Annotated in this window: 44 protein-coding genes and 1 riboswitch (2 of these 45 running past the window's edge); of the genes, 27 read left to right on the top strand and 17 right to left on the bottom strand. The window is 54.0% G+C overall.

Going from position 1 to position 57,671, the window contains the following annotated elements; genetic code table 11:
• Positions 1 to 1,087, bottom strand: partial view of an MATE family efflux transporter gene (locus tag NSQ73_RS28735; RefSeq protein ID WP_340989590.1) — the 5' portion only. Its footprint begins 293 nt before the window's first position; only the first 1,087 of its 1,380 coding nucleotides appear in the window; the start codon lies at positions 1,085 to 1,087; its stop codon lies off the left edge, out of view.
• Between the two features lie 288 nt (positions 1,088 to 1,375).
• Between NSQ73_RS28735 and hxlA the strand changes: the two genes are divergently transcribed.
• Positions 1,376 to 2,008: a 3-hexulose-6-phosphate synthase gene (gene hxlA / locus NSQ73_RS28730; protein WP_042140384.1), complete on the top strand. Its 633-nt coding sequence runs from the start codon at positions 1,376 to 1,378 to the stop codon at positions 2,006 to 2,008.
• A 6-nt stretch (positions 2,009 to 2,014) separates the two neighbouring features.
• Positions 2,015 to 2,572 carry a 6-phospho-3-hexuloisomerase gene (gene hxlB, locus NSQ73_RS28725; protein ID WP_340989588.1) on the top strand — a complete coding sequence of 186 codons (558 nt, stop codon included), beginning with the start codon at positions 2,015 to 2,017 and terminating at the stop codon, positions 2,570 to 2,572.
• A gap of 166 nt (positions 2,573 to 2,738) precedes the next feature.
• Here the strand turns inward: hxlB and NSQ73_RS28720 are convergent, their stop codons facing one another.
• Both NSQ73_RS28720 and NSQ73_RS28715 read right to left on the bottom strand, forming a co-directional pair.
• Positions 2,739 to 3,059, bottom strand: a complete 321-nt coding sequence (locus NSQ73_RS28720) for a cupin domain-containing protein (protein ID WP_340989586.1) — start codon at positions 3,057 to 3,059, stop codon at positions 2,739 to 2,741.
• Positions 3,060 to 3,256: 197 nt separating this feature from the next.
• Positions 3,257 to 5,818, bottom strand: coding sequence for a heparinase II/III domain-containing protein (locus NSQ73_RS28715; RefSeq protein WP_340990706.1), 2,562 nt, complete (start codon positions 5,816 to 5,818; stop codon positions 3,257 to 3,259).
• Between the two features lie 293 nt (positions 5,819 to 6,111).
• Here NSQ73_RS28715 and NSQ73_RS28710 point away from each other — a divergent pair, with 293 nt between their 5' ends.
• The 8 genes from NSQ73_RS28710 (at position 6,112) to NSQ73_RS28675 (ending at position 15,209) form a co-directional block, all read left to right on the top strand.
• The gene (locus NSQ73_RS28710; protein WP_340989584.1) at positions 6,112 to 7,008 is read left to right on the top strand and encodes a carbohydrate ABC transporter permease; all 897 of its coding nucleotides are present in this window, start codon (positions 6,112 to 6,114) and stop codon (positions 7,006 to 7,008) included.
• 45 nt (positions 7,009 to 7,053) lie between these two features.
• A complete protein-coding gene (locus tag NSQ73_RS28705) occupies positions 7,054 to 7,917 on the top strand; it encodes a carbohydrate ABC transporter permease (RefSeq protein ID WP_042141795.1) in 864 nt (287 codons plus the stop codon).
• A 60-nt stretch (positions 7,918 to 7,977) separates the two neighbouring features.
• Positions 7,978 to 9,741 carry a sensor histidine kinase gene (locus NSQ73_RS28700; RefSeq protein WP_340989582.1) on the top strand — a complete coding sequence of 588 codons (1,764 nt, stop codon included), beginning with the start codon at positions 7,978 to 7,980 and terminating at the stop codon, positions 9,739 to 9,741.
• Positions 9,716 to 11,377: a response regulator gene (locus NSQ73_RS28695; RefSeq protein WP_340989581.1), complete on the top strand. Its 1,662-nt coding sequence runs from the start codon at positions 9,716 to 9,718 to the stop codon at positions 11,375 to 11,377. The genes NSQ73_RS28700 and NSQ73_RS28695 overlap by 26 nt, the downstream gene beginning before the upstream one ends.
• A 91-nt stretch (positions 11,378 to 11,468) precedes the next feature.
• Entirely contained in the window at positions 11,469 to 12,863 is a 1,395-nt protein-coding gene (locus NSQ73_RS28690) for an ABC transporter substrate-binding protein (protein ID WP_042140378.1), read from the top strand.
• 156 nt (positions 12,864 to 13,019) lie between these two features.
• Positions 13,020 to 13,403, top strand: a complete 384-nt coding sequence (locus tag NSQ73_RS28685) for a winged helix-turn-helix transcriptional regulator (RefSeq protein WP_042140377.1) — start codon at positions 13,020 to 13,022, stop codon at positions 13,401 to 13,403.
• A gap of 46 nt (positions 13,404 to 13,449) precedes the next feature.
• Complete coding sequence (locus tag NSQ73_RS28680) at positions 13,450 to 14,583, top strand: NADH-dependent flavin oxidoreductase (RefSeq protein ID WP_445669721.1); 1,134 nt, start codon at positions 13,450 to 13,452, stop codon at positions 14,581 to 14,583.
• 218 nt (positions 14,584 to 14,801) lie between these two features.
• Positions 14,802 to 15,209, top strand: coding sequence for a winged helix-turn-helix transcriptional regulator (locus NSQ73_RS28675; RefSeq protein WP_340990705.1), 408 nt, complete (start codon positions 14,802 to 14,804; stop codon positions 15,207 to 15,209).
• A 46-nt stretch (positions 15,210 to 15,255) separates the two neighbouring features.
• On the opposite strand, the gene pepT is transcribed toward NSQ73_RS28675, so the two are convergent.
• From pepT to NSQ73_RS28655, 4 genes are all read right to left on the bottom strand, one after another.
• Positions 15,256 to 16,488 carry a peptidase T gene (gene pepT, locus NSQ73_RS28670; protein ID WP_340989578.1) on the bottom strand — a complete coding sequence of 411 codons (1,233 nt, stop codon included), beginning with the start codon at positions 16,486 to 16,488 and terminating at the stop codon, positions 15,256 to 15,258.
• A 96-nt stretch (positions 16,489 to 16,584) separates the two neighbouring features.
• The gene (locus tag NSQ73_RS28665) at positions 16,585 to 17,244 is read right to left on the bottom strand and encodes a sortase (protein ID WP_340989576.1); all 660 of its coding nucleotides are present in this window, start codon (positions 17,242 to 17,244) and stop codon (positions 16,585 to 16,587) included.
• A gap of 28 nt (positions 17,245 to 17,272) precedes the next feature.
• On the bottom strand, positions 17,273 to 18,286 hold the full coding sequence (locus NSQ73_RS28660; RefSeq protein WP_340989574.1) for a hypothetical protein: 1,014 nt from the start codon (positions 18,284 to 18,286) through the stop codon (positions 17,273 to 17,275).
• Between the two features lie 545 nt (positions 18,287 to 18,831).
• The gene (locus NSQ73_RS28655) at positions 18,832 to 19,848 is read right to left on the bottom strand and encodes an LLM class flavin-dependent oxidoreductase (RefSeq protein ID WP_340989572.1); all 1,017 of its coding nucleotides are present in this window, start codon (positions 19,846 to 19,848) and stop codon (positions 18,832 to 18,834) included.
• Positions 19,849 to 20,461: 613 nt separating this feature from the next.
• Here NSQ73_RS28655 and NSQ73_RS28650 point away from each other — a divergent pair.
• The 6 genes from NSQ73_RS28650 to pgmB all read left to right on the top strand — a co-directional run bounded on the left by NSQ73_RS28650 (position 20,462) and on the right by pgmB (position 31,044).
• The gene (locus NSQ73_RS28650; RefSeq protein ID WP_340986060.1) at positions 20,462 to 21,592 is read left to right on the top strand and encodes an IS4 family transposase; all 1,131 of its coding nucleotides are present in this window, start codon (positions 20,462 to 20,464) and stop codon (positions 21,590 to 21,592) included.
• Between the two features lie 987 nt (positions 21,593 to 22,579).
• Entirely contained in the window at positions 22,580 to 23,584 is a 1,005-nt protein-coding gene (locus NSQ73_RS28645; protein WP_042141790.1) for a LacI family DNA-binding transcriptional regulator, read from the top strand.
• Positions 23,585 to 24,019: 435 nt separating this feature from the next.
• Positions 24,020 to 25,450, top strand: a complete 1,431-nt coding sequence (locus NSQ73_RS28640) for an ABC transporter substrate-binding protein (protein ID WP_042140373.1) — start codon at positions 24,020 to 24,022, stop codon at positions 25,448 to 25,450.
• Positions 25,451 to 25,689: 239 nt separating this feature from the next.
• A complete protein-coding gene (locus NSQ73_RS28635) occupies positions 25,690 to 26,805 on the top strand; it encodes a carbohydrate ABC transporter permease (protein WP_042218315.1) in 1,116 nt (371 codons plus the stop codon).
• Positions 26,805 to 27,896, top strand: coding sequence for a carbohydrate ABC transporter permease (locus NSQ73_RS28630; RefSeq protein WP_042140371.1), 1,092 nt, complete (start codon positions 26,805 to 26,807; stop codon positions 27,894 to 27,896). Before NSQ73_RS28635 ends, NSQ73_RS28630 begins: the two co-directional genes overlap by 1 nt.
• A gap of 31 nt (positions 27,897 to 27,927) precedes the next feature.
• Complete coding sequence (pgmB, locus tag NSQ73_RS28625; RefSeq protein WP_340989569.1) at positions 27,928 to 31,044, top strand: beta-phosphoglucomutase; 3,117 nt, start codon at positions 27,928 to 27,930, stop codon at positions 31,042 to 31,044.
• A gap of 249 nt (positions 31,045 to 31,293) precedes the next feature.
• Here pgmB and NSQ73_RS28620 read toward each other — a convergent pair whose 3' ends face one another.
• The 4 genes from NSQ73_RS28620 to NSQ73_RS28605 form a co-directional block, all read right to left on the bottom strand.
• Positions 31,294 to 31,782 (bottom strand): DinB family protein, encoded by a 489-nt coding sequence (locus NSQ73_RS28620; RefSeq protein ID WP_340989568.1) that lies wholly within the window; start codon positions 31,780 to 31,782, stop codon positions 31,294 to 31,296.
• A 688-nt stretch (positions 31,783 to 32,470) separates the two neighbouring features.
• Positions 32,471 to 33,403: an IS3 family transposase gene (locus NSQ73_RS28615; protein WP_340985280.1), complete on the bottom strand. Its 933-nt coding sequence runs from the start codon at positions 33,401 to 33,403 to the stop codon at positions 32,471 to 32,473.
• Positions 33,404 to 33,408: 5 nt separating this feature from the next.
• Positions 33,409 to 33,723, bottom strand: coding sequence for a helix-turn-helix domain-containing protein (locus tag NSQ73_RS28610; protein WP_340985281.1), 315 nt, complete (start codon positions 33,721 to 33,723; stop codon positions 33,409 to 33,411).
• A 624-nt stretch (positions 33,724 to 34,347) separates the two neighbouring features.
• Positions 34,348 to 35,325: a LacI family DNA-binding transcriptional regulator gene (locus NSQ73_RS28605; protein ID WP_171720795.1), complete on the bottom strand. Its 978-nt coding sequence runs from the start codon at positions 35,323 to 35,325 to the stop codon at positions 34,348 to 34,350.
• Between the two features lie 345 nt (positions 35,326 to 35,670).
• On the opposite strand from NSQ73_RS28605, the gene NSQ73_RS28600 reads away from it, so the two are divergent.
• Positions 35,671 to 38,625: an ABC transporter substrate binding protein gene (locus NSQ73_RS28600; protein WP_340989565.1), complete on the top strand. Its 2,955-nt coding sequence runs from the start codon at positions 35,671 to 35,673 to the stop codon at positions 38,623 to 38,625.
• Positions 38,626 to 38,775: 150 nt separating this feature from the next.
• On the opposite strand, the gene NSQ73_RS28595 is transcribed toward NSQ73_RS28600, so the two are convergent.
• Both NSQ73_RS28595 and NSQ73_RS28590 read right to left on the bottom strand, forming a co-directional pair.
• Positions 38,776 to 40,167, bottom strand: a complete 1,392-nt coding sequence (locus NSQ73_RS28595; RefSeq protein ID WP_340989564.1) for an aldehyde dehydrogenase — start codon at positions 40,165 to 40,167, stop codon at positions 38,776 to 38,778.
• Between the two features lie 87 nt (positions 40,168 to 40,254).
• Positions 40,255 to 40,959 carry a Crp/Fnr family transcriptional regulator gene (locus NSQ73_RS28590; RefSeq protein WP_340989563.1) on the bottom strand — a complete coding sequence of 235 codons (705 nt, stop codon included), beginning with the start codon at positions 40,957 to 40,959 and terminating at the stop codon, positions 40,255 to 40,257.
• Between the two features lie 144 nt (positions 40,960 to 41,103).
• Between NSQ73_RS28590 and hcp the strand changes: the two genes are divergently transcribed.
• Positions 41,104 to 42,756, top strand: a complete 1,653-nt coding sequence (gene hcp, locus NSQ73_RS28585; protein WP_340989561.1) for a hydroxylamine reductase — start codon at positions 41,104 to 41,106, stop codon at positions 42,754 to 42,756.
• A gap of 504 nt (positions 42,757 to 43,260) precedes the next feature.
• On the opposite strand, the gene NSQ73_RS28580 is transcribed toward hcp, so the two are convergent.
• Entirely contained in the window at positions 43,261 to 44,229 is a 969-nt protein-coding gene (locus tag NSQ73_RS28580) for an aldo/keto reductase (protein ID WP_340989559.1), read from the bottom strand.
• 5 nt (positions 44,230 to 44,234) lie between these two features.
• The gene (locus NSQ73_RS28575; RefSeq protein WP_340989557.1) at positions 44,235 to 45,164 is read right to left on the bottom strand and encodes a LysR family transcriptional regulator; all 930 of its coding nucleotides are present in this window, start codon (positions 45,162 to 45,164) and stop codon (positions 44,235 to 44,237) included.
• Positions 45,165 to 45,260: 96 nt separating this feature from the next.
• On the opposite strand from NSQ73_RS28575, the gene NSQ73_RS28570 reads away from it, so the two are divergent.
• Positions 45,261 to 46,178 carry a DMT family transporter gene (locus NSQ73_RS28570; RefSeq protein WP_076243594.1) on the top strand — a complete coding sequence of 306 codons (918 nt, stop codon included), beginning with the start codon at positions 45,261 to 45,263 and terminating at the stop codon, positions 46,176 to 46,178.
• A 67-nt stretch (positions 46,179 to 46,245) separates the two neighbouring features.
• Here NSQ73_RS28570 and NSQ73_RS28565 read toward each other — a convergent pair whose 3' ends face one another.
• Positions 46,246 to 47,871 carry a flagellar assembly protein A gene (locus NSQ73_RS28565; protein WP_340989555.1) on the bottom strand — a complete coding sequence of 542 codons (1,626 nt, stop codon included), beginning with the start codon at positions 47,869 to 47,871 and terminating at the stop codon, positions 46,246 to 46,248.
• 102 nt (positions 47,872 to 47,973) lie between these two features.
• Positions 47,974 to 48,067, bottom strand: a riboswitch (cyclic di-GMP riboswitch).
• Between the two features lie 518 nt (positions 48,068 to 48,585).
• Between NSQ73_RS28565 and biuH the strand changes: the two genes are divergently transcribed.
• From biuH to atzF, 8 genes are read left to right on the top strand one after another with little or no spacing between them, the layout of a single operon-like run.
• Positions 48,586 to 49,269, top strand: a complete 684-nt coding sequence (biuH, locus tag NSQ73_RS28560) for a biuret amidohydrolase (RefSeq protein WP_340989553.1) — start codon at positions 48,586 to 48,588, stop codon at positions 49,267 to 49,269.
• 54 nt (positions 49,270 to 49,323) lie between these two features.
• Complete coding sequence (locus NSQ73_RS28555) at positions 49,324 to 50,337, top strand: ABC transporter substrate-binding protein (protein WP_340989552.1); 1,014 nt, start codon at positions 49,324 to 49,326, stop codon at positions 50,335 to 50,337.
• A gap of 13 nt (positions 50,338 to 50,350) precedes the next feature.
• Entirely contained in the window at positions 50,351 to 51,160 is an 810-nt protein-coding gene (locus tag NSQ73_RS28550; RefSeq protein ID WP_052422151.1) for an ABC transporter ATP-binding protein, read from the top strand.
• Entirely contained in the window at positions 51,157 to 51,909 is a 753-nt protein-coding gene (locus NSQ73_RS28545; RefSeq protein WP_340989550.1) for an ABC transporter permease, read from the top strand. Before NSQ73_RS28550 ends, NSQ73_RS28545 begins: the two co-directional genes overlap by 4 nt.
• On the top strand, positions 51,909 to 52,979 hold the full coding sequence (locus NSQ73_RS28540; protein ID WP_340990704.1) for a ring-opening amidohydrolase: 1,071 nt from the start codon (positions 51,909 to 51,911) through the stop codon (positions 52,977 to 52,979). Before NSQ73_RS28545 ends, NSQ73_RS28540 begins: the two co-directional genes overlap by 1 nt.
• Before the next feature lie 51 nt (positions 52,980 to 53,030).
• Positions 53,031 to 53,462 (top strand): cupin domain-containing protein, encoded by a 432-nt coding sequence (locus NSQ73_RS28535; RefSeq protein WP_042140358.1) that lies wholly within the window; start codon positions 53,031 to 53,033, stop codon positions 53,460 to 53,462.
• 13 nt (positions 53,463 to 53,475) lie between these two features.
• Positions 53,476 to 55,113 carry a PucR family transcriptional regulator gene (locus NSQ73_RS28530; RefSeq protein WP_340989548.1) on the top strand — a complete coding sequence of 546 codons (1,638 nt, stop codon included), beginning with the start codon at positions 53,476 to 53,478 and terminating at the stop codon, positions 55,111 to 55,113.
• A gap of 6 nt (positions 55,114 to 55,119) precedes the next feature.
• Positions 55,120 to 56,892 carry an allophanate hydrolase gene (gene atzF, locus NSQ73_RS28525; RefSeq protein WP_340989547.1) on the top strand — a complete coding sequence of 591 codons (1,773 nt, stop codon included), beginning with the start codon at positions 55,120 to 55,122 and terminating at the stop codon, positions 56,890 to 56,892.
• Positions 56,893 to 57,363: 471 nt separating this feature from the next.
• On the opposite strand, the gene NSQ73_RS28520 is transcribed toward atzF, so the two are convergent.
• Positions 57,364 to 57,671, bottom strand: the final stretch of a protein-coding gene (locus tag NSQ73_RS28520) for an FUSC family protein (protein WP_171720784.1). 793 nt of this gene lie beyond the right edge of the window; 308 of the gene's 1,101 nt are visible here — the last part of the coding sequence; the start codon falls outside the window, past its right edge — the gene reads right to left on this strand; it ends in the stop codon at positions 57,364 to 57,366.

Raw genomic sequence — 57,671 nt, 5'->3', positions numbered from 1 at the left:
CAAGGAAGAAGCTGAGCAGGATGACCTGGGCGCCCATAGTTATAATCGTTTGGTTATCCGTGAATAGGCCCATCAGCGGTACGCGGAACAGAATAACAACCGCGTCCATAATTACGGTGACCAGCAGCGCCCATTTCACACTGGAGAATACCCGCGTGTAAGCTTCCTTAGGCCGCCTTGCGCCCACGAGATGGCCGACAATGATCGAGGTGCCCATGGATACGGCTACGCTGAAGAGGAAGATGTAGCTGGAGATGTTCAGCGCGTATTGGCGGGTAGCCATGGCTTCAGCACCCAGATAAGTGATGTATAAAGTGAAGACCAGCTGGCAGCACTGATAGATCACCGATTCAAAAGCAGACGGGATGCCGATTTTAAGAATCTGCAGCACATACCTTTTGGAGAGATGAGTGTAATAGGTCCATTTGACCCGCACCTCCATAATCCGGTAGAGCAGCAGGAAGAACAGGACCAGACAGATCAGGCGGCTGGCAACCGTTGAGATGGCTGCGCCTTCGACACCGAGTGCCGGCAGTCCGAAATGTCCGAAGATCAGCAGATAATTGCCCCCGACGTGGATCACGTTCATCAGCAGAGAGACTACCATGGTCTGTTTCGTGAACCCGTGCGTCCGGATGGTGGTGGCCAGGGCGTTCAGCAGTGCCTGAAGGAAGATTCCGCCCCCGACAATATGCATATACGATTTGGCGTAGACGAGAATATCGCCTGTCACGTTCAGCGCGCTCAGCAGACTGCCTCCGAACAGCAGCAGAATTGTACTCAGAATAATTCCGACCGCAAGATTGAGCGTTATGGCGTTGCCCGTTACCTTGGCTGCTTCTTTGGGCTGCTTGGAACCGAGATACTGCGACACGACAATGGCCGCGCCGTTCCCGATAACACTGAGCACGAGAATGGCTATGGCAATAATCTGATTGGCCGCCCCGACACCGGAGACTGCATCATCCGATACGGAGCTGATCATGAATGTATCTACACTCCCCATGAGCATGAACAGGAACAGCTCGAGGAAAATCGGCCAGGTCAGCTTAATTAAATTGAACTCTTTGGGTTTGCTTGCTTCCATAATAAAGCTTACACCTTCTTGTTGTTAAAATAGGATTGCCGCCGGAGAATTTGTAAATCTAATGTATGGTAGCACAGCTTTTGTGAAAATGCAGTAAATTTAAGAAAATCCTGAATAAAATCAACCTTCGTTTTCAAAAAGATGCACCAGACAGCCCGGCCCCCGCCCAATAGTATCCTTCAGGTAACTACATCACAATAAAGTGCCTACTTCCCTTATCAGCAGTATATCCCTAAACTTAGTACATCACTTACTAAAATATATTAACGATGAGGAGATTCTAAACCTATGAAATTACAGCTAGCACTCGATCTGGTGGATATTGCGGGAGCCAAGGCTATTGTTGCGGAAGTGGCCGAATTTATAGATATTGTGGAGATTGGAACACCGGTTGTCATTAATGAAGGGTTGCATGCGGTAAAAGCGATCAAGGACGCTTTTCCGGCACTGACGGTCCTGGCCGATCTCAAAATCATGGATGCCGGCGGCTATGAAGTGATGAAAGCTGTAGAAGCGGGAGCGGGAATTGTTACCGTGCTTGGCGTGTCTGATGATTCAACGATCCGCGGCGCGGTGGAAGAGGCCAAGAAGACCGGTGCAGAAATCCTGGTTGATCTGATCAACGTGAAGGATCTGAAGGCCAGAGCCGCTGAAGTGGATGCACTTGGCGTTGATTATGTCTGTGTGCACTCCGGTTATGATCATCAGGCAGAAGGTAAGAATTCCTTCGAGGATCTGAGAGCGATTAAGAGTGTGGTTACAAAAGCAAAAACAGCGATTGCCGGCGGAATTAAACTGGGCACGTTGCCTGAAGTGATTGCTGCGAATCCTGATCTGGTAATCGTGGGCGGCGGCATTACCGGCGAAGCGGATCAGAGAGCGGCTGCGGCGGAAATGAAGCGCCTTGTAAGCCAGGCCTAAGCAGCTATGGATACGCTGGATTACGCACAGGAAATTGTGAAGGAGCTGCAGGGCTCGGTCTCCGGGCTGAACGCCGCAGAAGGTGAGGCCATGGCGGAGCTGCTGCTGCGCTCCGGGCAGATCTTTGTAGCCGGCGCCGGCCGCTCCGGCCTGATGGGCCGGGCATTCGCAATGCGGCTGATGCAAGCCGGGCAAGCTGCGTTTGTCGTAGGGGAGACGGTAACCCCGGGCATCGGCCCCGGCGATGTGCTTGTGCTGGGCTCCGGCTCCGGCGAGACCCAGGGGCTGGTATCCATGGCGGAGAAAGCCAAGACGATAGGCGCGGCGGTGGTGCTCGTGACCATTACCCCGGATTCGTCACTCGGGCGTCTCGCAGATTATACCGTCAAGCTGCCGGGCTCACCCAAGGATCAGACAGGCGGGAGCTATGCTACGATCCAGCCGATGGCCTCCTTATTTGAGCAGACGCTGCTGGTATTCTACGATGCCGTCATCCTGCGGATGATGGAGCAGACGGGGCAGACCACCGGCAAGATGTTCGGCAAACATGCGAATCTGGAATAACGTAACGTAAAGACAGCCTGTCCGGAACTTCCGGACAGGCTGTCTGCATTCTAAGGGTGCAAGGCGATCGCGTTGCTGATGTTGATGCTGCTGCCGGAATTGGCAGCAGCACTGTCTATTATGGCAGGTGCAGGCGGATGTGCCTGTCCTTGCACCTGCACTCAGCTTAACGCTTAAGCAGATCTTCACGAATCGGTGTGAACACATCGAGCAGCGCCGAATCGGCTTCAAGCGCAGTCACTCCATGCTTGGCGTTAGGCGGAATAGCAATGCTCTGGCCTGCGGACAAGGCGTATTCCTTGCCGTCGATGCGGAAGACAAAGCTGCCGCGCAGACAGTAGCTCATCTGTTCATGCACATGGCTGTGCTCATAGCCCTCGGCGCCTTCCTCGAAATGAACCTCCATCATCATCAGACTGGCTGCCGCATTCAGAATGCAGCGTTTGACGCCCGGCTCAGCCGGTTCCCATACTCCTAGATTACTCATTCTTTATTTCCTCCTTATAAGCGTTATAGGCATAAATGTTGTACGTTTTGCAATTTTGATTCTTAGATAGCCGGGAGTTCGGAAGACAACAATTTTGGATTTGGGCAGATATTATCAGGGAATTGTTGTATTCCGTGCAGGATTTTACAGAAGTTACTGAAGCTCTGCCGTAAGTAGCAGATGAATCGGGAGATTCCTTATTGCGGGACGGCAATTAGGATCGTTCCCGGCTCAAGGATCAGGGTATCGTCCGCCGCGTGACCGCCGCTCTCTGCTTCCGCACCTTCCGTGCCGAGTATCCGGAGCGGGCTGCCGCCGGGAATACGGACGCGGCAGCTTTGCCCTGAGCCGTTGATGGCGGCAACGCACCATGCACCGTCTGCGCGGGAAATCTTATATACCCGCACGCCTCCGCCGGTGTCTTCGCACAGCAGCGGCTCCAGCCGCAGCGGGGGAACTGCTGCTGGGCGCGGATGCAGCAGCACCACATAGTCTTCGCCCGCCTTGCCGTGCACCCGGAAATGCTGCTGCGCCGCCAGCGGATAGGCTCCGCCTACGGCACCTTCCCCGGCAGTGATGACCGGACTGGCCGGTTCTGCAATATGCGCACTCAGCCTCATGCTGCCTAGAGCTGCGGCCTCAATTCCCTGCCCCGAGATCTCAGCCTCTGTACTCAGTGTATGCAGATTCCACACGCTGTCTGCTCCGTCCTCAATCCGGTCCCAGACCAGATAAACGTCAAAGCCTGCCTTGATATACAGGAAAGTCCGCTCATATTCACCGGCACGTGTATCCGGGATCAGGCTTTTGGCATAATCCAGCTCTTCTGTGAAGATGACCTCCCGGCAGACGCTTTGCAGCGGACCATCAGCATAGCCGCCTGAACCATCGGCAAATTGGACGATATTATGCGCCGCGCCTGATACATACCAGTGCCGGTCCCCGTTGTAATAACCGCCGGTTCCGGCATCAAGCGTCAGCGGAACCCCGTCTGCCCAGATGGAGAAATGGCCTTCGTCATGATGGGCGTGATAGGTCAGCGGCGAAGCCTCGTAGATGGCATAGTTCCGCAGGTTCTGCTCCCCGCTGCGGAAGATGACGTAGCCGATGCCGGGATAATGGACGGAGCGGAGGGCGGGCTGCTGCTCCGGCAGATCCGGCCGCGGATACAGCAGGGCGACCAGCGGCAGCGGGAAAGCTCCGGTATCCTGGACCGGTGCGCCGCCGTGCTTCCAGGCCCAGACCATTTCCGCCGACAGCTGCGGATCTTCCTCTGCATAGAACGGGGCTGCGTAGCCGAGCAGGCGGAACCATTTCTCCTGTACATTGGCATCGCCGACGGCAGGAGTCAGCAGAACAGGTCCGGCGTCATGACCGCCCTGGATGATGTCCTCTGCGGTGACGATGCCGATCAGGAAGCGGTACATCGCTTTTACCTTCGGATGCCTGAAGTAATCCATTCCCTGCAGCTGCTTCAGCAGCACGAAGAACAGGAAATACCGGTGCAGCACGGCGCCGTGATAACGCACATTCTCCGGCCAGGCCCCCTCCTGATCCACTACTTCCGCCAGCTGCCAGTCAATTACGGAGCAGGCATGCTTCAGATAGCCAGCACTCTCAGGCTCCTGCGGGAAGAGCAGCGCATAGACACCAAGCCCGGTCGCCCGGTCCGCATTCCAGTTGCTGCGTTTGCCGCCCTTCTCATCAGGGAAGGTCTCCAGATCGAACCGGTAGTAGGCGGTGTCCATCATCATCGCCGCAATATAGCGCAGATCGGAGAGCAATGCCTCTATTTCCCCGGCAGTTAACACTCTGCTCCCGGCAATCTGGTCATAGATGACCGAGACGGCAGCCAGTCCGCGCCCGATATGCACAGCGCCGTAGGTATCATCATCATGCCAGCCGTCCCGGCGGAAGATATCCATGCCCTGCCGCATATCAGCCAGCATGTACTGCAGCTTGCGCCCCGCCCGGGCGGCATAATGATCTTCACCGCTCACCCTATACAGGTTGGCGTCAGCACCGGCAGCCTCCAGCAGGTAGGCCCAATTGGTCAGCGTGGGCCGGTTGAAGGGCGGTCCGGACTGTTCCGGCCCGAGCGGTTGACCGTCTTCGTCCAGGAACGTAACTCCAGTGCATACGCCGCCGCTGCCAAGCGGAGCTTCCAGGCTGAGCTCCGTCTGGATGCCGTAATAATCGCCTGCGGTTACCGGCAGGCGTTCTTCGTACCGCAGCACAGTCATGCCTTCCTCTGCTTCATTGCTGACGCGTACACAGAACACATCCTCCTCCTGCGCACCTCCAGCCGGAGTGACGCCGGAAGGCTGCAGTCCGCTACCGCCCCCGGCCAGCCGTTCAAGTGCCACTCTGCTGCCGCTTCCCGGCCCCTGCGTCCAGCCTTTCAGCGCCTGGCGGAAGCTGCCATTAATTAGCGTCACCGGCAGGCCGAGCTGGGAATGCGTCAGCTGTACACCGCCGATCCGGGCAACGCCCTGCCCCCGGACCTGTACGGACAGCTGCAGGCAAGCGGCCTGGGCGGGCACCTTGAAGATGAACGGCTCCACCCGGAATACACCGAGCCGGCTAAGCGGAACCGCTTCTTCACGTGCGGCGAATTGTGCGGACAGCTGCTGCTGTCTTACATATTCCTGCGAGATCGCCGGATACTGCTCTATTCTGGCGCGGAGCCTCTGCTGCTGCTCCTGGTCATAGCCGCCGAAGGGGCCGGCACCGGCGGTGCCATGATTAGATGAATGCATAGGCAAATTTGCGGCCTCCCTGTGAATGCGAGTTCATTAATTAAACTTACTTAATTTCTACCATAAGTATAGCTGCCCGGGGACGGGACCCGGGATGGGTAAACGGAGGGAGGAGAGGGGACAAAGCAACTGAAATCACCCTTCAAGGCAGGGCCCCCGGCTTTGAAGCCCGATTTCATGAAAAAGTGAATTTCCCCCCCTTAGCGCAGTCGCTTTCTCCCTAACTGTGTCTGCACAGCGGGATTTATGATTAAGGAAAGAAACGCGAGCCGAATAGACAGGAGGAACAATCAATGAATGGAACGAAACGGCAAATAAACGCCTGGACCTTTGTAGCACCCAGTTTGATTCTGACGCTGATTTTTGGGGTGTATCCCGTCTTTTGGGCATTGAAGTACATGTTCTATGATTATCAGGGTTTCGGTACACCGCTATTCATAGGCCTGGATAACTTCGAGCGGCTGCTGCGGGATAAGGATTTCTGGCAGTCGGTGGTGAACACCTTCGTTTACGCAGGCGGCAAGCTGATCATTACGATCCCGCTGTCCTTTGTGCTGGCTGTAGTGCTCAACCGCGCCCTGAAGGGGCGCCAGCTGCTGCGGGCTATTTATTTCCTGCCTACCGTAATCAGTGCTTCGGTAATGGCGATTGTGTTCTACGTTATTTTCAACTCCTACAACGGAATGGTGAATCAGCTGCTGATGGGGGCCGGAATTGTATCCGCTCCCATAGACTGGCTGGGCGCCAAGCATGCCCTGGTCACGGCAATTATTATCGCGATCTGGGGCGCAGTCGGCAACTATATGCTGCTCTTTATCGCGGGGCTGCAGAATATTCCGGAGGATCTGTATGAAGCCGCTTCTCTGGACGGCGCCGGGCCGCTGCGCAAAATGTGGAGTATTACCGTCCCGATGCTCGGACCTGTGCTGCAGATGATCATCATGCTGGCGATTACCGTATCCCTGAAGGGCTACGAGAGCATCATGGTGCTTACCGAGGGCGGTCCTTACGGCAAGACGGAAGTCATGTATCTCTATCTATATAAACTGTTCTTCCCGGTATCCAGCGGAGGATCAAGCATTCAGCAGTTCGGTTACGGCAGCGCGGTCGGATTTGCTACGGCGGTTATCGTCGGCATCATTACCCTGATTTACTTCTATGTCTCAAAGAAACTGAATGATATCTACTAAAAGAGAGGAGAATGAACAGTGAGCACAATGCATGCAGAAACGAAAATGGCTTCGGCGCAGACCAGCCGTTCCTTAAAGAACAAGGCGCTGCTGTCCCGGGTACTGTTGTGGATTTTCCTGCTGATCGTAGCAGCGTTTGCGTTATTCCCCATCATATTGGCGTTCTTCGGATCGCTTAAATCTAATCTGGAGCTGACTACAGGAACTACTCTGCTGCCGAAGGAATGGATCTTCGATAACTATGCGCAGGCCTGGACATCCGCTAATTTCGCAAGGTTTACCTGGAACAGCGTATTTATAAGTACCTTTACGACGTTAGGAACTTTATTGATAGGAACGATGGCTGCCTATGCGGTAGCAAGGGTGGATTTCTACGGGAAACGCCTGTATGTGGTCATTCAGTCCTGCACCCTGTTCATCTCCATCGGTGCCGTCGTGCTGCGTCCCCAGTTTGATCTCATGGTCTCACTGAATCTGCAAAAATCGCTCTGGGGCGTCATCATCATCCTGATCAGCGGCCATGCCACTGCATTCTTCATGCTGATCGGTTTTGTGCGGGCAATCCCGAAGGAACTGGACGAGGCAGCGTTTATTGACGGCTGCAACTTCTATAGCGTATACTTTCGTGTTATCTTGCCGCTCCTGACACCGGCCCTTGGGGTCACAGCGCTCTGGACCTTCCGCGGCGCCTGGAATGAATACATTCTGCCGCTGGTATTTACGATGACGCAGCCTGGATTACAGACGCTCACCGTAGGCCTGGCCGGGTTGAAATATGGTGTCGGTGATGCGGCACAGCCCCAATTAATGCTTGCCGGCGCATGCCTGTCGATGCTGCCGATGATCATTGTCTACATTTTTGCCAACAAATCATTCATGCAGATGACAGCGGGCTCCGTGAAGGGCTAAGCGGGCTAAGGCTAACGCGGTGGTCCACCGGCAGCCAGTCTTAACGAAGGATGTGTAATCATGCTGAAGGCCTGGCTGTACCGGACCTCGCTGAAGAAAAGAATATGGCTGACATTCACCGGGCTGACCGTCTTTTGTATCTCGGTCACCGGCCTGTGGGCCTACTCGATTGCTTCGCGGGCCATGGAACGCAACTCCATTGACCTGAACCGCAATGTGCTGAACCAGTCCGTTAACGTGCTGGACCAGAAGCTGAAGCAGATTATTGTGGCGTCCTCCACCATGATGCTGAGTGAAGCGTATAAGCAGACGATGCGGGATATACAAGCGGATAATACCGACCGGTTCTTTGCGAACTTCTCCTTATTGCAGGGCCCCTTCACACAGGCGGAGCTGACAGAGAACTCCATTGAATCCATCCTGGTCAGTACACCGGACGGGGATTTCTACTCCGCCGGCAATCTGCGCAGAACAGCGACTCCATTTATGGAGTCTTTGCTGTATCAGCGGATCAAGGATAATCCGGAATCGAACTGGGTGGAGAGCCATGAGGACGAGCTGTTCGCGGGCAAGCATCATGTAATTTCTCTGCTGCTGCAGCCGCTGACGGAGAGCTATGTGCCCGATGTCTTCCTGACCGTTAATGTGAAGGAGGACATTCTGGAGGATACCGTCAGCGGAGGCGCGAGTCTCGGCAGTGCGAAGTTTCTGCTGATCAACAAGGGCGGAGCCAGTGTCTTCGGAGATAAGGAACGGCCGGATTGGTCCCGCTCGGCGCTATTTATGAACAAGCTGCTTCAGGCGGACAGCGGCAATTTCGAATATGCTGCCGGCGGCGGGACGATGCTGGTCAGCTATGCAGACTCACGGTATGCGGGGGACTGGCTGCTGGTCAGCTACCAGTCGAAGGAGGAGCTTCTTCAGCCTGTGCGCAGCATCCAGTGGCTGGTGCTGATGATTATGGCCGTGTGCATTGTCATCGCGCTGCTGCTGGCGAGATACCTCTCGGCACTGCTGCTCGGACCGCTGCTGAAGCTGCAGAAGACGATGTCGCGGGTGGAGCACGAGGATCTGGATGCCCGCTTCGAGAGTCCGTTCCAGGATGAGATCGGGGAAGCGGGCCGCAAATTCAACCAGATGCTGGACCGGATCGGCGGGCTGATTCTTGAGGTCAAAGATACGGAGAAGGAAAAACGCAAAGCGGAGATCAAAGCGCTGCAGGCGCAGATTGAACCCCATTTTTTATATAACACGCTCAATACAATCTTATGGAAATGCGAAATGGACGAATATGAAGATGTGAAGCAGATGGTGATTTCCCTGTCCGCGCTGTTCCAGCTGGGCCTGAACAACGGGCAGGAGATTACAACGCTGGGCAAGGAGCTGGAGCATGTCCGCCAGTACCTGAACCTCCAGCAGCAATGTTATGAGGGACTGTTCGAATATACGATAACCGCAGGAGCGGAGCTGCTGGAGCTGCCTGTCCTGAAAATTATCATTCAGCCTCTTGTGGAGAATTCCATTCTGCACGGGCTGAAGGAGCTTCGGGGCGAAGGCATGATTACGATCTCTGTGGCCATAGAGGCGCAGCATCTCGTAATCCGGGCGGCTGATAACGGCTCGGGCATGGATGCGGAGCAGCTGAATGCCCGGCTGAAAGAGCCGGCCGGCAGCGGGGGCTATGCCCTGACCAATATCTGCAGCCGTCTGCAGTTATATTACGGCAAGGAAGCCTCTTTAACCTTCCGCAGCCGTCCACACATAGAGACTGAAGCGGTTCTCTCAATTCCAATGGAAGGTGGAGTTTATCCTGAGCCACGCTGAACCTGTAAAAATATGCATTGTAGATGATATTCCGGCTGTGGTCCGGGGCTTGTCCCAGCGGATTCCCTGGGAGGAGCACGGGATCGTCGTCGCTGCAACGGCGGCCAACGGGGAAGAAGGGCTGATGCAGATCCGCAAACACCGTCCGGATATTGTATTGACCGATATCCGGATGCCGTTCGTAGGCGGGCTGGAGATGATGAGGCTGATTCTGGCGGAGCAGCCGGGGATCAAGCTGATCTTTCTGACGGGTTATTCCGATTTCTCTTATGCCCAGGAGGCGGTAAAGCTCGGGGCCTTTGACCTGATCGTCAAGCCCTTTACCAAGCCGCAGGTGCTTGAATCCGTCCTGAAGGCTAAAGAGGTGCTGGAGCGTGAACGCTCGCAGGCTGAACAGATGCGGGGGATGGAGCAGAAGCTGCGGGAGAGTATGCCTTATCTGCGTCAGGAGTATATGCGTCTCCTGATCCGTTACGGCAGCAGGCAGCAGCACCGCAGCCAGCAGTGGGATTTTTATGCGATTACAATGAACAGCCGCGACTTTTGTGTAATGGTGGCGGAGATCGACTTTTTTGCCGAGCGTACGGCCGCGCTGGCGGTCTCTGAGGTTGAGCTGATCCGATTCGCGGTGCAGAACATTCTGGAGGAGACGATTGGCGGGTACACGCAGGGTCTCGTGTTCCGCGAGCATGTTAATCAGTTCATTATCGTTATGAATCCTCCGGCGGAGCTTGATGCGGAGCAGCTGGCCGAGCAATGCCGGGAGAATGTCTGCCGGCATACGTACCAGACCGTGTCTATCGGACTCGGCGGGGAAGTGGAGGAGGCCGGTCAGCTGTCGGTATCCTACGCCCAGGCGCTGTCTGCGCTGACAAATACGTTCCTGACCGGCGGGAACAGTGTATACCGCTATCTGGATTCGCCGGAGAGGGATGCCGCACTGCCCAGATACTCTTTTGACAAGGAGAAAGAACTGCTCTATTGCCTGCGTTCGGCTAATCTGGCTAAGGCGGAGGAACAGCTGGACAATATTTGGAATGAGTGGCTAAGTGCTCCCGTGCTGCCCGATCCGGCGATCGTCAAGACGATGTGCCTGGAGCTGGCCCATTCGGTCCACCGTGTGTTCTCTGACAAAGCATCAGACGCTGAGGTCAAGCTGCTGGAGAAGAAGCTGGCCGATATGAATACCTCCGCCTCATTCGAGGAGCTGCGGGGTCAGATCCGGGAATTCTGCCGCCAGGGCTGCTCTTATGTGCAAATCCGCCAGTTCAGTGAAGCGCGTGTGCTGGTGGAGCGTGCCATCGCCTACATCAATGAGAATCTGCACCGCAACCTTGCGGTTGCCGATTGTGCGAGGGAGGTTCATCTGAGCCCCAGCTATTTCTCCAATCTGTTCAAGAAGGAAATGGGGATGACACTCGCCCAGTATATTATCAGCCGCAGAATGGAGAAGGCCAAGGAGAGGGTGCTCGAGGGTATGCAGGTTCAGGATATCGCCATCTCGCTGGGCTACGAGGACCGTCCTTATTTCACTGAACTGTTCAAGAAATATACCGGCATGACGCCGACCGACTTCCGCTCCAAATACACTTCGGAGGTGCAGCGCGGAAACAGTGATTTCGTCTCCCCTGAATAGTTGTTTTCTCCTTCACTTACAAACGCGCAGTCATTCTATACTTTTCATATGAAATGAATGCGATTACACAAAGAAAAGGGAGGGTTTCAAGATGAAAAGAAATCAATGGATGCTGGCTGGAGCTTCGCTGCTGCTGGCGGGATCGCTGGCTGCATGCTCCTCGTCAACCGCTTCAAATAATACAAAGGCAGAGGGCGGGGATACCTCCGCTGAGCAAACCAAGCTGGTCTACTGGTCCATCGACCGTCATGATTCGGATTTCATTGAGCAGAAGATCAGTGAGTATGAGGGGCTTAACCCTAATGTGGATATTGAATTCAAAGTGATGGCTGACAACTACGCCCAGTCGGTGGATATCGCCTTCTCCAGTAAACAGGCGCCGGATATTCTGCGCGTGGATACAGGCAATGTACCGGCCTGGGTCAAGAAAGGCTATCTGGAATCGTTCGACAGCTATATCACACCGGAAATGAAGAGCCGGTTCGAGAGCGTACTCATTAATGAGAAGAATATGGTTGACGGCAAAATCTACACCCTGCCGAATATTGGCCAATTCTGGCGCCTGATCTATAACGTGGATCTGTTCGAGAAGGCCGGGATTACAGAGCCGCCAGCTACACTTGCCGAAATGGTGGAGGATGCCAAGAAGATTACGGAGGCGGGTAAAGACAGCGGTGCTTACGGCTTCGCCGGTAATTTCAAGAGCGGAAGCGGGTTTGAACGCATTGCCCATCCGATCACAACCCTCAGTAAGACAGAAGGAACGGAAGGCTTCAACTTCCAGACCGCTAAGTTCGACTTCGGCATGTACAAGGAGACGCTTGAAGCCCTGCGGCAGATCGTAGTGGACGGCAGCATGATGCCGGGTTCGGAATCGCTCGATATTGATCCGCTGCGGGCACAGTTCGCTCAAGGTAAAATCGGGATGTATTTCAACCATTCTGTTGAGCCTAGTGTGTACAAAACTCAATTCCCGACCGAAATCCGCTGGGCGGCAGCACTGCCGCCAACCGTGGACGGCCAGCAGAACGGCGCCAGCCAGGTCATCTCCGGCAGCTATCTGGCGATGAGCAAAGACTCCGGGCAGAAAGAGGCCGCCTGGAAGTTTATCGAGTGGATGTACAGCGATGAGGTGCAGATTGCTTACCAGGAAGGCGGATACGGGGTTTCTGTTATTCCTTCTGTTGCTGCCGCAGCGAAAGCTCCGGATATCCCGGGAATTGAGGACTTCCTGCCGACCAAGTATGACGGAATCTATCCGGCAACTCCGTTCACTGCTACCGAAGGACGTCTGGAAGGAACGAAGAAGATGGATGTGTTCAACAGATATATCTTTACCGGCGGAGATTTGGACAAGGATCTTCAGGATCTGAACACGCGTTATAACGCCGCCCTGGACAAAGCCAAAGCTGCAGGCGACACTACGATTGAAGCCCAGCCGGACTTCAGTGCAGCCAGCCTGCAGGGAAGCCTGGTCAAGGAATAACAAGGGAAGAATAATACCACATGCAGCATACAGACCGCAGGCCATAGGCCTGCGGTCTGTTACGTTATATGGGTCTGCCCCAGGGCGTCTGCTGGCGATGTGCAGCCCCCGGGTGTATTGTAGTATGATATTAAAGAACGAAAGGAGGGACTTATATTGGCGACTGAGATTAAAGACCGTATCAATCTGAAGGAAATCAACTGCGAGAAGGAGCTTACGCTTGCTGTCATCGGCGGCAAATGGAAGCTTATCATATTGTGGCACCTGGGTCTGGAAGGAACCAAGCGTTTCAGTGAATTGAAGAAGCTGATTCCGCATATTACCCAGAAAATGCTGACCAATCAGCTGCGTGAGCTGGAGGAAGATCAGCTGGTATTCAGGCGGGTGTATGCTGAGGTCCCGCCGAGAGTAGAATACTCTATGACGGAGTATGGGCATACGCTGATGCCTGTGCTGCGCATGATGTATGACTGGGGCAAAAATTACGGGGAGAACGTCATTTGGAAAGATGACCCTGACCGCGACAGATCGATGAAATGAAATTCATATAGATTTAGACAAATGGAGGAGATTGATAATTATGCTGCTGAAGACAGAATATAGCCCGCTGCTGGAGACGTTTAAGTTCGCGAACGGCATTGAACTGAAGAACCGTGTGGTGATGGCGCCGATGACCAATTTCTCCTCGAATGAGGATGGAACCGTGTCCCGGCCGGAAGTGGAGTACTACACCCGCCGTTCCAAAGGTGTTGGAATGGTTATTACCGCATGTGTATATGTATCTCGCGGCGGGAAGGGCTTCCCGGGTGAATTCGGTGCTGACCACGACGGGCTGATTCCGAGCCTGCGCGGGCTGGCTGAGGCCATTAAGGGTGAAGGGGCGAAGGCGGTTCTGCAGATCTTCCATGGCGGTCGCCAATGCCCTCCGGCGCAGCTGCCGGACGGGCAGACGGTCAGTGCAAGTGATGTGCCGTCCGAGCTTCCGGGCGGCGGACAAGGACCGGTTCCGCGCGCACTGACTGATGAAGAAATTACCGGAATTATCGCTGATTTCGGAGAAGCTACACGCCGGGCGATCGAAGCCGGATTCGATGGTGTGGAAATTCACGGTGCCAACGGCTATCTGCTGCAGCAGTTCTTCTCCCCGCATTCGAACCGGCGCGAAGACCGCTGGGGCGGCGATCTGCAGAAGCGCCTGGCCTTCCCGCTGGCTGTTCTGCGCAGTGTCAAGGATGCGGTGAAGCAGCATGCACAGGGGGAATTCCTTGTAGGGTACCGCTTCTCGCCTGAAGAGCCGGAAACACCGGGAATTACGATGGCTGATACCTTTGCGCTAATCGATGCACTGACAGGGGAAGGGCTTGATTATCTGCATGCTTCCCTGATGGAGCTGTGGTCGCTGCCGCGCCGGGGTACCGAGGACGGCCGTCCTCGGATCGAGCAGATTGTAGACCGCGTCGGAGGTAAGGCTCCGGTAATTGGAGTAGGCTCGCTCTATACCGCCGCTGATGCCCTGAAGGGTCTGGACAGCGGGATCAGCCTGGTCGCTCTGGGCCGTCCGCTCCTGATTGAACCGGACTGGGTTCAGAAGGTTGCCGCAGGGCGTGCAGCTGAGATTAAGACTGAGCTGGACCCTTCCGCCCAAGCTGAGCTTGTAATCCCGGACCCGCTCTGGAATGCACTGATTCATACGCCGGGCTGGCTGCCGGTGAAGCAGTAAATAGCAGGTAGCAGGAGGGTGTCTGTCCTGTGTCTGTAACCTATTCATGACCTCTGGGTGCCTATATTTAAGGCTTCCAGAGGTTTTTTGCCATATTGGCATAAACGTGGAAATCTATATATGATACAATCGTATTAATTAACGGAACATCCTACAATGAGGAGTTTGCAGATATGAATGTACAGGGGAGAAACGATAGTTCCGGCGATGCGGAAGAGATGAGGCGTGATGAAGAAATGGTTTCTTTTCAGCGGACGCTCGAGGTCATCGGCGGTAAATGGAAAGGAGTCCTGCTCTACCATCTAATCAGCGGTACAAAGCGGTTCAATGAACTGCGCAGATTATGTCCGGGAATTACCCAGCGGATGCTGGCCATGCAGCTGCGGGAGCTGGAGCGTGACGGTCTGGTTCATCGTGAGGTGTACCCGCAGGTGCCCCAGAAGGTAGAGTATTCTCTGACCGAGTGGGCCCGGGGCCTGGAATCCGGCCTGCTTAGTATCAAACACTGGGGCGAAGGATACAGGGAGGTGCTGGCCCAGAGTGAACCTGAGCTGCAGCCTGCCGGCGGCCGGGCCGGAGAAGACTCCGTGGAAGCAGCTCCGCATAACACAAATACCCCCGGATAAGCGGGGTGCGCTTTATCCGGGGGGGATTTGTGCTATGCAGGAGGCGTTATGCTTTTTGCTCAGCCAGACGGGCAATCTCTACGATAACCTGAACAGCCTTCAGCATTACGTCTGCAGAGGCGTATTCAAATTTGCCGTGGAAATTCTCGCCGCCGGTGAAGATATTCGGTGTCGGCAGTCCCATGTAGGACAGCTGTGAGCCGTCAGTTCCCCCGCGGATCGGGCGGATCACCGGCGTAATTCCCAGGCCCTCCATTGCTTCCCGGGCAATATCAACGATGTGGCGCACCGGCTCGATTTTTTCACGCATATTATAATACTGGTCATTCATCTCCAGCACTACATTGTCTGCTCCGTAAGTAGACTTGAATTCATCCACAATGGCGGCGATATGGGCTTTGCGGTTCTCGAAATTCTCGCGGTCAAAGTCACGGATAATATACTGCAGCTTGCTGTGCTCGGCGTTACCCTGCATGGAGATCAGGTGGTAGAAGCCTTCATATCCATCCGTGAATTCAGGTGCTTCGCCGGCAGGAAGCCGGAGATGGAAGGCCATAGCGATTTTGGAAGAGTGGATCATCTTGCCCTTGGCCGTACCGGGATGCACGTTGACCCCATGGAAGCTGATTTTGGCGGCAGCGGCATTGAAGCTCTCATACTCCAGCTCTCCGAGCGGGCCGCCATCAACGGTATAGGCATAGGAAGCGCCGAATGCTGCAACGTCGAACTTATGCGGGCCGCGTCCGATTTCTTCATCCGGGGTAAAAGCGACTCTGATCTTGCCGTGTTTGATCTCCGGATGCGCGAGCAGATACACCATCGCCGTAACGATCTCTGCAATACCAGCCTTGTTATCTGCCCCCAGCAGGGTAGTGCCGTCGGTGGTAATCAGGGTATGCCCCTTGTAGCCGCTCAGCTCCGGGAAGCTCTGTGTGGTAAGCACGACGTTCAGCGCCTCATTCAGCACAATATCGTTCCCGTCATAGTTCTCAATAATCTGCGGCTTCACATTCGTGCCGGTGAAATCAGTTGCCGTATCCAAATGGGCCAGGAAGCCGATTACCGGAACATCCTTGTCCGTGTTGGCCGGCAGTGAAGCCATAACATACCCATGCTCGTCCACTGTGACTTCCGTCAGCCCGATCTCCTGCAGCTCCTCTACCAGCTTATGGGCAAGCACCATTTGGCCGGGTGTGGAAGGGCAGGTCTCACTGTCCTCATTCGATTGGGTATCCATTTCAGCATAAGAAATAAAACGCTTGATCAGCTCTTGTTTCAATTCAGGTCATCTCCTCTTCATCTTCGTATGTCTATATTATCACGATCCGCCAGAGGTCTCATCCCCGTGCGGACTTCCGAAGAGAGAAATGTCTGCTTACGGCTGCCTTACCAGCGGCTGGTTTGCGATCAGCTTGGCCGAGAGCAGATAGCGGTCAGGAGCTGAACCGACGTAGGAGAAGGGATAGCAGGTGATCAGGGTAAGGACAGGTTCTTCGCTTGGCTTAATGGCTCCCCGTGCTTCTCCGTCTACAATCGTGCTCCCTGTGATCTCATAGGTGAACTTCCCGTCCGCCGTTTCGAGTTCAATGATATCGGACACCTCCAAATCCCCAAGGCTCCGGAACACTGTATCGCGATGTCCTGCCAGTACGCTGTTGCCGGGGGAGCCTATGGCTGCGCTTCCTACGTCATGTCCTGCCCCTTTTTTTAGAGCGGCCCGTCCCGTCCCCTCCAGAATAGCCACCCGTTTGTCCAGCTTGGGAAAATAGATCTCTCCAATAACCTCCCCCTCCGTATATGCGGGGTTGACGCCGCCTTGTCCTGCTGGGGGGCTGATCATGCCGTCAGGCAGCGGAGTCTCTTCCTCTGCTGCGGGGGAGGGCTGGGCTTCCTCCCTCTTTTTCTCCCAGGTTTGCAGGGCTTTCCGGGCTTCTGCTGGCGCTTTGAAGATCTGGACGGCCGAGTACAGCATAACGCATAAAGAGAGTATGAAGATCAGCTTCACGGCTATGGATATACCGGAACGCTTCTTCATACTCTCTCCTCCAGCCTTGTGTGAAATATTATTTCTTCGATCCCAGCTTGCGGATGGCGATCAGACTGAGAATAGCTACGGCCATGCTGGCCAGAATCAGATTGTACCAAGGTTCCGCGGTATCCGGCAGCTTGCCGTCCTCATCCGGTCCGGCGAGCGGAAGCTCGTCATCGGTAAGGGTTACCCCGTTATCCGGTGAAGGTGCTGGTGTACTGCCGGCGGTGACAGCTCCGGCGTCTGGCGTAGCAGACGGGCTGCTGCTTCCATTGTTATCCCCGCCGCCCAACGGTACCGGTGCTTCACTTACAGTCACTTCATCAACTGCCGGTGTTGCCGCAGCGGTTGGTGAAGGAGATGTTGTAACTACAGGTGCCGTGCTGGATGGTGGATCCGTAGGTGCTGGTGTTGCTGTTGGTGTTGATGTGCTGCCAGGTTCCTCTGGTGTTGCTGTGGCAGTCGGTGTTGCTGTGGCCGTCGGTGTTGCCGTAGCAGTCGGTTCTGCCGTAGGCCCGGCTGTAGGGTCTGGTGTCGCGGTCGGTACCGGCGTTGCCGTAGGCTCAGCTGTCGGCGCAGGATCTGCCGTAGCAGTGAATTCAAAGGCTACACTCACCGTCTTCCCCTGAAATTCATTACCGGCTTCTGGCGGGAATAACACATCCATCTGGATGGCCTCTTGCGCAGCGCCCTCAAGCGAGCCGATAGTCACCCGGCCTTCTGCCTCGCTCATTACTCCTGTATAGATGATTACTCCCTCTTTTTGCAGGGTCATTTGCAGGATTTTGTACAATTCTGCGTCCCCGGAGAGGAATTTGAAGTCTACAGAATAATCAAACGGGTCATTTCCGTCATTGATGACCGTATAATCTGAAGCCATAGTATCTCCCGGCTGCATGTTGTTCATGGTCGCAGTGCTGGTCGTATGCGAATTCACGGTCAGCTTAATCGTGTCCTCGGCGCTGGCCCCTCCGGCATGCCATACGACACCAGCCAGAACAACTAGAATATAAGCGCCTAGCAAGGACGCGCGATAGCTCTTTTTCACATTCCCGCCCCTCTCTTCTGGGAAGTCATCTTTACTCTATTTCTAGTTCACTCGCCCGCCTACAACCCGTATTTCCTAGCCTATAACCGCCTAATTCTGCAGTTTCCAGCCACGATTCGCCGCAATTCATGCTTATTACGCATGTTATGTCGAATAAAGTGGTTTTTAATAGAACCACTACGAAACAGGGCGATAGTACCCGATAGAACGAACCTGAAGAATGCAATTGCGCATTTGTTCGTTATAACGAATAACTACAGTATAATCAAATTTAAAGATAAATAAAAACAGTGAAATTGGTTTGAATGAGGTATAAACGAAGGTTTTATGCACATAATAATATGTTTACTACAGTTTACTACTGTTACCTCATTATTTCTCAGGATATTAATGAATCAGTAGTATTTTATAGAGAACGGTTCATTGTTAAGCTGTAAATGAAGAGACATGCGGTGTTTCTTGCATACAAATAGCCCATTTAAGCTACAAGTACGGATCTCTCCGTGTGTAGTTAAATGGGCCGGGTATTTGATGGCGGTATCGGTTTATTTCTCCTGCAGCAGCTCGGATACCAGCTTATAAGAGTGCAGGCGTGCGGAGTGATCATAAATCTGTGATGCAATAATCCACTCGTCGGCAGCAGTCTCCTCGAGAATCTCCAGTAGCCGTTCTTTAATCAGCGAAGGATCTCCTGCAATGGAATATTGCTGTTTGCTCAGCAGCATCGCCTTCTCCTGTGGCGTCCAGATTCCATCCAGGCTGTCCACCGGAGGCTGGAGCTTGCCGGTACGGCCACGGATGATATTCAGGAATTGCTGCTGCTGTGAGGTAGCCAGTCTACGCGCTTCCTCCACCGTATCTGCGGCGGTTATTCCCAGTCCGATCATGACATGGGGCTTATCGAGCACAGCGGAAGGCTTGAAGCTGCTGCGGTACAAATGCAGTGCCGGCAGCAGGTAATCCGGTGCAAAGTGGCTGGCAAAAGCAAACGGCAGACCGAGCTGGCCTGCAAGCTGGGCACTGAAGCCGCTGGAGCCAAGCAGCCAGATCGGAATATTCAGTCCTTCGCCGGGAACGGCGCGTACACCGAGCGGGCGGCCGCCTGCCCCGTTAGCGTCGAAATAAGCCCGGAGCTCGCTGAGCTGCTCGGGGAATTCGCTGCCGTCGCTGCCAAGACCTCGTCGCAGCGCTCTGGCAGCGGCCTGGTCGGAGCCGGGGGCCCGGCCGAGGCCAAGATCGATGCGTCCGGGATATAAGGACTCCAGCGTGCCGAATTGCTCGGCGATAACCAGCGGTGCATGGTTGGAGAGCATGATGCCTCCCGAGCCGACGCGGATACGCTTGGTTCCTCCAGCTACATGTCCAATCACAAGGGACGTGGCAGAGCTGGCAATGCCGGGCATATTATGATGCTCCGCCAGCCAGTAACGGTGGTATCCCCATTCTTCGGCATGACGTGCTAAATCAAGTGTGTTATGAAATGAATCCGCCGCTGTTCCGCCCTCGCGAATAGGGGCTAAATCCAGCACGGAGAACGGAATGTCGTGCAATTGCTTCACCATAATCCCTCCCATAATGGATGCTTCTGCATCAGTAAGCAGTATTTGCAGCTATAGATAGATCTACCCGCCAATTATAACATGAAATAATATTATTTACACACTTTAAGTAAGCGGTATGGAGGAAGAGGGGATATTACGGATGAAGGGATATTGGAGATGAAGAATCTATATCGCTTGATCCGGTATTCTTCCGGATCAGTAACGGATTAGTACTGGATCAGCACCGGGCTCATTGCTTGATCTGCAGGCTGGCTGCGACGGCCCCTTATCCTAAGCATTGTCTAGATTGAACTCAAGATTTCACCATAAAACTCCAACATAAAACTCCAACATAAAACCAATCCTGGCTAATCCGTTATTCTGTGAATTGAACTTCTACGCGGCAACTGATGCCGCAGGAATCTCCCGATTTTATCCGCTTTCTGGGGCAGAGATCCAGTAACTTTTTATAAAATCCTGCACCAAATACAACATTTCTCCTCTCCTATCGGTCCTAATCCAAAATTGTTGTACAAAAGGTAGGCGTGTTGATTTCCCAAAAAAAGGGACGAAAAAGGCCGCCATTTCGGGTAATGGTAAGTACGACCAAACCAAACCGAAATGAGGCGACCTCATGAATAAATATACCCCATTTTTAGCCGTTTTCAAACAAGTATTAACACCGGAAGAAGTCCAAATGGTGACTGGACAAACCAAGGACTACGTAGATAGTGGAACCAAAATGACCGTCGGGTTGCTACTCGATTACTTTGTCCAAGCCTGCTACCACAAATGGGACGGCTTCCGGCAAAGTGCCCGCTTAGGCCCAAACTTTGACTTGCCTGAGATTCATTACTCCACCCTTTCCGGCAAGGCCGGTGAAGTCCCTTACGAAATCTTCAAACGTATCTTTCAACTGCTCGTCAAGAAATGTAACCGACAAACCCGGCGGCATCTGAATCTTCCTAAAGATCTTCTGCTGATTGACTCGACGACGGTCACGGCGGCGAATTCCCGAATGCCTTGGGCCTCGTACAAAAAATTTAGAGGGGGCATTAAGCTGCATGTCGCTCTTTCGCAAGGTCAGCGTTTACCCGTGAACGTGGAGGAATCGATTGCGAAGCGCAATGACGCTCCGTTTGGAGAAGTTTTGGCAGATACGGACTACATTTTGGTACAGGATCGGGCGTATGGAAAAATTAGCAGATTGGATCAATATGTGCTCCAGGGCCAGTCGTTTGTGATTCGACTCAAAGACAATCTCCATTTGGTGAAGCCGAGAAACCTCCAGCGACCCGCAGAGGGAGAAACGAAAATTGTTCGTGATATGACTTGTTATATCGGTCAAGGGAAGTGCCAATCCGCTCAGCGCCACCGGGTCGTAGAATTTGAAAATGACCGGGGGGAAGTCGTACGGGTCGTGACCGATTTGAGAAAAGAGTCCGCTCATGTAATCGCCGAAATCTACAAGGCACGCTGGGAAATTGAAGTCTTTTTCCGCTGGATTAAACAGCATCTGAACGTGCCATGTCTATTTGGAACCACCGAAAATGCAGTATACAGCCAATTGTTTGTGGCCCTTGCTGTCTATGTGCTTCTGAGACGCGTTTATGATGAAATCCACTCCAACGTGCCTGCCTTTGCTCAACTGACCCTTTGGGAATTTATGCAGCATTGGCGTATATTTAGTCTTCCGCTGGAGTGGCAGGTTCAACTGAGTCTACTCAGGAACAAGAGCATTTTGGGAATTATATTCATTCCATAATATGGGGAATCAACACGCCTGTACAAAAGGCAACATTTCACCTTGTTCAAGCGGCTCAGCAGGATTATTGTTGTATTTCATACAACAATACGCCCGATCACCCGGCTATCCATCAATCAAAGTTGTAAAACGTACAACATTTATGTCTGCAGTGTCTAAAGTGTCTGCAGTTCTGCCGTGTCTAAAGTATCTGTAGTTCTGCAGTGTCTGTAGCGTCTACAGTGTCTGCCGTGTCTAAAGTGTCTGCAGTTCTGCCGTGTCTAAAGTGTCTGTAGTTCTGCAGTGTCTGTAGTTCTGCAGTTCTACAGTATTTACAGTGCTTCCTAAGAAGTCTGCACTCTGCCGCCGGAGAATCATGTAAGGCATTGACGTACTCCGCCAGTCCCGCAGTGACTGACCGGTAATTTGAATGGTTCTTGTCTCAAGTGCGGTTTATCTAACTGTATTTTGTGCAACTAAAGCGAACACTCATTGCGGTACGGCATTGCACACTCGCTACTCTCAACAGATAAGCAGGCGTTGTTCAACAAGTTAGATCTATATACGTAAGTTCATTCCATATAGGTACAGCGATTAATGTGCTATAGCTACATAATGGTCTGCAGAGTTAGGAGTAAGGGTCAGCAGTGAAATGAGAAGCTTTTCAGATGGACGGAGGCGATTAAAAAAGAGGCGTTGTCCAATAGCCAAACAGGCAAAATCCGCAGCCGGTGAATAGCATGATGGGGATTAATTATCAGAAATTCCTTCCGGGGGAAGCATAATGTAAGCGCATAACAAAGGTCTTGCCAATTTACGGGAGCCTTGCTATAATCGCTTTGAAAAGCTTTTCTAAATAGAAACGGCTACGCTGTGCTTCAGGAAGCCGATGCTTCCGGAGCAGCGCTATTACATATCGGCGCAGGTATCCGTTTCAGCGAGAAAGATAAGGAACATTTATTGCGTAAGCATATAAACTCTTATCTTTATAAAAAGGAAGTCAGAGCTATGAAGCCAACAATCAGAGATGTAGCCAGAATGGCCGGTGTATCCATCAGCACGGTTTCCCGTGTAATGAATGCGCCGGACACAGTAGTTGAGAGTAAACGCAGCCGGGTGATAGAAGCCATAGAAGCGCTGAAGTATCAGCCTAATGCGTTTGCGCGCGGTTTGATTTACAAGAAGTCTTTTACACTGGGCCTGCTTATTCCCGATATTGAGAACCTGTATTTCGCAGGGGTGATCCGGGGGATGCAGGATGCCTGCATTAAGCTCGGCTACAGTCTGATGATCTGCAATACAGACCGTGACAAGGAGCGGACGCTGTCTTATATCGATACCTTCCATGAGAAGCAGGTGGACGGAGTCGTGTTCGCCAGTGATGTGCTGTACCCGGAGTATTATGAGAAGCTGGTAGGCTGCAGAATTCCCTTCGTGCTGGTCTCCTCCCATTCCGATGAGTATGAGGTGGCTTCGGTGGAGGTCGATGATGAGAAGGCAGCGTATGATGCGGTGAAATTCCTGATTGAGCTGGGTCACCAGGAGATCGGAATGATCGGCTTCAATCATGATAACTCGGTGTCCGGGCCGCCGCGTGTTGCCGGATTCGTCAGAGCGCTCAAGGAATTCGGTCTGGAGCGCAATGTGGAGAAGGTCAAATACGCCAATCACCGCTTTGAACAGGCGTATCAGGCATCGCATGAGCTGTTCAGTGAGTATCCGGAGCTGACTGCTGTATTCTGCGTAGCCGATGAGTTCGCCATGGGAACGATCTCTTATCTGAAGGACCGCAATATTCTGGTGCCGGGTCAGGTGTCGGTAATCGGTTTCGACAATCTGCGGATGTCCGGCATGTTCATTCCGAAGCTGACGACGATCGCACAGCCGATTTATCAGCTGGGTTACCGGGCTGCAGAGAAGCTGCATGAGTTATTAACGACCGGCTCTGTGGCTGTCATGAAAGAAAAGATGGAGCATAAGCTGGTTGTAAGAGAATCCTCACGTGAGAAATGAAACCTGCTTGCGGGCAGGGTTGAAGCGCTGCTGCCTGGATTGTGGAGGGGCAGAGCGGTCTCTTTTTCTAAATTTGAAAAGCTTTTCACAAGGGTTCAGCAGATTAATGCAAGTTATTATGGTTAGTTTATACGGGAATCCGCTATAAATACGGTTGCCAGAGGTAGAAAGGTGCAGGAATATCACAAATTAAAAATAAAACATAGGAAAAGATGAATTTGCAGTATTGGAAACGCATTCAGTATGTGATATTATGGAAATGTAAGCGCTATATTAATGTTGCTGACTCAGGAATCCCTGACATTAAACTGTACAAATTATCATACTCTGAAAAGCTTTGCAAGGAGGTGGTCCAGTGCTCAGCCGGTAGTCATTCCGGGAATTAAGCTGACCTAATGCAGTCTCTAAAAACAATTAAAGGGGATGTATGAAACAATGAAGAAAGCTCCAGGACGTAAACTGTCACTCGCTATGGTGCTGTGTTTATCCTTCACCATGATGCTCAGCGGATGCGGCGGGAATAACAATAATGCGGCACCGACGGATGCACCGGCGGCAACAGAAGCTCCGGCAGCAACAGCGGCTGATAACAACCAGGAATCGACAAATAATGCAGAGGCTACAGCTGACGGCAGCCCGCTGGACTTAGCGATGAAAGGTGAATATAAAGGGACTAAGGTAACGATGTTCGGCCCGTTTGTGGACGCCGACCAGGTGAAATTTGAGAGCAGTATCAAAGAGTTTGAAGAAAAAACCGGCATTGATATTCAATATGAAGGCTCCAAGGAATTCGAAGCTACGATTAATATCCGTGTTGACGGCGGCAATGCTCCGGATATCGCTGACTTCCCGCAGCCGGGTCTCCTGGCTTCCATTGCGAAGACCGGCAAGGTAGTCGATCTGACCGGTGTGCTGGATCAGGAGAAGCTGACAGCCAATTACAATAAGAGCTGGCTGGATATGTCCACCATGGACGGTAAAGACGGCAAGATTATGGCCGGGATCTGGAACCGCAGCAATGTGAAGAGTCTGGTCTGGTATCCGAAGAAGCAATTCGATGATGCCGGATACACGGTTCCGCAGACTTGGGATGAGATGATGGCGCTGACAGAGCAAATTGCCAAAGACGGTGATCCTGCCTGGGCTATCGGTATTGAGAGCGGCGCGGCTACCGGCTGGGCAGCCACCGACTGGGTAGAGAACATTATGCTGCGTACCACAACTCCTGAGAACTATGACAAGTGGGTAGCTGGAGAACTGCCGTTCACTTCTCCTGAAGTGAAGAATGCAGTAGATGTGATGTCCAAAATCTGGCTGAACAAGGATTATGTATACGGCGGCGCTAAATCCATCGTAACCACGGCTTTCGGGGATGCCCCGAAGCCAATGTTCGAGAATCCTCCCAAAGCCTGGTTCAACCTGATGGGGAACTTCATCACCAGCTTCTTCCCGGAAACCGCCAAGGTTGATGTAGATTATGACTGGTTCTACCTCCCGCCGATTGATGAGCAATACGGCAAGCCGGTTCTGGTAGCAGGCGACATCTACGCGATGTTCAATGACCGCCCTGAAGTACGTGCAGTCATGGAATTCTTCACTACAGGCGAATCGATCAAGAGCTGGGTACAATCCGGCGGTGTAGTGGCGCCAATGAATGATGCCCCGCTGGACTGGTACCAGTCCGAATCCGACCGCCGGATGGCGCAGCTGGTGCAGGATGCTTCAACCCTGCGGTTTGACGGCTCTGACCTGATGCCGGGCAAGGTGGGTGCAGGCACGTTCTGGAAAGGCATGACCGACTATGTGAGCGGTACGGCTACTCTGGATCAGGCGCTGGAGCAGATCCAGTCCGGCTGGAACAACTAAGGAGCGTGTAAGCGGGACTTAGGGGGACGGAAATGATGAAGAGGGGCAGGGCAGCAGTGATGAATCCTGCCCCTCTTTTTCTTGAAATATAAGAATTTATATGTTTCACACCATAATTTATCCTTCTATTTCTCGCTGAAACGATACCGTCCTTATAAGGACGGCAAAGCCGTTTCCACTTGTTAAAGAATGCTTATGTAGAGAGTTTTGCTGCGCAAAACTTATTAGGAGGAACTGATATGGATGCACAAATAAAGCCGGAGGCCGGTGCCCCAGGTACGCAGGCCAAGCAGAGAATCAGCGGCCGGGCGGTGCTTTTATCGCTGGGGGTGCTGCTCGCTAACATTGTGATCAACGGGCTGATCTTCTTATTTTTCCGCGATTCTACGCTGAACCCGCTGCTGACTGCGGTGCTTGCCGTGCTGTGGGGCGTACTGGGGGTATATCTGATCTATTACACCCTGACCTGGGCGGTTGAGCAATATCCCGATCGTATCCGCAGGAAAGTGCTGCCCTACGTATTTGTCGGACCCGCGGTTATTATCCTCGGCTGGCTGTTAATCCTGCCTGCGCTGCGGACCCTGTACTTAAGCTTCTTCAATGCTTCTTCGGAGAAGTTCGTCGGACTCAGCAACTATGCTGCAATCTTCAGCGACCATCTGATGGCAACCGCACTGCGCAACAATCTGCTCTGGGTGTTCGTGGGGACGCTGGCCTGTGTATGCTTCGGGCTGCTTATTGCCATCCTTGCCGACCGCAGCAGCTATGAACGTATTGCCAAATCGATTATTTTCATGCCGATGGCCATATCCTTTGTTGCCGCAGGCGTGATCTGGAAGTTTGTCTATTATTATCAGCCGGGCGATGAGCAGATCGGACTGCTGAACGCAATCGTAACCTATTTCGGCGGCGAACCGCAGGCCTGGACGAGTATGCTGCAGCCCTGGAATAATTTCTTCCTCATTATTATCCTGATCTGGATGCAGACGGGGTTTGCCATGGTCATCTTCTCTGCAGCCATCAAAGGTGTTCCTGACGATATTCTGGAAGCCGCACGGGTGGATGGCGCCGGTGAGGTGAAGATTTTTTTCGGTATCATGATTCCGTTTATCTCCTCGACCATTCTGACGGTAACCACAACCATTATTGTCTTTACATTGAAAATATTTGACGTCGTCATGGTGATGACGGGAGGTCAATACGATACAGAAGTAGTAGCGACACAGTTCTACCGGCAATTCTTCATGTACCGCAACTTCGGTTACGGCTCAACACTGGCTATCGTACTCCTGATCGCGGTATTGCCTGTTATTCTTATTAATCTGCGTCAGTTCCGCAAGCAGGGGGGATTCTAATGGTCGGCAAAAAGAAAAGAAAAAGCAGCAAAACCGTTGTTAACCTGATTCTGGGCGTCATCTGCTTCATCTGGATTCTGCCGACGTTCGGGCTCTTTGCCTCCTCCTTCCGTCCGGCTGCGGATATTCTGCACACCGGCTGGTGGAAGGTCTTCCCCCATCAGGAGTGGAAGGCCGGCGAAACGCTGCAGCTGTCCAAGGATGTGGACTTGCGGCAGCCGATTGAGGTGAACGGCAAAACCTACAGTGATGATCAGCTCAAAGCAGGTGTGAAGGCGGATGACAGCCGCCTGATGTGGGAGAACCGCAGAGCGCGCACGGTTAATATGCAGGAGCAGGGCTGGAAGACTACGCCTGACCTGACGCTTGATAATTATAAGAATGTACTGTCCGGCAAGGAATACAAGCTTAAGGAAGCCGACGGCAGTGAGACCGTGCAGAAGGGCAGCGGATTATCGCAGGCGTTCTGGAATACGCTGACGATTGCCGTTCCGGCTACGGTGATTCCGGTGCTGATCGCCTCTTTTGCCGCATACGCCTTCGCCTGGCTACGGTTCCCCGGACGCAAGACGCTGTTCGTTATCATTATCGCGATGCTGGTCATTCCGATACAGGTTGCACTGATTCCGGTACTGAAGGATTACACGTCGCTGGGGCTCAACGGCAGTTATCTCGGAATCTGGCTGGCGCACACGGCCTTCGGCCTGCCGCTGGTTACGTACTTCATGTATAACTTCATAAGCCAGCTGCCGAAGGATCTGTTTGAATCGGCCTTCATTGACGGGGCCAGCCACTTTACCATTTTCAGCAGACTGATTCTGCCGCTCTCTGTGCCTGCGCTCGCCTCCATCGGAATCTTCCAGTTCCTCTGGGTATGGAATGATTATCTGGTGTCGCTGATCTTCATCGGCAACCAGCCGTCGGTGCAGGTGATGTCCATGAAGATCGCCGATCTGGTCGGCTCACGCGGCAATGACTGGCATTTGCTGACTTCGGCTGCGTTTATCTCAATGCTGATGCCGCTGGCAATCTTCTTCCTGCTGCAAAAGTATTTCGTCAGAGGTCTGATGGGCGGATCGGTGAAAGGCTGAGCCTGTGGCTCAGAGCAGGTACCGGGTGTGCATGAGTACCGCCATTTCCGGCGGCAATGTAAAGAGCGGAGGTCTGTCCCCCGGAGATCCGATGCGGCGGTCAGGAGAAATTCGCAATCAGGAGGAGAATATAGAGATGAAGATGAAGCCCTATGAACATCCGCCGGCATTATATCCTTACCGCGAGTGGAGTCTCGGTGAGGAACACTACGAGGATGAGTATAATCAGCGGAGCGAGAGCGTATTCGCGCTCGGCAACGGATATATCGGTATGCGCGGTAATTTCGAAGAAGGCTACCACGGCAAGGCGGGCACTTCCGTAGCCGGGAACTATCTGAACGGATTCTATGATTCTGAGCCGATTGTCTATCCCGAAGGGGCCTTCGGGTTCCCTTCCCGGAATCAGGCGATGCTGAATGTGACTGATGCGCGTATGATCGAACTCAGTATTGAAGGACATGATTTCCGGATGGACCAAGGGAAGGTTCACCGGTATGAACGCCGGCTGGATATGCAGAGTGGTATTCTGCACCGGGAGGTGGAGTGGGAATCCCCTGCCGGCCACCGGGTGCTGCTGGAGATCCGCCGGATGGTGTCGCTTGCGCACAAGCATCTGGCCGCAATCGACTATGCAGTGACCGCGCTGAACTTCTCCGGCACGCTGAAGTTTGAATCTGCCGTGGACGGCGAGATCCGGCGGCCGGAGGCCACGGATGATCCGCGGCTGGGCGCAGGCAGTGCCGAGCCCAGCCTGCTGCTGGAGGATACCGGCTACGATGCTGCCACCCGGAAGCTGTGGATGAAGCAGCGGACACGGCATACGCGGTTTGCGCTGCTGACCGCAGTCAGCCATGCGCTGCAGGCAAAGTCCGGCCGCGAGATGAGCCATCAGCTGATCGGACAGCGGATATCGGTGTGTTATGCCGCTGCGGTGCGCAGCGGTGAGACCGTAAGACTCACCAAATATATAACCTATCACACCTCCAAGGATTACGTGGAGGAGGAGCTGCAGGGCCGGAGTGACAGGGTGCTGGAGATGGCCGGAGAGCTTGGATTCACCGGTCTGGCCGGGGAGCAACAGGAATATCTGGATACCTTCTGGGCGCATACGGATGTCGAAATCAAGGGCGACCCGGCGCTGCAGCAGGGTATCCGCTTCAATGCTTTTCAGCTGCTGCAATCGGCAGGCCGGGACGGCGCGACCAATATCGGAGCCAAAGGCTTAACCGGAGAAGGCTATGAAGGCCATTATTTCTGGGATACGGAAATGTACATGCTGCCGTTCTTCACCTTCACCCAGCCTGAAGTCAGCCGGGCACTGCTGGAATTCCGCTATGCTACGCTCGGCAAGGCGCGGGAGCGTGCGGCAGTCATGTCCCAGAAGGGGGCACTGTATCCATGGCGGACGATAGACGGCGAGGAGAACTCCGCCTACTTCCCAGCCGGGACCGCCCAGGCCCATATCAATGCCGATATTGCCTACGGGCTGAAGCAATACGTGCTGGCAACGGGCGACACGGAATTTCTGGTTGCCCAAGGGGCGGAGATTCTGTTTGAGACCTCGCGCTTCTGGGCCGATCTCGGTCACTACAACCCCGCGCGCGGAGGCGCCTTCTGCATTGATGCTGTGACTGGACCGGACGAATATACGGCGATTGTGAATAACAATGCCTATACCAATCTCATGGTTCAGGACCAATTCATGTATGCCTATGAGACCGCCCTGCTTCTGCAGGAGGAATATCCTGCTGACTATGAACGCCTGCAGCTGGTTATAGGACTGTCCATGGAAGAGGCAGAGGGCTGGAGGGAAGCCGCCGAGAGGATGTTTATTCCTTTTGACAATGATCTCGGCATCTATGCCCAGGATGATACGTTCCTGGCGAAGCAGAAATGGGATTTCGAGCACACACCGCCGGATAAATATCCGCTGCTGCTGAATTATCATCCGCTGGTGATCTACCGCCACCAGGTGCTGAAACAGGCGGATCTCGTGATGGCTATGTTCCTGCTCGGGAACAAGTTCAGCCTGGCGGATAAAATCCGCAACTATCATTATTATGAGCCGCTAACCACCCACGACTCCTCCTTGTCGCCTTGTATTCACAGCATTATGTCTGCTGAGATCGGCGATTTAACCGGGGCATATGCCTATTTCGACCGCACCGTGCGGATGGATCTCGATGACATTAACCGCAACGCCAAGGACGGGCTGCATATGGCGGCGATGGCCGGCTCGTGGATGTCGATCGTGAACGGTTTTGGAGGGCTGCGGCTGTATGAAGGTCAGCTGAGCTTTGCTCCGGCCCTGCCGGAGCAGTGGGAGAGCTACCGCTTCAAGATCACCGTGCGCGGGCAGCTCCTGGATATATTCGTTGATCGTGAGGATGCCGTATATACGCTACTGGCCGGCACAGGTCTCGAGATCTTGCATAAGGACCAGCCGCTGAGGCTGCTTCCGCAGGAGCCGGTGAAGATTTCGCTTGCGGGCCGGCTTCAGGCGGTAATCTTCGATCTGGACGGCGTCATTACCGATTCGGCTGAATATCATTATCTGGCCTGGCAGGCACTCGCCGATGAGCTGGGCATTCCCTTCAGCCGCGAGAAGAATGAACGGCTGAAAGGGGTCAGCCGGATGGAATCGCTGGAGATAGTGCTGGAGGGCAGCGGACTTGCGCTGCTGCCAGAAGCCGAGAAGCTCCGGCTGGCGGAGAAGAAGAACGATCATTACAAGCAGATGATCGGCCGTATCACCCCGGCTGACCTGCTGCCGGGGATTCCTGAGCTGCTGGATTCCCTGCGCGAGCGGGGGATCTCTGCAGGGCTGGCCTCGGCCAGCCTGAATGCGCCGCAGATTCTGGAGCGCCTCGGCGCAGCCCATTGGTTCCAGGCGGTCGCCGACCCGGCTGAGCTCCGGAAGGGCAAGCCCGATCCGGAGATCTTCCTCAAGGCGGCGGAGCTGCTTGGGGCCGCGCCGGGCAACTGCATCGGCGTGGAGGATGCGGCCGCAGGGGTCGCCGCGATCAAGGCGGCGGGCATGAAGGCCGTAGGCATTGGCAGCGCGGCGCAGCTGGGCGCGGCTGACCTGCTGCTGCCGTCTACCTCGGCGCTGGATGCCGGGAAGCTGCTGGAGCTGTGTGCGAGATAAGTGGCAGATAGGCTTGGCTGCGGTGGTGGAAAGGATGGAAGTACGGCAAGAAAAGGGAGGCGTAGTATGCTGTAGTGCTCCGCTTTTCATTTAAGTGAGATATTAGACGCCCGTGTTCCCTCAGTAGGTGGGGGAACACGGGCGTCTTTGTTGAAATTCAAGAATGTATTATAAGTTTCACACGTTAAATTAGCCTTCTATTTACCGCTGAACCGGACCGTCCTTATTAAAGGCCGGCAAGGCTATTTCTTACTGGTCAGGGTTGTTTTTCGCTGGGCTATCCCAGTCCTGGTCAGGGATCATTTGCCGCAAGTGATGCTTCATGTGATCCACGTAGTCCTCAACCAGCCATTGCAGGGTGACCGTAGTGCCATCATTCCGGAGGAAGAGGAGTGCCAGCTGCTCAGCAGACATGCGTGAAACTGCGCGTAGGACCGACTGATTCAGGCTGATCCACAGGGTCAGTATTTCATCATGCGGAGCCGAGGCATACTGCTGGGCAGACATCCACTCATTCTGGTCATAATAAGCCAGCTGCAGGGGCTGCGGTTCGTACTGAACCTTGATAAACCGGGTGAGATTGTTGATCGCCGAATCGCATAAATGTCCGAGTAGTTGCAAACAGGACCATTTGCCTCCCGGACGCGGTGCGGCGGCTTCCTCTGGAGTGAAACGGTTATACGCAGCGGGTACTGCCGCCAGCAGCTGCTGCAGCTCAGCAATCGTAGGCGTTAGCATCGAACCATCCCTGCCTTTCAACTATAAAGTGTGAATAGGATTGGAGCAGGAGTCTATCTCAGAATTCAAATATAGAAACTATATAGAAACTATATAGAAACTATATAAAAACTATATAGAGACTATATAGAGACTATATAGAGACTATATAGAAACTATTGAGAAACTATTGCTGTATTTCTGATTCCGCCGGAAGTGGACGGAATGGGGAAAAGAAAGGGAAAAATCCCACTAATTCCGCCGGAAGTGGGCGGAAGGAGTAAATGAAAGGGATAAATCCCACTAATCCCGCCGGAAGTGGGCGAAATGGGGAAAAGAAAGGGATAAATCCCTCTAATCCCTGCCGAAAGTGGGGGGAATGGGGAAAAGAAAGGGATTAATCCCACTAATCTCGCCGGATGTCGGCGGAAGGAGTAAAAGAAAGGGATAAATCCCACTAATCCCGCCGGAAGTGGCCGAAATGGGGAAAAGAAAGGGATTAATCCCACTAATCCCGCCGAAAGAGGGTGGAATGGGGAAAAGAAAGGGATTAATCCCACTAATCCCGCCGAAAGAGGGCGGAATGGGAAAATGAAAGGGATAAATCCCACTAATCCCCGCCGAAAGTGGGGGGAATGGGGAAAAGCGGTGCGACCCCCTTATCCCGGAGTCCTCCGTATAAAATCAGTACTTGTTGTAGATATGCTCTTTATTTCGCTTTTTCTCTCGGCCAGAAGAAGCGGGAGCGGTCTTCTAGGGTCAGCACCCACTCTGCAAAGGTAGCTGGCGGCAGGTTACGAAGGCTCGTATGCATTCTGCGATTGTTGTAAAAGTCCATGTACCGGTCCACCGCTTCATAGGCCTCTTCGAACGTTTCGAATGCCTCTTTGCGGAACAAATCCCGATCGATATTACTGTGGAATGATTCAATAAAAGCATTTAAATCCGGCGTTCGAGGCGGAATACGTTCATGGGTCATTTCCCAGCTTTCACACATGTCGCCAAACAGGTGGCTGACGAACTGTGGGCCGTTGTCGGTGCGGATCACAGGGCGTGCGCTGTCAGGGGCGCAGTGATGCTCCATGGCGCGCGCCAGCGTCTGGCAGGCGTGCTTGGCCTCACACGACGATCCCCGGTGGTAGCCGACGATGACGCGGGTAAACACATCGATAATGCTCAGGACAAAGAAATGCCGGTCACGTCCCTCCACATACCCGTATTTAATGTCCATCTGCCAGAGCTGGCCCGCTCCTGTAATGACTCGGTTCTCCGGCAGCTTCCGGGGATGCTTAAAGCGCTTCTGACGCTGGGGCTGCAGGATATCCAGCGCCTGACACAGCCGGTAGCTTTTCTTGTGATTGAGCTTCAACCGGTGCTGGTTCCACAAGCACTTGGCCAGGAGTTTGTACCCGTACACGTGCTCTTCTCCAGCGATTAATTCCAGCAGCCATTCCTGGATCTCCTCGTCACTAATCTTTTCCCCAGACTCGTTAAAGGAGTAGCCTGGCTGGGGTCTTCCACGCCCCCCTTGAACGGCCTTTGGGGACAGTGACCTGCGTTTCTTACGGTCGTAGTACGTGGACTCTGCTAGCCCCATGAGACGCAGTACCAAAGCTGCTGTATTCCCCTGCTTAATGAACATGTCGGCTACCTCGATTTTTTCGGATAAGCAGGGGTTGGCTTTTTTAGCAGTTCACGCAGAATCTCAATCTCTAACTCCTTTTCGCCGAGTATCTTGACGGCCTTCTCGTATTTCTGCTCCACTTCCAGGAGGCGCTTCAGTTCCTCCACCTGCTCCTGGGGATACGGATGATCTTGTTCCCCATGGGCCTCTCGGTAATCTCTCACCCACTGATTCACCGTCGCTGGGGTCACCCCATATTTTCGGGCAACCACCGCTGCCTTAATGCCAGACAACACCTCTTGCGCTGCCTTCTCTCTTGTTCCTGTTAAGTTTCCCATTGTGTTCATCCTCCTCCTGTATTCAGTCTACATTTTTATGGGGGAGGACTCCAACTTCATTAGGGGGCTGTGGAGAAAGAAAGGGATTAATCCCACTAATCCCGCCGGATGTCGGCGGAAGGAGTAAAAGAAAGGGATAAATCCCTCTAATCCCCGCTAGAAGTGGGCCCAAGGAGGAAATGAGGGGCAAAAGTGCCCTTGATTCCGTCAGTTGTGGCCCAAAGGAGGAAATGAGGGGCAAAAGTGCCCTTGATTTCTCCAGTTGCGCGCCAAAGGGGGAAATAAGGGGCAAAAGTGCCCTTGATTCCGCCGGATGTGGCCCAAAGGAGGAAATGAGGGGCAAAAGTGCCATTGATTCCACCGGATGTGGCCCAAAGGAGGAAATGAGGGGCAAAAGTGCCCTTGATTCCGTCAGTTGTGGCCCAAAGGAGGAAATGAGGGGCAAAAGTGCCCTTGATTCCGCCGGATGTGGCCCAAAGGAGGAAATGAGGGGCAAAAGTGCCCTTGATTCCGCCAGTTGCGAGCCCAAGGAGGAAATGAGGGGCAAAAGTGCCCTTGGTTTCACCAGTTACGCACCCAAGGAGGAAATGTCTATCCCTGTTTCTATCCCTATGCCATCTATCCCTAAGTCGTAGCGCCCTCCTCCAGCTCCACGGGCAGGATGTAGGCTGATTCGACATGCTCACCCTGCACCTGTCGCAGGATTAGATCGACGGCCAGCTTGCCCATCGCCTCCATCGGCTGGCGGATAGAGCTGATGGCCGGATACAGCAGGCTGCGGAGGGCGATGCCGTCATAGCCGATAATCCGCACATCTTCGGGAACGCGCCGCCCTCTGATCTGGCAGGCCTTCAGGGCACAGGCGGCAATGATGTCACTGCCGGCGAAGATGCCGTCCACCTCAGGATGCTCGCGGAACAGTTGGGCCAGCAGCAGCTCATAGGCTTCGAAGTCGAAGCTGTTGTTGTCCGTATGCAGCGAAACGTACTGGGCGCCGTGCTGCTTCGCAGTTTCTTCGAAGGCGACGCAGCGCAGATGCGATAAGATATTCAGCTTGGGATGCCCGCCGATATGGGCCAGGCGGCGGCAGCCTTTTTGAATCAGCAGGGTCGTGGCCAGCCGTCCTCCCGCGTAATTATCCGAGCATACATAAGGAATATCCGGCGAAATCTGCCGGTCAAAGGTAACCAGAGGCAGGTTCATCTGCCGGTAATCCTCTACTTCAAGCGTGTGGCTGCCCATAATAATGCCGTCCACCCGGCTTGCGCGCAGCATGTTGATATACTCCTGCTCCTTCTGCTTGTCCTGCCACGAGTTGCACAGCAGCAGCTTGTAGCCTTCCCGGTAGGCATGTTCTTCAATATGACTGGTCAATTCCCCGAAAAAGGGCAGGGAAACATGCGGAATAATCAGTCCGATAATGTTTGATTTTGAGCGGCTGAGCGAGCGGGCCAGTTCATTCGGGCGGTAATTGAGCTCGTCCATCGCCTGGTGCACCTTCTGCTTCAATTCTTCACTTAAGTAACCCCTGTTGTTCAATACCCGGGATACGGTAGTTGCCGATACGCCAGCCTTCAGCGCAACGTCCTTGATGGTCGGCATGGCCTGGCCTCCTGTCTAAGCAGTCAACTGCAAATCCATTCTAACGTGAGCGCTGTTCTCTGTCCATAAAGGCCGCAGCTCCGCTCTATTTGTTGTTTATTAAAATATCGTTTCCCCCTATAATTATAAGAAAGCGGCAAATTTAAAAGATAAGAATTCATTTGCTTTATGCAATAAATTATCCTTATCTTTTACGCTGATACCGGCCGGTGCAGAATGGGGTGCTTTTTTCACTCAAAAGAGGGATGGGAAATGGGTATAACGAATTAGTATTTAGTATAATGTCGAAATTCCTCGTTTTATAATCGAAATCTGACTTTGAGATAGATGAACGGGAGTGTGCGAATGGGTGTAGATAAAATTCATCTCAGGTTGTTAAAAAGCTTGCTCTTGCCGCTGTTTATCTTACTGTGTACGACAGAAGGCACACACGCCTACGCCGAAGAACTTCCCGCTCAGAATGTGCTGGTGCTGCATTCCTATCAGAAAGGCTTTGCCTGGAGTGATGAACAGAGTGCCGGAATTGAAGAACGCCTCAAAAGCGCAGCCGCTCTGCCCGTAATCTATACCGAGTATATGGATTGGAAACGGTATCCCAATCAGGAGAACCTCGAACACTTCTACGAAACGATCAAATTCAAGTATCAGAATATCCGTATTGATGCGGTTCTCACCACAGATGATGCAGCCCTGAGCTTTGCCATGAAGTACCGCCGGGAGATCCTGGATGATGCTCCGATCATCTTCAGCGGTGTCAATGAGCTGGGTGTGGCCGGCATCCCGGACACTCACAACATCACAGGCGTTATCGAGAAAATTGATCCTACGCGTACGATCCAAATGGCGCTGGAGATCAACCCTTCCGTGAAGAAGGTTTATGTTGTTTTTGATAATTCGGAGAGCGGATTGTCGACCGGCAAAATGGTCATGGATCAGATTGACGCGCTGAACCTGGGGCTGGAGATCCTCCCTATGAACCGCTTTTCTATTGAACAAATTAAAGCAACGGCATCCGCCCTGTCTCCGGACAGTATCGTGCTGATGACTACATACTATAGTGACTCGACCGGAAGGATTGTTGAGTTTGACAGGTTCTCAAGTGAACTGGGCAAGAGCAGCAGTGTTCCGGTGTACCATATTTATGATTTTGGACTAAACCACGGTGCCTTCGGCGGCAGTCTGATCAGCGGCAGAATTCAGGGCCAGACCTCAGCGGAGCTGGCGCTGCGCATCCTGCAGGGGGAGAGTGCGGATAATATCCCTGTTGTGACTGACAGCAATGTCCGCAATGTATTTGACTACAACGAGCTTCAGCATTTCAGCGTACCGCTGGACAAGCTGCCGGAGGGCAGCGAAATCATTAACAAGCCGTTCTCCTTCTATCAGACCTACAAAGTGCTGGTACTGAGCATTATTGCCGCTTTTGCCGTGCTGCTGACCTTTATCTTTGTTTTATTATTTTATGTACAGCTGGTGAAACGGATCAGAAGCAATCTGGAAAAAAGCAATGAACGCTTCAGCCTGGCCACCTATGGCGCGGACGCGGTCATCTGGGACGTGGACATGTCCACGATGATCTATTACTTCTCGGACAGCTGGTACGAGCTGCTGGGGTATGAACGGGATGAGGTCAATGAGACCCGCGGCGGCTGGAGAGACCTCCTGCATCCTGAGGATGCCGAGCAGGAGGACCGGCTGCGGACCCAGCATCTGGAGGGTCGTTCTTCGTATTACTACGCTGAATACCGGATGCGCAGCAAGTCGGGGGAATACAAGTGGTTCCAGGCCCGGGGCAAGGTGCTGCGTAATGCAGGCGGCGGATATATCCGGTTTGCCGGGTCGATGGTCGATGTCACCGACCGCAAAGGGTATGAGAGCAAGCTGCAGATGAGCTATCAGGAGCTGGAGTCTACTTATGAGGAACTGACAGCACTGCAGGATGAGCTGCTGGAGCAGTATAACAAGGTGGTGGAGAACCAGGCGCTGCTGCAGACCAGTGAAGAGAAGTACCGCCTGCTTGCCTATAATGATGTACTGAGCGGCCTGCCGAACCGGCTGTCGCTGTCCGAAGAGCTGAAGAAATTTATTCAGGAGCACTCCGGCGGCCATGCGGCACTGTTCTTCCTGGACATTGATAATTTCAAGTATATCAATGATTCGATGGGCCATACCTTCGGCGATGAGCTGCTGGTGAAGGTCGGCGAGCGGCTGCTGGAGCTGTCCGACGGGCGCAGTAAGCATTTCCGCTTCGGCGGCGATGAGTTTGTGATTCTTTTCAAGGATGTAGACGGGTATAGTGAAGTGATCCGCTATGCGGACTCGTTGGTTCAGGGCTTCAAGGAGCCGTTTCAGCTGAGTGCCAGTGTCGTGCATATCTCGGCCAGTATCGGGATTGCCCAATATCCGGAGAATGGCGTGAACGCAGAGGAGCTGCTGAAGAATGCCGACATTGCCATGTATAAAGCGAAGGAAGCGGGCAAAGGCATTTATGTAATCTACGGGCGTGAGATGCAGCAGCATTTTGATGAGCGGATGATTATTGAGATGCATTTAAGAAACGCTATCTCCAATAACGAGCTCTCGCTGCATTATCAGCCGCTGGTGGATATCGGTTCGAACGAGATTTGGGGCTTCGAGGCCTTGATCCGCTGGAACAATCCCGTGCTGGGCTTCGTATCGCCGTTGTCCTTCATTAAGATTGCCGAGGATTGCCGGCTGATTGTGCCTATCGGGGAATGGGTGCTGCGCACCGCCTGCCAGTTCATCAAGGATCTGCAGAGCCAGGGGTATGCGGGCTATCATATCTCGGTTAACATCTCGGTCATTCAGCTGATGCTGGATGATTTCACGAACATGGTGCTTACGGTGCTGCGGGATACCGGACTTGCCCCGGAATATCTGGAGCTGGAGATTACAGAGTCGATCTTCATGGAATCCTTCGAGGCCATCAGCTCCAAGCTGGAAGCACTCAAGGAAAAGGGGATCGGCATCGCGCTGGACGACTTCGGTACGGGCTATTCTTCACTGAGCTATCTGAAGCAGCTGCCGATTACCACACTGAAGATTGATAAGTCCTTCATCGACAGTATCGATACCCCGAACAACATGTCGCTGGCCAGCTCCATTGTGACCATCGGCCACGATATGGGCCTGAATGTTACTGCAGAAGGGGTAGAGACACCGGAGCAGCTGGCTTTTCTGGAGCGGACGAGCTGTGACAAGATTCAGGGATATTATATCAGCAGGCCTATCCCGGAGAAAGAGGTTGCGGGCTGGGTTGCCGGACGGCGTGCGGGCTGAAGCAATAAGTATACGGAATGTACTCCGTTTATAGTCTAGGTATGTAATATAACAACAAAAAGGAAACCTCCTTTTAGCAAGGGGGGCTTCCTTTTTGTTTTTTCTTTTGCGCAAAAGTGGGGTAGGGGGCTATCCGGTCTCCTTAATCCTCTACTTCAGCAGCTTCCGTGCCAGCTTGACCTTGTTGCCGTATGGCGGATAGACAATCCCGAAATCCAGTCTCGTGCTTCGCTTAACAATGCTCTTGCGGTGGGAGAAAAGCTCAAAGCTATGCTTACCGTGATAGCCGCCTATCCCGGAATTCCCCACACCGCCGAACGGCAGATGAGTGCTGGCTACATGGGAGATTGTATCATTCACACAACCTCCCCCGAAGGAAACGCTGCCCATCACCTGTTCCTCGACCTGCTTATCCTCAGTGAACAGATAGAGGGCGAGCGGCGTGGGGTGATCGTTGATACTCCGGATAGCTTCGCTAATCTGGCTGTATTCCATAATCGGCAGCACAGGTCCGAAGATTTCATCCTCCATCGAGGCATCGCTCCAGGAAGCCGGGTATATCAGGGACGGCTCGATGTAGAGATCCTCCGGCACAACGCTGCCGCCCAGGATCAGCTTATCGCGGTCCTGCTCAAGCATCTTCTCAATCCGCCGCAGCTGGCGTTCATTCACAATCCGTCCGTAGTCTGTGTTATGCCGGATATCCGTTCCGTAGAATGCGGTGATGTTGTGTTTGATCCGCCCGATCAGCTCAGCTGCAACATCGCTATGGACCAGCAGGTAATCCGGGGCGATACAGGTCTGCCCGACATTAATCAGCTTGCCCCATACGATCCGTTTGGCCGCGGCCTCCAGATTGGCGGTCTTGTCGACAATGACCGGACTTTTACCGCCCAGCTCAAGGGTTACAGGCACCAGATTCTTCGCTGCCGCCTCCATGACAATTCTGCCTACAGGCACGCTGCCGGTGAAGAATATATAATCGAATTTCGCGTGAATAAGCAGATTTGTTGTTTCTTTCTCACCCTGCACCACCCGGATATATGCGGGGTCAAAGGTCTCCCGGATCATGTCTTCAATGACTGCCGAAGTAGCAGGGGTACTCTCGGAAGGCTTCAATACCGCGCAATTGCCGGCGGCAATGGCCCCGATCAGCGGCTCAATCAGCAGCTGGAACGGATAATTGAAAGGTCCGATGATGAGCGCAGTCCCATAAGGCTCTGCTAGAATGCTGCTCTTCGCCGGGAACATGTGCAGCGGTGATCTTACCTTAACCGGCTTCATCCAGCGCCGGAGATGCTTCATCATATAGCCGATGCTGTCCAGCGTAAATCCGATTTCGGTGGCGTACGCCTCGAATTCACTCTTACGCAGATCTTTATTCAAGGCGGCGATAATCCGGGGCTCGCTGCGCTTGATAGCGTCCTTCAGCTTCTGCAGCTGCTCCAGGCGGAAGCCGGGGGTTCTCGTGATTCCGCTGCTGAACCATTGTCTATGCTCTGCCAGCAGCTGGTCGATATGGGGTGCGGTTAACTGCAACATGCTTGCATCCTCCTCGGGTGAATCTATAGGGACATAACAGCTTGGTTCGTCTAGTCTAGCCCGGTTTGCTCTGCACCGGGGCGTTCTTCACAGGTTGCCTGCTGAAGAGGGCAGGCTCAGGAGGTAATCATTCATCCGGCTGCGGTCCAGCAGCGTGATTTCACTGCCCTTGAAGTCAATCCAGCCCTGATCGCGCAGGAATCCAAGCTCCCGGGACAGTGAAGGACGGGCGGTATTCAAATGCCCGGCCCATTCTTTGCGGCTGAAGGGGAGCTTCAGCGTATCGGAGGCCTGCTGCGTGCCCTGCTCCAGCAGGAAGTCTATGATCCGGCGCCGCAGCGGACCGGCGGAGAGGTTCTCGATTTTCCGGTTAACAAGCACCAGCCGTTCGGACAGATTCTCAATGAAGCGGGTGAGGATATCTGTGTCTGCTGCGAATATTCGCAGCAGCTCCTGCTTGCCGATGAACATCACCTTGCAGGGCCCCGTTGCTGTTACCGTGGCGGGGGCTACATTATCCCTGCGGAATAACACGGCCTCCCCGATGGTCTGTCCTTCCTTGAGGTGGGCGATGGTAACGCTGCTGCCGGTGGAATGCGTCTTCTGCACCTCGACCCGGCCGGAGAGCAGAATTCCCAGCCGGTCAGCCGGATCGCCTTCGGCGAGAATTATGGCGTTCTTGCGGTAGGTGCTGACGGTGTAGGCCAGCGTGGGCAGCAGCAGTTCGATCTCTTCTGCGGATTTCCCGCGGAATAACAGGCAGGCTTGCAGTGCGGCAGGCTCCGGTCTCATACATTTCCTCCGAATTCATAATAATCGGTAACATCCGTTACCGATTGATAGACGAAAGTCTACTACAATTACTGGTAACTGTAAAGGCGGGACGCAGCGCTGTCCTGTCCAGCTATCCAATTCATAATAAGGAGTGAATGTGTAATGAGCGACATGTTTTGTTTTCAGTGCCAGGAGGCAGCCAAGGGGACGGGATGTACGATTCAGGGAGTATGCGGCAAGACCAGTGATGTAGCCAATCTGCAGGATCTTCTGGTGTATACGCTCAAAGGTATTGCGGTGTTCGCACGCAGCGGCCGTGAGCTGGGCATTACCGATCCGGTGACAGAGAAATTTATTATAGAGAGCCTTTTCGCTACGATTACCAATGCTAACTTTGTTCCGGAATACTTCACTGCGAAGATCCGGGAGGGGCTTGCCCTGCGGGATAACTGGCGCAGCAGAATTGCGGATGCCGGAGTGATTGCGTATCTGTCAGAACATGACGCAGCGCTATGGAGCGCCAGTACGGACGGGGAACTGACGGACAAGGCGGCAACCGTGGGTGTGCTTGCTACAGAGCATGAGGATATCCGCTCTCTGCGTGAGCTGCTCACCTATGGTCTGAAGGGAATGGCTGCTTACATGGAGCATGCGGCGGTGCTGGGATTCTACGAAGCAGGCGCACATGCTTTTATGGAAAAAGGCCTGACGGCCGTGCTGGATGATACCCTGAGCGGGGGCGAGCTGACTGCCCTGGTCCTGGAATGCGGCAAGTTCGGTGTGGATGTAATGGCACTGCTTGACCGTGCGAACACGGCGGCTTACGGCAGTCCGGAGATTACCAAAGTGAATATAGGTGTGGGCACGAACCCCGGCATTCTGATCAGCGGACATGACCTCAAGGATATGGAGGAGCTGCTGAAGCAGACGGAGGGTACAGGAGTCGATGTGTACACGCATAGTGAGATGCTGCCCGCCCACTATTACCCGGCCTTCAAGAAATACAGCCACTTCGTGGGCAACTACGGTAACGCCTGGTGGAAGCAGACTGAAGAATTTGACAGCTTTGGCGGCCCGGTTCTGATGACTACGAACTGTATCGTACCGCCAAAAGAAAGCTATAAGAACCGGCTGTACACCACAGGCAACACAGGTTATCCGGGAGTTCAGCATATTGCAGCAGGAGCAGACGGGGTGAAGGACTTCTCCGCTCTGATTGAGCAGGCCAAAGGCTGCAGCGCTCCGGTAGAAATCGAGACGGGTGAGATTATCGGCGGCTTTGCCCATGCGGCGGTCATGAATCTGGCAGATCAGGTAGTCGGGGCCGTCCAGAGCGGCGCAATCAAACAATTCTTCGTAATGGCGGGCTGCGACGGACGGATGAAGAGCCGCAGCTATTATACAGACTTCGCGGCCGAGCTGCCTGAGGATACAGTGATTCTCACCGCAGGCTGTGCCAAATACAAATATAATAAGCTGGCGCTTGGCGATATCGGCGGGATTCCCCGCGTGCTGGATGCCGGCCAGTGCAATGATTCCTACTCCCTGGTGGTCATAGCGCTGAAGCTGAAGGAAGTCTTCGGCCTGGACGACATCAACGATCTTCCGATCTCCTACAATATTGCCTGGTATGAACAAAAGGCGGTAATTGTGCTGCTGGCGCTGCTGCATCTGGGCGTGAAGAACATTCACCTCGGCCCTACACTTCCGGCATTCCTGTCACCTAATGTAGCTAAGGTGCTGGTAGACAGCTTTGGCATCGGCGGTATCACCACCGTACAGGAAGACATGGAGCGGTTTATTGCAGCGGTGTAATACAGAATGCTGACCGTCTAACCTGCGGCACTATGTCTCACAAGACTATCGGATGGCCGCTTTTGCCGGGAATTTCCTGATTCATCATTATTCACAACAGAGATCCGGTAATATTCTGAAATCCTGCACAAAATACAACATTTTGCCCGTTAAACCGGCCCGAATCTAAAATTGTTGTATAAAAGGCAGTATCTCGCCTACTCCATGCGGCTTAGCAGGATCAATTCTTGTATTTCCTACAACAATCCTCCGCCACAACCGGCTATCTATGAATCAAAGTTGTAGAACGTACAACACTTATGTCTGCAATGCTTACTTCATAGTCTTCATTCTGCCGGCAACAAGACAAGTGTGAGGATCTGATGTATGCCGTATTCTGCAAGTCCCACCGCGGGCCGGTAACTTGTCTGGTGGTGACTTAAGCGGGGTTTGTCTATGTAACGCACAAAAAAGCGGGCCCACGGTACACCGTGGGCCCGCTTTGGTATGTCCAGCCGGCAGCTGTTACGGCAGCCGGTAGACGGCGAACGGCTCCCCGCTGCGGAAGGCGGCGCTGGCCTGATCCAGCTGCTCAAGCGTTGCCGCATCCAGCCGGACGGAGAGACTCTGCAGGTTATGCTCCACCTGCTCCACCCGGGTGGCACCGACAATCACCGTGGAGACGGCCGGCCTGCTCATCAGCCAGGCCAGAGACAGCGCCGCCGGTGAAGTGTCCAGCTCTTCCGCTATACTGCTAACCTGCTCCCCGAGCGAGATGCGTTCCGGGGTAAGGAAGCGGCGGAAATTCGGGTCGGTTTCCGCTCTGGAACCGGCAGGGGCACTGCCGGTATATTTGCCGGTGAGAATGCCGCCGGCCAGCGGGAAGTACGGGATGATGCCCAGTCCCTGATCCAGACACAGCGGAAGCAGCTCTGCTTCAGGTGTGCGGTCGGCAAGCGAATAGCTGCACTGGATCGAGACGTATTTGGCCCAGCTGCGCGCTTCGCTGATGCCCAGCGCCTTCATCAGCTCCCCGGCAGCATAATTGGAGGCACCGATATAACGCACTTTGCCCGCAGAGATCATATCATCAAGGGTACGCAGCGTCTCCTCCAGCGGGGTGTAGGGGTCGAAGGTGTGAATCTGATACAGATCTACATGATCCGTCTTCAGCCGCCGCAGGCTGCCTTCCAGCTCCTGCATCAGATGGCGGCGGGAAGAGCCGCTTCCGTCAGGCCCGTCATGCTTCGGAAGGCCGGCTTTGGTAGCCAGGACGGCCTCATGGCGTCTGCCCTCAAGCGCGAGGCCGATAATCCTCTCCGACTCGGAGCCGGCATAGATGTTGGCGGTATCGATGAAGTTGATTCCCTGATCCATTGCGGCATGAATGATACGGATCGAGGTCTCCTGATCCGCCCTTTTGCCAAATGAGTTAGTTCCAAGGCCCAGCGCAGATACCTGCAGGCCGCTATTTCCGAGACGATTATATTCCATGTTAATCACTCCTTATCGGTATCGTTAATCAGGCCGGCTGCGGCCGGAGACGGCGGAGCGGCTTCATTGCCGGAGAAAAGCTGCAGTGCAGTATCAATAAATAATTGAACGGCAATAGAGGTCTCCTCCAGGGAATGGACGGCGATATGAATGTCGCGGTAAGCATCAGGCGCCAGCTCCCGGACCACGACATTCGGCGGCAGCGACAAGAGGGAGAGCTGTGACATCACACCGACGGCGAGCCCCTCCCTGATCATATTCAGTGCGGTAATGTAGCTGTTGACCTCGTATTTCACATTCAGCCTGCTTCCGGCCCGGTTGAATAAGTCCACTACCGGAGGCTCATAGCCCGACCGGCAGAGCAGCATAGGCTGAGCTTCCAGATCCTTCACACAGATGATCTGCTTGTACCGAAGCTCGTGATCCCCGGGCAATACGGCGTAGAGCTTCTCCCGGAACAGCGGCAGGGAGGCGAAATCCTCGACCGGCGGAATCATCAGGCCTGCGTCAATGAACCGTGATGCCAGCCAGTCCTTCACCTCGGCGACCGAACCTTCATATAATCTGATCTCAATTCCGGGGTATTTGGCAGTGATGGCACTGATAATCTTCGGGACAAAATAGGCAGCGGCAACCGGAAAGGCGCCGATGCGGATGAGGCCCTTCTCCAGGCCTTTCTCGGCGGCAAGCTCCTGATCTATCTTATCGAGGCCGCTGAGGATTCCGCGGCAGATAACCAGAATCCGCTTGCCGATATCCGTCAGCATCAATCCGCTGCGCCGGTCGCGCAGCAGCAGCTTCACGTCCAGCTCGGCTTCCAGTGCGGAGATGGCGCGGCTGACTGCGGGCTGGGTCATATTCAGCTCAAGACCCGCCTTGGTGAAGCTGCGGCTCTCAGCGATTAAGACAAATAGGCGAATTTGAGTGTTATTCATATCTAATCTGGTATGCCCCTCATGATTATAATTCATTTCAATTATGACTGAATCTATTGTATCATTTGGGAAGAAATCAGAACAAGAGGTGAACTCATGCAGAAGCGGAAGCAAACTATTGGCTTATTAGTGTTCCTGGTTATTGTCTGGGGCATCAACTGGCCGCTCTCCAAAATTGCCTTAACGTATGCCCCGCCCTTGCTGTTCGCCGGAATCCGAACGGTCATTGCCGGTATTATACTAATCATCGCGGCGCTGCCGAAGCGGAAGCAGCTGCATTTGCGCCAGCTCTGGCCCGTCTATCTGGTGTCAGCCTTCCTCAGTATCGTCTTCTACTATGGCTTCCAGACGATTGGCCTGCAGTATGTGCCGTCCGGATTATTCTCGGCCATTGTATTCCTGCAGCCGGTGCTGCTCGGAATTTTTGCCTGGATCTGGCTGGGCGAGCGGATGTACGGGCTTAAGATCGCCGGCCTCGTAATCGGCTTCCTCGGGGTAGCCTCGTTAAGCCTTGGGGGATTAACCGGAAGTATCTCGCCTATAGGCGTACTGCTGGCCTTGGCCAGTGCACTCAGCTGGGCGCTGGCTACGGTCTACACCAAACGCAATGCAGCCAGAGTAGATATGCTGTGGATGACCGCAATGCAGATCATGATCGGCGGGGTAATCCTGCTGGCGGCAGGCTCAGCTTCGGAGAGCTGGGCGGATATTACCTGGAGTAGTACTTTTATAATAAATACACTGTTCATCGCGGTCTTCGTGATTGCGCTGGGCTGGTTGGTATACTTCAAGCTGATCAATGAAGGAGAGGCCGGCAAGGTAGGCTCGTTCACCTTTCTGATTCCGCTGATTTCCATCGGCTCCAGTGTAGTCTTATTGCATGAACAGATTACGTTGAATCTGGTCATCGGTATGCTGCTGATTGTGAGCAGCATTATTCTGGTGAATGTCAGGCTGGGCCGGAATGCCGGGAGTGTCCTGCAGACCCCGGTACCCGGTCTGGGTAAGGAATAAACAAACGGCTGCTCCCTCAGAAGAGGGGCAGCCGTTTGTACTTGTCAGGGGTTACATTACAGCAGGCTTAGACCGTTTCTGCGTCCGCGTCCCGCAGGATCAGTTCTCCGCCGGACTCCAGGATACTGTTATGGGAACGGGCGATATTAATGAAGACATGCTCCTCCTGGAGCAGTTCAATGTCTTCACACAGATTACGCAGCAGCCGGGAGAAGCTGTTCAGAACACTGTCAGTGATAAACTCGGTGAACTGCCCCGGATGGGTAAAAACCTCCAGCATCTGCTTGAGCTGATCCGTACCGGGCTGGGGAGCCCCTTCCATGCACAGCAGTGCGGATTTAAGATCGCTGATCAGACACTCCATATGGCTGTACTTATCCTCCAGCAGCAGCATAACCACCAGACCGTATTTCACGGATTGCTGGCGGGATTCTACATTCTTGGCCAGCAGCCGGGCGGCTTCCCGCAGTCCGCCAACTTCAGTCAGCAGCAGACTGGAGAAGCGGTGCAGGCGGTGCTGGTGTACCCCGGCAAGTCCGGTGTGCAGGCTGCAGCCGGTTACTTGACCGCTTATATAGATACTGCCTGTAGCCGTAATTGTAGATTGGCAGACGTTGCCGTAGATATACACATTCCCTAACGCCTCAATACACATAGGGCCTTCAATATCTGAGGGTACAACGATGTCACCTGCAAACATAATCTCACGGGCTGTTGCCGCCATTTCCTTGGTGATGAGGCATAGGGCCGGAAAATCGCAGGTTGTGACGCTGCCGGAGTCTCCGCAGATGCGGGGTCTGCCCGTACGCAGAGCCGCGATCTCCCCGTTTGGAAGCAGCCGTGCATTGTCTCCGGCTGCGAAATAAATATCCTGTGGTGGAGGTGGAGGCAAGATGCCTCCTTCTACGTCAAATCCTGGAATTCCCTCTTCGGGCGGCAGCTTGCGGGCGAAGACTTCTCCCTCTCTGGCGAAGGGTGCTCCCGGAAACCGCAGATAATCTAAGGAATCTGCAGCTTCCGCGGTTCGTCCCTCCCGGAGCATTCCATTGCCTGTGAGCGTATGCTCCGGGAGGGATAGCTGCAGCCTTGATTTCTTGCCGGGCAGCGGGGCTCTGCCTTCTGCGATACAGACAGGGAGATATGTAGGGTTGTTCAGTTCGGCGTATAGGGCCGGGATATTCAGATTCCGCAGAATGGAGCGGTTATCCAGCGAAGAAAGAATCTGTTCTATGGTGAGCGTGGACAGCAGCATCGCCCGGTTAGGCTCAGCCCGGACTGCGGCTTCGAAGGAAGCCGGGCAATTGACCAGATTCCAGGCGTACTTCTCTGCACGGTACAAGGTGAAATGCACTTTGAGCTTGTCAGGTGAAACCGTAATCTGATACTGTGGCTTCTCGCAAATTTCCCAGGTAATATGATCCGCTGAGGTCACCTCAGTAGGCTCTGTAACGGTCTTCCAGTTGATCTTCAGCACTACAGGATGAACAGCGGAGATCCGGGCGGGCTTGCCGCCAGAGAGCGGGGGAGTAATGAAGATCTGATTATTCTGCACAAGGATAATTCCATCCTTATCTCCATTCATCCCGCCGGAAGTCCGGCCCTCCACAGAGAAAGAATCCAGGAATCCGGTCCGTTCAAGCATCAAGGATTCCACGAAATCATATCGGGTTGGTTCGATGAATTGCTGCGGCATTATCTTAACCTCGCTTTTTCGTATAATCAATGGCATTCGTACAGAAAAGAGCATCATAAAGCCTGGGGGATCTCCCGGTGACTGATGGCTTACGTGGTCTCTATTGGCAGCCTGGCGACCATAAACGCGGATTCTCAGCATTCTTAGGCCCATTGCTTTGCGTCCTACCCTTTCAGGAAGTTTGCCTTTAGAAATAGATCAATGATATACACTCAGCATGAGGCGATTTCAATCGACTGTAATCGACAAAAAAGGTCATAACTGGTTCCTGCGCTGCAGGAACTTCTGCAAACAAGCTTAATTCTAGTACTTAAGGAGCTATTTTTCAACTGTATTCTGCCAATTTATTAATAATCTTGAAATGTGCAGCTCTATATTGCTTGAAAAACTGGTTTCCCAGCGCTTACAGCTTATGGGAGGAGTCTGCTCTGCAAGAAAAGCCGAATCTTTGAGCTGGAGAACGGACTGCTGCTGAGGCTGCCTGCGTTGGCGGCTTTTTTTAATATATGAATGGAGTTAATCCGGGGTTAATATGTAATGTTAATGTTATATATGTAGAATAACACAAACAATTATCGCATTATTTCGTAATAAAAACGAAGACATTGCAAATTTGTTGTAATATAATCTAACAAACAGCAGGAAAAATTAAATTAATGTTAATAAACATAACATTAAATACATGCATTGAATTCTGGAAGGGGAGCATGAACCATGCAGATTACAGCAGCACCTTACACCTGGCCCTATGACGGCGTCCTTGATCCGGCGAAGACGGCACTGATGATTATCGACATGCAGACGGATTTTTGCGGCAAAGGCGGTTACGTGGAGAGAATGGGCTACGATCTCTCATTAACAGCCAGAGCGATTCAGCCGATTGGGCGGCTGCTGGCACGCATCCGGGAAATTAACGGATTCACCGTTATCCATACCCGGGAGGGCCATAAGCCGGATCTGTCCGATCTGCCGGCGAATAAACGGTGGCGGAGCAGACAGACCGGTGCTGAGATCGGCTCGGAAGGACCGGCGGGACGGATTCTCGTACGGGGCGAGCGCGGCTGGCAGATCATTGATGAACTGGCACCTATACCGGGAGAGCACATTATTGACAAGCCGGGTAAAGGCAGCTTTTATGCTACGGACCTGGATTTAATATTGAAGAATAAAGGGATTACCCATCTGATTCTGACCGGAATCACCACGGATGTCTGTGTACACACGACGATGCGCGAAGCCAATGACCGCGGTTATGAATGTCTGATCCTGGAGGATTGCACGGGCGCTACGGATTATGCCAATCACCTGGCAGCGCTCAATATGGTCAAAATGCAGGGCGGTGTCTTCGGCAGTGTGAGTGATTCGCAAGCGGTGCTGAAGGCGCTGGAGCAATTCTAAATACGAATTACGAATGACCAGTATTCCAAATAACATCATAACGGGGGAATCACCATGTGGAACAAGTCCAGAACCAAAGCGCTTATCCTGCTCACTTCACTAATGCTGCTCATTACAGCCTGCGGCAACAATTCGGATACCGGCAAGGCTGAGGGACAGGGGGCGGAAGGCTCCGGTGAGCTTAAGAAGGTTGTTCTGAGGTTGAAGTGGATTCATCAGGCGCAGTTTGCCGGGTTCTATACCGCTGTTGAAAAGGGCTTCTATAAGGAAGCGGGGCTGGATGTGGAGATTCGGCCGGGAGGCTCGGATTTTCCGGCGGTACAGATGGTTGCTTCGGGCAGTGAGGAGTTCGGGGTAACCGGTGCTGACCAGATCATTATTGCCAGAGAAAAAGGCGTACCGGTTAAGGCGTTATCTGCGATATACCGCAAAACCCCGTTCGTAATGTTCACGCTTAAAGAATCCGGTATCACCACAATGGAAGATCTTGTTGGCCAAAAGGTGGGCATCAAGCTCGGCGGCAATGAAGAGCTGACCTTCCGTGCTATGGAGAAAAGCGCGGGCATCGAAACCTCGCAAATCGAAGAGATGCCGATCAAATATGATCTCAGCCCCTTGTTGACCGGCCAGGTCAAGGCATGGCCCGGATATGTAATTAATGAGGTGCTGGCTGTGCAGGAGCAGGGCAAGGAAGTCAATATTATCGACCCGAACGACTATGGCATCAATTTCTATGCCGACACTCTGTTTACCACGGAGTCTGTGATTGAGAAGGATCCGGAAATGGTCCGGAGTTTCGTACAGGCCTCCATGAAGGGCTGGGATTATGCGATGGAGCATCCTGAGGAAGCGGCGGAATTCGGCCTGAAATATGGAGAAAAGCTTGATCTTGCGCATGAAGTCAGCATGATGAAGGCCAGCATTCCGCTGCTTGAGCCGGAGAAGCTCCCGCTCGGCTCGATGGACGAGGCGGCGTGGGAGACGCTGCAGCAGAATCTTATCGATCTGGACTTTGTGAAAAAGCAGCAGGACATCGGCTCATTGTTCACCAATGAGTACTTGAATTAAGGAGGGAACCGGTATGACAACAGCGATGAAAGAACAGATGGATTCCGCCCCTGTGAAGAATCCCGGTACCCGGGACACGATGCTCTCCTTGCGCAATTGCTCTCTTTCCTTCGGCAATGTGCCTGTGCTTGATAATGTCAGTCTTGACGTATACCGAAATGAATTCATCTCCATTCTCGGACCGAGCGGCTGCGGGAAATCAACGACACTGCGGCTGATGCTGCGGCTGCTAAGCCCGGAAGGAGGCGGGGAGGTTGCGTATTCCTCCCCGGACCTGTCGCTGGGCATGGTCTTTCAAAAGCCTGTACTGATGCCATGGCTCAGTGCCCTGCAGAATGTCATGCTGCCCCTTGAGCTGGGCCCGAAGAAGAAATTCAGCAAAAAGGAAGCGCGTGAAAAGGCGGAAAGCGCCCTGCGGCTGGTCGGCCTGCAGGATTTCCAGAACCACTTCCCGCATCAGCTCAGCGGCGGAATGCAGCAGAGGGCGGCGATTGCCAGAGCCTTGGCTGCCGATCCGACCGTGCTGCTGATGGATGAGCCGTTCGGTGCGCTGGATGAACTGACCCGTGAGAAGCTGAACTTTGAGCTGCTGCGTCTGTGGGAGAGTCCGGAGACAAGTCTAAGCAGCATTGTAATGGTTACCCATTCTATTCAGGAATCCGTGCTTCTGTCGGACCGGGTGGTGATGATGTCACCCCGGCCGGCCGGGGTGACAGATATTATTCCGGTACCGCTGCCTTCACCGCGTCAAGCGGGAATGGAAGAGCTGCCGGAATTCCACCGGACCGTCAAGGAATTGAGAAAGCGGGTGAAGCATCTATGACAGCCAAACTCAAGGACAGCCTGTACCCGGTCACCTTTGCGCTCGGCTTCCTGATCTTGTGGGAGCTGGCCGTACGGCTCCTGTCGGTTCCGATGTATCTGCTGCCTTCTCCAACCCAGGTGGTCTCGGCCATCGATGGTTCGCTGTGGTCCCATACGCTGGTTACCCTGGGTGAATCCCTGACCGGGTTCATGCTTGCTAACATACTGGGCCTGGTTACTGCGGTTATTTTTGTTCATTCCAAGCCGATTGAGAAGGGGATGTTCCCGCTCGCCATTGCCCTTAAGACTACACCGCTGGTTGCACTGGCGCCGCTGCTTGTCGTGTGGCTGGGAACCGGATATACCTCGAAGGTCATCGCTTCGATGCTGATCTGCTTTTTCCCGATTCTGGTGAACAGTGTCAAAGGTCTTAAGGCGATTGAATACGAGGCCTGGGAGCTGTTCTCCACCTATAAAGGAACCAAAAGCGAAATCTTCTGGAAGCTGCGGCTGCCGACCAGTCTGCCTTATATCTTCTCCGCACTGAAAATCTCGACCTCGCTTGCCATTGTTGGAGCGATTGTCGGTGAATTTGTCGGGGCCAATAAGGGGCTGGGTTATGTGGTGCTCGTCTCCTCTTACCATATGGATACTCCGGTGATGTTCTCGGCCATTATTGCTTCGGCGCTGTGCGGCCTGCTGCTGTTCTGGTGTATCGGACTGCTGGAGAAGAAGGTTATTTTCTGGACAAGGAGCGATGATCTGTGATGAAATGCTCGGTGATCAAAATCCCTGCAGGTGCGCCGAATGACATGTCCGGCCTGCAGGCGGCGATAGAAGAGGGGCTGTTCCGTCCCGAAGAGGTTGCAGCTGTACTGGGAAAGACCGAGGGGAACGGCTGTGTTAATGATTTCACGCGGGGCTATGCCGTTATGGCGCTGAAGGCGTTCTTCGCCGGGGTGTCCCAGGAACAGCGGCCTGCAGAAATATCCTATGTGATGTCCGGAGGGACGGAAGGTGTGCTCAGCCCGCATTTCACGGTAATTAGCCGCAGCGGCCAGGCAGAGACGGGCGTAAATGCTGATGGTCTAAAGTCACTTGCGGTCGGTACGGCCAGAACACGGATCTTCCGGCCGGAGGAGCTGGGCCGGCTCAGCCAGGTGGACGCTGTGGCGGATGCCGTGGCCCGGGCGGTCCTGGATGCCGGAATCACCTCAAAAGCGGATGTGCATTTTGTGCAGATTAAATGCCCGCTGCTCACTGCAGAGCAGATGTATGACGCGCACAGCCGTCAGGTATCGCTCGTTACAGAGGATACCTATAAATCCATGGGATATTCCAGAGGTGCATCCGCACTGGGGACTGCCGTTGCCCTGGGTGAAGTGGAGCGCTCGACCTTAAGTGAAGAAGATATATGCGTGAGCTGGGATAAATTCAGCGCTGTGGCGTCTACTTCAGCCGGAAGTGAGCTTGCCTACTGCGAAGTGATTGTGTTCGGCAATTCGCTGTCTGCGGAAGGCCCGTATCACATCGACCATGCAGTCATGAAGGATGCTATTGACGGCGCAGCGCTGCAGGGCCTGCTGGACCGGTATCCCGGTGAGGAGCTGGTGCAGGTGCTGGCCAAAGCTGAAGCTGATCCGGACGGAGTCATCCGCGGACGGCGCCATATCATGCTGGATGATTCGGATATCAATCATACGCGGCATGCGCGGGCCGTAGTCGGCGGTGTACTGGCCTATGTCGGCGGCGATCCGATGATCTACGTATCCGGCGGAGGCGAGCACCAGGGCCCGAAGGGCGGAGGGCCGGTAGCGGCTGTATTCCGCCGCAGATAGCGGGTTTTTTCAACCTATACCTATAACTTATACATCATGGAGGAATGGATTATGCATACACAGGAAACGGAAGTGCTGACAGCGGCGGACATGACATGGGAGTTAATGCCGAATCATATTGAGCTGTACCACCGGGAGATCGTCTCGGCAGCGCAGGCGGACCGTCTGGGCATCCGGATGAGCTCGATTCTGTGGGAGAAGCTGGGTGTTGGCGGTCAGGTATTGCCACACTATCATGATGTGGTGGAGATTATTCATATCACTGTGGGGGAGGTCAAGCTGCTATGCGAGGGTGAATGGTACAGCTACCGGGCCGGGGATACCTTCCATGTACCTGCGGGTGTAGTCCACTCCGTTGCGAATGCGGGTGATTCGCCGTCTGAGCAGATCAGTATTTTTGTGCCGGCCGAGGCGAATGTACCTGCGAACCATTTTTTTGGCACCACTCTGATCGAGGATGTGTATTCTTCCAAGCTAAAGTAAAGGCGGCGGAGCTATGGGCAGCAATGTAATCACCGGATTGAACTGCAGCGATATCCTGCTGATTCCCGATCTGAAGGAAGCGGTGGTCCTGGCGGGAGCCGGAGGTCTTGGGCGTTACATTAACCGTGTCAATGTGATGGAGGTTCCCGATGTGATTGACTGGGTCCGTCCGGGAGAATTTCTGATTACCAGCGGTTTCCCCTTCCACGGTCAGCCGGAGCTCATCACCGAGATTATTCCCCAGCTAAATCAGAAGGGCGTATCCGCGCTTGGAATCAAGACAAAGCGTTATATCGACGAAATTCCGGCACGGGCGCTGGAGCTGGCGGATCAGCTTAATTTCCCGATCTTCGAGCTGCCGGCGGCTATCTCCTTCTCCGACGTTGTACGTGACATTATGGAACGGGTGCTCGTGCAGGAGGCCAGGGAGCTCTCCCAGCTGCAGAGCCGCTTCCAGAAGCTGTCCAAGCAGCTTCTGCATGGCGACGGCATCGAGGATTTCCTGCTGACGCTGGATGGTATGCTGCATAATCCGGTTGTGCTGCTGGATGATACCGATCAGGTCCTCTGTTCCCCGCAGGCAGAGGCGCTAGAGCTGGCAGAGCAGCTTCCGTTATGGATGCAGCTGCGCCAGGAGGGCAGTCTCGGGATTACCTTCCTGACGGTCGGAGAGCGGCGGATCCGCGCCTATGTATCGTCCGTCCATGACAAGGGAGTGGATCAATGCCTGCTGGTGCTGCTGGAGTGGAACCGCGAGCTGGCGGTTGTAGATCAGTTAACCATTGACCGGGTGGGAGTACTGGTCGGGCTGGAGATGATCAACGCCGGTGCCCGCCGGGAGGTTGAACTGAAGTATGTCGACCAGTTTCTGCAGGACTGGATCAGCGGCCGGATTGCCGCAGCCGAGGATTTGAAGCTGCGGGCCGAGGCCTGCGGCTGCCCGCTTCCTGAGCGCCCGCTGCGCGCTGTAACCGTCGGCTGGCTGGAGGAGAAGCCGGAGCTTAAGCAGCTGCAGCAAGCGGTGAAGCGGGTGCGGGCCCGGGGAGATCTTCAGCATGTGAAGCTTACGATCCTTGAAGGAGAATTGGTTCTGACGGTTCCGGAGCAGCCGGATATTCCATTGGAGGAAACGCTGGGACGGCTGCTGGCTGAGATGAACCGGGTGTTTGCCAAGGAGAGCTGCGCCTTCTGCATCGGAGATCTTGCGGAAGGTCCCGACCAGGTGCGCTTCAGCTATGAGTCCGCCCGCAAAATCGCCCGTATCTGCGAGGTCAGCGGTTACAGCGGGGCTTATGTGGATTACCGGAAGCTGGGTGTCTTCAGGCTGCTGTACCATTTGCCGGAGCTTGCGGAGATCAGCGCGTACAGGGACCAGTACATCGTTCCGCTGCTGGAGTATGACAGCAAGCATGGAGTGTCTCTCGTGCAGACACTCCAGCTGTATTTCAAGTGCAACCGCAACATCAAACGGACCTCAGCCGAGCTGTTCACCCATTATAATACGGTGACTTACCGGATAGAACGGGCCTGCGAGCTGCTGGGACTCAGCCAGAATGACGGTGACGATATGCTGGAGCTGCAGCTTGCGCTTAAGCTGCACGAGATGAGCAGCGGCCGCAGGGTACGTACGGATTCGCAGAGAAGGAGATGAAGCATCATGACGGCAATAACTGAATTTCCCGCCAAGCTGACCGCAGGCTGGCTGCGCGGGCAATATTTAAGCGGTGTGCTGGCCCCGGAGGAGGTGGTCCGGGAGATCATCCGCCGCGCTGCACGCGACAAGGAAATGAACATTTGGATTGAGCCGCCTGCCGAGGCGCATATCCGTCCCTTTCTTGAGAGGCTCAGGGAGCTGGACCCGCAGAGCCATCCGCTGTGGGGCATTCCGTTCGCCGTTAAGGATAACATCGATGTTAAGGGACTGCCCACAACGGCAGCTTGTCCTGAATATGCTTATCAGCCGGATCATGACTCTTCGGTTGTCGCAAGATTGGTTGCTGCGGGAGCTATTCCTCTCGGCAAAAGCAATCTGGACCAGTTCGCCACCGGTCTCGTCGGTGTACGCAGCCCTTACGGCGAGACGCATAACGCCCTGCGCCCGGAATATATCAGCGGAGGCTCCAGCGCCGGATCCGCCGTGGCTGTTGCCCGTGGCCAGGCCGTGTTCAGCCTGGGCACCGATACCGCCGGCTCGGGCCGCGTGCCTGCCTCGCTGAACGGGCTGGTCGGCTATAAGCCCAGCCTCGGCGCCTGGCCGGTGCGCGGGGTAGTGCCCGCTTGTGCCAGCCTGGACTGCGTCACCGTGTTTGCGCACAATCTGGAGGATGCCCTCGCGGTGGACCGCGCAGCGCGCGGCTTCGATGAAGCTGACCCCTGGTCGCGTTCCGTGAAGCTGGGGCCCGCCGCTCTTCCGGCGAAGCTGCTGCTTCCGGAGGCTCCGCCGGAGTTCTATGGCCCCCATGCCGAAGAATACCGGGAGGCCTGGGGACGGGCCGAAGCAGCCGTGCAGGCATTGGGGCTGCCGGTTGAACGGGTGGACTGTACGCTGTTCTCCGAAGCGGCAGCTATCTTGTACGAGGGTCCCTGGGTAGCCGAGCGCTGGGCCGGTCTGGGTGAGTTCGTGGAGAATCACCGTGAAGCTGTGCTGCCGGTGACGGAGTCCATCTTGTCTTCCGGGGCGGCCGGGTGCCATACGGCCGCGAGCCTGTTCCAGGCCATGCACCGGCTGCAGCGCTATAAGCGGGAAGCGGAGCTGCTGCTGAAGGATGCCGTGCTGGTGCTCCCGACCTGCGGCGGAACCTGGACCCGGGAGCAGGTTGCCGGCAATCCGGTAGGGGCCAACTCCGATATGGGGCGCTATACCAACCACTGCAACCTGCTTGATCTGTCAGCCGTGGCGGTTCCTGCCGGGGATGCGGCGGAGGGCCTGCCGTTCGGCATCACGATGTTCGCTCTGGCGGACAGCGAGCATCTGCTGGCCGGAGCGGGCGCACAGCTTCTTGGAGAGAGCGGTCCGCCGGAAGGTGCTGTTGATGAGACGGCATCTCCCGGTATGATGACACTGGCTGTCTGCGGTCTTCATATGCGCGGCTTCCCGCTGGAGAAGCAGATGCTGGAGCATGGTGCCCGGTTCTGGCAGGAGGCGCGGACGGCCCCGTGCTATGAGCTGGTCAAGCTCCAGACGGTGCCGCCGAAGCCAGGCTTGCTCAGACAATCGGCAGGCGGAGGCTCTGTCGGGCTGGAGCTGTGGCGGATGCCGGCGGCATCGCTGGGCGCATTCGCGTCGCTCATACCCGCTCCGCTGGGCCTGGGGCGGGTGGTGCTCGAAGACGGCCGGGAAGTGACCGGCTTCATATGCGAAGGCTATGCCGCCGCCGGAGCCGAGAACATTACGGCGCACGGGGGCTGGAGATATCTGCCCGTGAATTGAATAACGTCCTGTTGGAGCGCGCGAACGCCCCGCAAGCAGAAGTATGGCTTGCGGGGCGATTTGATATTCCTGACAAGCGGTGTAGATTCCAGGCTGCTCATTGTTTTTTTTGATATTCCGGAAGAAGGCAAGATGATAATTACGCAGTGCCCCGATTACGGTACATGCGGTATACTTAATTGCACTTTGTACAACTAAATCCTCTGATTTACAACCGATCATCTGTTTAGTTGTATTTCATACAATTAAACTGCTCTATATAGATTGGGTTTCACTCATTCGGGCAAATTTAGTTGTACAGAATACAGTTATCAGAGGAAAGCCATCCTTTTTGCTGTTTTTAATTGTACAGAATACAACTATCACGGAATGCTCACTTCGGTCTAAACTTCACATAATTGATGAATTGTTAAATTGTTGAATGGATCACTTGTACTAGCCCCCACCCCAAAAAAAAGGACGCTCCCCAGCTTATAGCTTATGGGAGAGTCCTTTTTGTATGAAGCGTATAGCGCGCGCCGGTACAGCCTTGGCTGGTTGTGCTGCGACTGAGATTGCCGCATAATCGGCACGTTCAATCTCTTCAAGAATCCGGTTCAGATGCGAGAACACTGCGCCAAGATCACGGAATGCGGCGAGCGGGCATTGGCCCTGCAGCTCAGAGAACCAGGCCAGCTGTACATCACGGGCGCGGCGCAGGCTCTCGGGGAGCGAACGTCCGCATTCCGCATCCGACAGTGTCCGGGTGCCATATAAGGCAATGCAGTCTGCCGTTGCCG

Source organism: Paenibacillus sp. FSL R10-2736 (genome assembly GCF_038000245.1).
In the GTDB taxonomy this organism is placed as follows: domain Bacteria; phylum Bacillota; class Bacilli; order Paenibacillales; family Paenibacillaceae; genus Paenibacillus_AQ; species Paenibacillus_AQ phytohabitans.
The sequence above is the reverse complement of the archived record's forward strand: the minus strand, read 5'-3'. Positions and strand labels throughout refer to the sequence as shown.

What these genes read in the sequence shown, in the direction of transcription:
- NSQ73_RS28530 (WP_340989548.1), top strand. Translation starts at nt 53,476, where the DNA reads ATGGGCAGCAATGTAATCACCGGATTGAACTGCAGCGATATCCTGCTG.
- NSQ73_RS28630 (WP_042140371.1), top strand. Translation starts at nt 26,805, where the DNA reads ATGGTCGGCAAAAAGAAAAGAAAAAGCAGCAAAACCGTTGTTAACCTG.
- NSQ73_RS28575 (WP_340989557.1), bottom strand. Translation starts at nt 45,164, where the DNA reads ATGAATAACACTCAAATTCGCCTATTTGTCTTAATCGCTGAGAGCCGC.
- NSQ73_RS28675 (WP_340990705.1), top strand. Translation starts at nt 14,802, where the DNA reads ATGAGGCGTGATGAAGAAATGGTTTCTTTTCAGCGGACGCTCGAGGTC.
- NSQ73_RS28650 (WP_340986060.1), top strand. Translation starts at nt 20,462, where the DNA reads ATGAATAAATATACCCCATTTTTAGCCGTTTTCAAACAAGTATTAACA.
- NSQ73_RS28720 (WP_340989586.1), bottom strand. Translation starts at nt 3,059, where the DNA reads ATGAGTAATCTAGGAGTATGGGAACCGGCTGAGCCGGGCGTCAAACGC.
- NSQ73_RS28715 (WP_340990706.1), bottom strand. Translation starts at nt 5,818, where the DNA reads ATGCATTCATCTAATCATGGCACCGCCGGTGCCGGCCCCTTCGGCGGC.
- NSQ73_RS28710 (WP_340989584.1), top strand. Translation starts at nt 6,112, where the DNA reads ATGAATGGAACGAAACGGCAAATAAACGCCTGGACCTTTGTAGCACCC.
- NSQ73_RS28535 (WP_042140358.1), top strand. Translation starts at nt 53,031, where the DNA reads ATGCATACACAGGAAACGGAAGTGCTGACAGCGGCGGACATGACATGG.
- NSQ73_RS28555 (WP_340989552.1), top strand. Translation starts at nt 49,324, where the DNA reads ATGTGGAACAAGTCCAGAACCAAAGCGCTTATCCTGCTCACTTCACTA.
- NSQ73_RS28665 (WP_340989576.1), bottom strand. Translation starts at nt 17,244, where the DNA reads ATGAAGAAGCGTTCCGGTATATCCATAGCCGTGAAGCTGATCTTCATA.
- biuH (WP_340989553.1), top strand. Translation starts at nt 48,586, where the DNA reads ATGCAGATTACAGCAGCACCTTACACCTGGCCCTATGACGGCGTCCTT.
- NSQ73_RS28590 (WP_340989563.1), bottom strand. Translation starts at nt 40,959, where the DNA reads ATGAGACCGGAGCCTGCCGCACTGCAAGCCTGCCTGTTATTCCGCGGG.
- NSQ73_RS28635 (WP_042218315.1), top strand. Translation starts at nt 25,690, where the DNA reads ATGGATGCACAAATAAAGCCGGAGGCCGGTGCCCCAGGTACGCAGGCC.
- NSQ73_RS28595 (WP_340989564.1), bottom strand. Translation starts at nt 40,167, where the DNA reads ATGTTGCAGTTAACCGCACCCCATATCGACCAGCTGCTGGCAGAGCAT.
- NSQ73_RS28690 (WP_042140378.1), top strand. Translation starts at nt 11,469, where the DNA reads ATGAAAAGAAATCAATGGATGCTGGCTGGAGCTTCGCTGCTGCTGGCG.
- NSQ73_RS28700 (WP_340989582.1), top strand. Translation starts at nt 7,978, where the DNA reads ATGCTGAAGGCCTGGCTGTACCGGACCTCGCTGAAGAAAAGAATATGG.
- NSQ73_RS28540 (WP_340990704.1), top strand. Translation starts at nt 51,909, where the DNA reads ATGAAATGCTCGGTGATCAAAATCCCTGCAGGTGCGCCGAATGACATG.
- NSQ73_RS28705 (WP_042141795.1), top strand. Translation starts at nt 7,054, where the DNA reads ATGGCTTCGGCGCAGACCAGCCGTTCCTTAAAGAACAAGGCGCTGCTG.
- hxlB (WP_340989588.1), top strand. Translation starts at nt 2,015, where the DNA reads ATGGATACGCTGGATTACGCACAGGAAATTGTGAAGGAGCTGCAGGGC.
- NSQ73_RS28615 (WP_340985280.1), bottom strand. Translation starts at nt 33,403, where the DNA reads ATGTTCATTAAGCAGGGGAATACAGCAGCTTTGGTACTGCGTCTCATG.
- NSQ73_RS28605 (WP_171720795.1), bottom strand. Translation starts at nt 35,325, where the DNA reads ATGCCGACCATCAAGGACGTTGCGCTGAAGGCTGGCGTATCGGCAACT.
- NSQ73_RS28580 (WP_340989559.1), bottom strand. Translation starts at nt 44,229, where the DNA reads ATGGAATATAATCGTCTCGGAAATAGCGGCCTGCAGGTATCTGCGCTG.
- NSQ73_RS28600 (WP_340989565.1), top strand. Translation starts at nt 35,671, where the DNA reads ATGGGTGTAGATAAAATTCATCTCAGGTTGTTAAAAAGCTTGCTCTTG.
- NSQ73_RS28645 (WP_042141790.1), top strand. Translation starts at nt 22,580, where the DNA reads ATGAAGCCAACAATCAGAGATGTAGCCAGAATGGCCGGTGTATCCATC.
- NSQ73_RS28550 (WP_052422151.1), top strand. Translation starts at nt 50,351, where the DNA reads ATGACAACAGCGATGAAAGAACAGATGGATTCCGCCCCTGTGAAGAAT.
- NSQ73_RS28610 (WP_340985281.1), bottom strand. Translation starts at nt 33,723, where the DNA reads ATGGGAAACTTAACAGGAACAAGAGAGAAGGCAGCGCAAGAGGTGTTG.
- NSQ73_RS28545 (WP_340989550.1), top strand. Translation starts at nt 51,157, where the DNA reads ATGACAGCCAAACTCAAGGACAGCCTGTACCCGGTCACCTTTGCGCTC.
- NSQ73_RS28655 (WP_340989572.1), bottom strand. Translation starts at nt 19,848, where the DNA reads ATGGTGAAGCAATTGCACGACATTCCGTTCTCCGTGCTGGATTTAGCC.
- hxlA (WP_042140384.1), top strand. Translation starts at nt 1,376, where the DNA reads ATGAAATTACAGCTAGCACTCGATCTGGTGGATATTGCGGGAGCCAAG.
- NSQ73_RS28620 (WP_340989568.1), bottom strand. Translation starts at nt 31,782, where the DNA reads ATGCTAACGCCTACGATTGCTGAGCTGCAGCAGCTGCTGGCGGCAGTA.
- NSQ73_RS28640 (WP_042140373.1), top strand. Translation starts at nt 24,020, where the DNA reads ATGAAGAAAGCTCCAGGACGTAAACTGTCACTCGCTATGGTGCTGTGT.
- NSQ73_RS28570 (WP_076243594.1), top strand. Translation starts at nt 45,261, where the DNA reads ATGCAGAAGCGGAAGCAAACTATTGGCTTATTAGTGTTCCTGGTTATT.
- hcp (WP_340989561.1), top strand. Translation starts at nt 41,104, where the DNA reads ATGAGCGACATGTTTTGTTTTCAGTGCCAGGAGGCAGCCAAGGGGACG.
- pgmB (WP_340989569.1), top strand. Translation starts at nt 27,928, where the DNA reads ATGAGTACCGCCATTTCCGGCGGCAATGTAAAGAGCGGAGGTCTGTCC.
- NSQ73_RS28565 (WP_340989555.1), bottom strand. Translation starts at nt 47,871, where the DNA reads ATGCCGCAGCAATTCATCGAACCAACCCGATATGATTTCGTGGAATCC.
- atzF (WP_340989547.1), top strand. Translation starts at nt 55,120, where the DNA reads ATGACGGCAATAACTGAATTTCCCGCCAAGCTGACCGCAGGCTGGCTG.